Consider the following 49,592-nt stretch of genomic DNA (forward strand, 5'->3'; position numbering starts at 1 on the left):
ACGCGGCGTTCGACTCCGGCTATGAATCGCTGAGCGGTTTTCGTGATGCGTTCCAGAAGTCGTTCCACATCACTCCTGGTCGCACGGCCAACAGCGAGCCGTTGCTGTTCACACGCCTGACCACACCGCTGGGGCCGATGATTGCCATGGCTGAGCGCCGTGGGCTGGTGTTGCTGGAGTTTCTTGATCGGCCAGCGCTGACGCGGGAAGTCGAAGAGTTGCAGAGTCGATATGGCTATGCGGTCGCACCGGGGCACAACGCGCCGCTACAGCAAATCGAACAACAACTGGCCGACTACTTTGCAGGCAACCTCAGCACGTTCAGCGTACCGTTGCACCTGCCCGGCAGCGAGTTCGCCCGGCAGGTCTGGTCGGCACTGCTGCAAATCCCCTACGGCCACACCACCACCTACGGCGCGATTGCTGCCGGTTTGGGCAAACCCGGCGCCAGTCGCGCGGTCGGCCTGGCCAATGGGCACAACCGTCTGGCCATTGTGGTGCCTTGTCATCGGGTGATCGGCGCGGATGGCTCGCTCACCGGGTATGGTGGCGGGCAGCCACGCAAAGCCTTTCTGCTGAGGCTCGAAAACGCGGCGCTACAACTCAAGCAACCTTTGCTTTTCTAACGATTCGACACCGTCAGCAAAAGGGATTTCGATGAACACGCTCGCCACTCGGTTTCACCAGTTGCACCAGCAAGATCTGTTGATTCTGACCAACGTCGCCGACGCCACGGGTGCGCGACTGGTCGAACATCTGGGTGGCAGAGCCGTTGCTACCAGCAGCGCTGCGGTCGCTTGGGCTCATGGCTACCCGGACGGCAACGCTCTGCCCCTTGAGCGTCTGGTCGCAACAGTGCAATCCATCGCTCGGGTGATCAGCGTGCCGTTGACCGTGGACGTCGAGGCCGGCTACTCCGATGACTTGGGGCGCGTGGCTGAAGTGCTTGATGCGGTGATAGCCGCCGGCGCCGTCGGGATCAATATCGAGGACGGTTCCGCCGACCCGGAACTGCTGGCGCGCAAGATTGAACGGGCGCGACAGGTCGCCAAAAAACGCGATGTGAAGCTGTTCATCAATGCGCGCACCGACGTTTATCTCAAGGGCTTGGTACCGGCTGACGAGCGCGTCACCGAAACCTTGCGCCGCGCCGCGCTGTATCAATCCGCGGGCGCCGACGGCCTGTTTGCTGCGGGTGTCACGGCCGCCTATGAAATCGACGCCATCTGCCAGGGCACGACACTGCCGGTCAACGTACTGGGCTTCGCCAGCCTGCCCCCACCTGAGACGCTGCAAGTGCTGGGGGTGCGCCGTTTGAGCGCCGGCTCCGGGATCGCCGAATTCCTTTACGGCGCGATGGGTGGGCTGGTGAACAGTTTCCTCGCCACCGGCAAACTCGATACCCACGACCTGAAGGCGTTCACCTATGGCGAAGTCAATGACTTGCTGAAATAGCATGGCGTCGACCTATCAAGCGGCCAGTGATTTTCTGGCCGCACTCGACACCGACTGGCAACTGCACATCGCCGCTGTCGGGCCTTGCCTGCATCAACCGCATCCAGCGCGGGATCCCTACGAATCGCTGGTGCGCTCGATTGCCTATCAGCAACTGCATGCCAAGGCCGGGGATGCGATTGTCGGGCGATTGGTCGGGTTGTTTCCCGGGCAATCGTTTCCTCGACCTGAGCAGATGCTTGCGACCGATTTTGATCGCATCCGTGGCTGCGGGTTTTCGGCGGGCAAGATTGCGACGATTCAGGGCATCGCCCAAGCCACGCTGGACGGCGTGGTGCCGGATTACGCCACGGCGTTGGCGATGGATGATGAAGCGCTGATCGAGCGGCTGGTCAGCCTGCGCGGGGTCGGGCGCTGGACGGTGGAGATGCTGCTGATCTACAGCCTGGAACGGATGGACATTTTGCCGGCGGACGACTTTGGTGTGCGTGAGGGGTATCGACGTTTGAAGAGGTTGGAGGTGCAGCCAACACGCAAGCAGATGGTTGAGATTGGGTTGAACTGGCGTCCGTTTCGGACGGTGGCCGCGTGGTATTTGTGGCGGGTGCCCAAATCGTAGACTGCGTTATCGTTCTTCGCGAGCAAGCCCGCTCCCACATTTGAAATGCAGTTCCCTGTGGGAGCGAGCCTGCTCGCGAAGGCGTCAGTCGATTTAACACCCATTTACAGGCCAGACTTCAACCGGCTGAATGCCCGAATCAACGCCCGATTGAACGCCTTGCCATTGTCATTCTTGCTGTACAGCGAAGCCCGGACCTGGGCAGACGGATACGTCCCCGGATCATGACGAATCGCCGCATCGACCAATCCATCGGCCGCAGTAATCGCATTGGCGTAGTGAATGGTGTCGGTGATCGGCGCAATCACCTCGGGGGTCATCAAGTAGTCCATCAACGCGAGCCCGGCCTGCGGATGCGGCGCATCCTTGGGAATGACCATGGCGTCGAACCAGATCAGTGTGCCCTGTTTCGGTATCCGGTAACTCAGCGTAAACGGCTTGTTGGCTGCCTGCGCCTGCCCCGCGGCGATGGCGACGTTGCCGTTCCATGACATCGCCACACAGGTGTTGCCATTGGCCAGGTCGCTGATGTTCAGGTCATTGTCGAAGTAACGAATGTACGGGCGGATCTTCGCCAGTTGCTGCTCGGCCAATTTCAAGTCATCGAGATTCTGCCGGTTGATGTCCAGCCCCATGTACTTCATGACGGCGGCGAACACTTCGTTGGGATCGTTGAGCAGACTGACCCCGCAATCGGCGAATTTCGACACCACCGCAGGATCGAACAGCATGGCCCAACTGTCTGTCGGCGCATCGGGCAGACGCTGTTTGATCGCCTCTTCCTGATAACCCACACCGGTGGTGCCCCAAGCGTAGATCCCTGCATAACGATTGCCCGGATCGAACACCGCCATGTGCTGGCGAAACTCCTCACCCACTCCGGCGAAATGCGGCACTCGGGCCTTGTCCAGCGGCTGTATCGCGCCGCTCTGGATGGCCCGCGACAAGTGCTGGCCGGCGGTCAATACCAGGTCATAACCGCTGCGCCCGGTGAGCAGTTTGGTTTCGACGGTTTCCAGCGAATCAAAGTGATCGGCCACCACACGAATGCCGGTTTTCGCCTCAAAATTCTTCAACGTATCCGGGGCCAGGTATTCGCCCCAGATGTACAGATTAACCACCGGTTTGGCGGTGTCGGCGGCCTGCACACACAGGGGTGCAAGCACCAGCATTAACGCTTGAGTCAGTTTGTGCAGGCCCATGCTCAGGCTCCTTTTTTCAGGCCGGCGTATTGCGGCATGGTGATGCACGCGACGTTGCCGCCGCCGAGGAGGATTTCCCGGGAGTTTTCGATGCCGACGATTTTGTGCTGCGGGAACAATTCGGCCAGCGTCGCCAGCGCCACTTGATCGTTACGATCACCGAACAGCGGCACCACGATCGAGCTATTGCCAGCGTAATAGTTGATGTACGACGCACAGATTTTCGTGCCAGCCTGACGGGTGTGGGTACTGTCCTGCTGATCGAGACCTTCGGCCTCTTCGGCGGTCCATTCGAGCACGTCCGGTTGCGGCAGTTTGTGCACGATCAACTCACGGCCACGGCTGTCGCGGGTGCTGCGCAGGATATCGTAGGCTTCCTGGTAGATTTCCCACTGCGGATCGTCACGGTTGTCGGTCCACTGCAAGACCACTTCGCCGGGACGAACGAAACAGGCGAGGTCGTCGACATGGCCATCGGTTTCATCGAACTTGCACCCGCGTGGCAGCCATATCACCTGTTCGGCACCGAGGTAATCGGTCAGGCGCCGGGTGACTTCGTCCTTGCCCAGATGCTGGTTGCGATTGCGGTTGAGCAGGCACTGTTCGGTGGTGAGGATGCTGCCCTGGCCGTCGCTCTGAATCCCGCCGAGCTCGGCAATCAACGGCGCGCGGTAGCGGTCGAAACGCTCGATCTCAAGGATCTTGCTGGCGATCTGGTCGTCTTTGTCCCACGGGTAATACAGGCCGCCGTCGAGTCCGCCATAGGCATTGAATTCGAAATCGACGCCGCGCACTTCGCCACTCTGATCATTGACCACAAAACACGGGCCACTGTCGCGGAACCAGGTGTCGTTGCAGGTCATCTCAACCACGCGCACCTGGGGTGGCAACTGGCGGCGGGCGGTGGCAAATTGCGCGGCGCTAGCACACACGGTGACTGGCTCGCTGTGGGAGATGGCGGTGACGATCTGCACCCAGACTTTCTGCGCAGGCTTGGCGCCGTTGCGCCAGACATCGGTGCGCTCCGGCCAGCCGAGCCAGCAGCCGGACTTGGCTTCGAATTCGCCAGGCAGACGGAAGCCGTCGTGTTTGGGGGTGGAATCGAGCAAACGTGCCATGGTCAAACCTCGTCTTCGGGATGGGAATGACCACAGGCTAAGGTCGCAGGGCGTGGGCCCGCCAACGATGATTATTGCGGAACAGTTGAATTCAACTCATCAATCGGCCAGTTGATCGTTGAACCATTCCAGCATCTGCGCCACAGCCGGACGCTCCAGCCGCAAGCGCTCGCAAACCAGCGCGTATTGGCCCAAGGCCGTCATGCTCGATGTGAAGGGCCGCACCAGTCGGCCACTCTGCAAATCTTCCTGCGCGGTGAGGTTGTCGCCCATCGCCACGCCCTGCCCTTGCGCGGCGGCCTCCAGCGCCAACCCGGCATGGGCGAAATACAGCTGACGCTCCGGGCGCTGATCGCCGGCGTGGCTGGTCAGCCATGCGGTCCAGGTCTTGCCGTCCTGGTCGTCGTGCAACAAGCAGTGGCGCGTCAGGTCCTTGGGCGTTTTCAGACTGCCCTGATTGAACAGACCAGGGCTGCACACCGGGAAGAATTGCAGGTCGGGCAAAGGCCGGACGAAGTAGGCGCTGCTGTCCACCGGACCAGTGCCGTAAGTGATGGCCAGGTCGATGTCCTCGCCCGGTGCACTCGCGTCGATGGGTTGTTCATAGAGGTGCAAAGTGATGTGCGGGTAGCGCGCATAGAAATCGGTGAGGCGACTCATCAGCCACTTTTGCGCAAGTTCGGCCGTCACCGCCAGACGCAACACGGCGAGCGAGGACGGGTCACGCAGTTCGTCGCAAGCGTCGCCGATCAGTTCGAAGGCCTGCTGCAGGCTTTGCATCAGGCGTCCGGCAGCGATGGTCGGACGAATCTGTCGGCCTTCGCGGATAAACAGCGACACGCCGAACTGTTCTTCGAGCTGGCGAATCTGGTGGCTGACGGCGCTGTCGGTGACACACAACTCCGCCGCCGCTCGACCGAAATGCGCGTGGCGGGCGGCGCATTCAAACGTGCGCAGGGCGGCCAATGAGGGAAGTCGTCGCATGGAAATAGATCCGTTTTTTGTGGGCCATGCTGACCGGCAGCGCGGGTGCTCTGAAAACCAAGCACCCGCAGACGCTTAATGCGCCCTGTCCAGCCCCGCCAGCAATGCGCCGTCACGGCTGTAGATGTCGGGCGAATAGCGAACGTGACCTGCGCTGTCGACTTGCACCGTCCAGTAGGTCATCAGGATCGGCACCGGCGCCGCCAAGCGAAATTCATGGGTGGTGCCCGTGGCGAGCAAGGTTTCGGTGCGGGCCCTTTCTGCCGGGGTGAGCAGCAAATCGCGCAGTTGCATTGGGTGCTCGACCCGCACACAGCCGGAGCTGAACGCTCGCGGCCCCTTGTCAAACAGCGCCTTGCTCGGCGTGTCGTGCAGGTATACCGAGAACGGGTTGGGGAAGCGGATGACCATCTGCCCCAGCGGGTTGCGCGGCCCGGCGTCCTGACGCAGCAGAATATTGCCGGGGTTATCCCAGTCGATGTCGGCTGCCGCCAAGGGCTGACCGTTGGCGTCGAGCACTTGCAGGTTCTGGCGGCTGAGGAAGGTCTGGTCCTTGCGAATCGCCGGCAGCTTGTCTTCCTTCCAGATGGTCGGCGGCACGGTCCAGGTCGGGTTCAGGGTCAGGCGCGTGACACGGGACTTGAGCAGCGGTGTCTGGCGTTCGGCGCGACCGACCTGCGTGCGGGTCTGCCACACGGGTTTGCCGCCCTGATACAGCGTCAGCTCAGCAGCGGCGACGTTGACCAGCAGGCCATTGGGCTCCAAGTCTTGCGCCAGCCAACGGAACCGTTCGAGGTTGACCCGCAATTGGTCGCGGCGGGCCAGCGGGCTGATATTGAGTTCGGCAATTGTCCCCGGCCCGACCACACCATCAGCCTGCAACGAATGACGGGTCTGAAAGTTTTTCACCGCCTCCACCAGCACAGCGTCGTAGGCATTGCTGGGGGTGGCGATGTAGTCGGCCAGATAACCCTCGCTGTAGAGACGCAGCGCCAGATCCGGCACACGCTTGTCTTCCATGGCCGGGCGCAGCAGCGGTCCGCTGCCGACTGACTGCCATCGTGGCAAGGCTTTGAGCCGTTGCGCGGCGTAGAGCTGACGCAGGTTCTGGTACTGCGCCAGATGCGGACGTGCGAGGTCGAACGCTGCGCGAAGGTCATGCATGCCTGGCACCGCGATTGCGAGCAATTCAGTCTGACGGTCGCGCGGCGTATCGTCGGCACGCCAGAGCGGCTCGAAATGAGATTGCAGCAGTCGACCGAAATGCAGGTCCTGCAGGGCTTGCAGGTAATAGCGGCTGATGTCGATATCGGCGCATAACTCGCCTTCCTGGGGCGGGGTCATCGCGACCGGGTAGCGGTTCGGGTTGAGACCGTCGTCGGCCAACAACTGCAATTGCCCGTGCAAGGCCTGCAACCGCCCGGACTCACTTGCCCACACCGGCATCCAGTCCTGCTGCTGATAAAAGGCTTTGAGTTGCTCCAGCGCGGGGCCGTTGAGGTGCGCGGCGATGGCCGGGCATGCGTGTGGCAGACCGATCAGCACAGCCTCCAAGGGGCTATGCGGCTCGACGGGCATTTCGGCCGGCGGCGTGGGCAGCGTCTGCAAGGGCGGCAACGAATCATCGGCACAAGCGACAAACGGCGCAGCGAGCAAACAAATGCTCAAGTAGCATGCGTACTTTTTGAACAACTGCTTTACTCCAATCCATGGCCATCTTGATGATGGCCAACCTTACATCAGGTGCGCTGAACAGTCAGGCCCGATCTGCGGGCTTGCAGGTTATGACTGGGAGTCAGGAGCCAAAGTGCCAAACAAGTAGCCAGTGAGGACACTTTATAAATGTTGACGTTTTTGCGCCGACTTCTGCTGACCAGCGCGACCCTTGTCGCCGTGGCCAGCCCAGCTTTCGCCGCCGGCAAACCATCGCCGGTTCTCTTTACCAGCCTCGCGCACGCCGCACCAGAACTCAATCCCCAAGCGCTGAAAGGTGCCTTGAGCGCCATGCAATGCGCGGTCAACAACGGTGCGAAGCCGTCTCGCCACCTTGCAATCATTGATTATTCGCAACCGTCCACCGCGCGTCGACTGTGGATTTTCGATCTGACCCGGAAAAAACTGGTGCTGCGCGACCTGGTCGCCCATGGCTCCAACTCCGGGGAAAACTTCGCCACGCAGTTCTCCAATCGCGAAGGCAGTTATCAATCCAGCCTGGGCCTGTTCCGCACTCAGGAAAGCTACGAAGGCACACACGGGTACTCGTTGCGCATGGACGGCCTGGAACCGGGTTTCAATGACATGGCCCGCGATCGCGCCATCGTGATCCACGCCGCCGATTACGTGAATCCGTTGTGGAGCAAGCGTCAGGGCCGCATCGGTCGCAGCCAGGGTTGCCCGGCAGTGCGACCACAGATTGCCAAGCAGGTGATCGATAAACTCAAGAACGGCCAGTTCATGTTCTCGTGGTACCCGGATCAGCGTTGGCTGAAAAAGTCGCCGTACCTCAATTGTCAGCCGCAGCAGGTGGCGAGCATCCTCAATACTCACGCCAGCTAATCCGAACACACAAATCCCCTGTGGCAGCCCGCCTGCTAGCGATGAGGGCATGACATTCAACATTAATGCTGAATGATCCACCGCAATCGCCAACGGGCTGGCGCCCACAGGGTCGTATTCAGTCAGATAAAATTTCTTCGCCTTCCTTTCATTACAACTTTGTCATTCAGTTGTCGGTTTGCCGTGCGGATCGCTCGGTAGCCTGACGTTGTTCCGGCGCCAATGCCGATCAACTTCAACCACTGAGTGACTCATCATGAAAACCCTGATCCTCGCCTTCTCCGCCCTCCTCGCCACCGGTTCGGTGCTCGCCGCCGACATGCCTGACACCGCAGTGATTCATGACAAAACCGGCTTCATCGTGCATCTGGATGTCGACAAAGTTCTGTCCAGCACCGATATTTCACAGGCCTGCGGGGTAATTCCGGCGCAACTGAATTACCTCGACCATCAGGGCCGTGAACATGTGCTGGACTATCAAGTACAAGGCAGCGGCTGCACCAACGACAATTGAGACGGGTCACCCATGAATATTCTGGTTGTCGAAGACGAACCCAAGGCCGGCAATTATCTGCTCAACGGTTTGCAGGAACTGGGCTACAGCGTGAGCCTGGCCCGAGATGGCGCCGACGGTCTGCACCTGGCGCTGGAACACAGCTTCGACGTGATCGTGCTCGATGTGATGATGCCGAAAATGGATGGCTGGGAAGTCCTGCGCCGGCTGCGCAAGGAAGCCGACACGCCGGTGCTGTTCCTCACCGCCCGCGATGACATTGCCGACCGGGTCAAAGGCCTCGAACTGGGCGCTGACGACTACCTGATAAAGCCGTTTTCTTTCGCCGAACTGGTAGCGCGTTTGCGCACCCTGACCCGGCGCGGGCCGATTCATGAAGACGAACAACTGCAAGTCGCCGACCTGCAGATCGATGTACTCAAACGCCGCGTCAACCGCGCCGGAGTACGGATCACCCTGACCAACAAGGAATTCGCCCTGTTGCAACTGTTCGCCACCCACACCGGGCAAGTGCTGGCGCGCTCGCTGATCGCTTCGCGGGTGTGGGACATGAATTTCGACAGCGACACCAACGTGGTCGACGTCGCCGTGCGCCGCTTGCGGGCGAAGATCGACGACCCGTTCCAGCTCAAACTGATCCACAGCGTGCGCGGGATCGGCTATCGCTTCGATACCCAGCCATGAGCATCAATCGCCCACACTCCCTGACCCTGCGCCTGGCGCTGGCGTTCGCCCTGCTCGCCTTTGCCTCACTCGCCGGGCTCGGCGCGGCGCTGTACAGCGAGCTTGAAGAACAACTCATCCGACGGGACGACACGGCGCTGGTCAGTCGGGTCGATCAGTTGCGCAGTTTCCTCAACGACAGCAACACCCTTGAGCTGATCAAGCACAAACCGGCGCTGTTCCAGAACATGCTCGGCAACCACGAAGCGCTGCTGACCATCGGTGCGCCGGGCCAACCGCCGCTGTTGGTTGTCAATCCCGGCAACCTGGCCACGCCAAATTTGCCGGCGGTGCCGATTGACCGGCCGCTGTCGCTGAACGATGTGCAGCATCTGCCCGACGTCAACGGCGTGCCGTTTTCGGCCGTGGCGGCAAGCATCGATTCCGGCGAACTGGGCAGTCTGCAAGTACAGTCCGGGCGCCTGATGAGCGAGCGCACGGCGATGCTCGCCAATTATCGTTTGAGTGTTTATGGCTTCGCGTCGCTGGCGGCGTTGATGTTGGCGGTGATTGGTTGCTTGCTGGTGTATCGCGGGCTGTTGCCGTTGCGGCGCTTGGCGAACCACGCCCACGGCATCGGGGTCGGCAACCTCGGTGAACGCCTCGACAGCCATGGTGCACCGCGAGAGTTGCAGCCGATGATCGAGGCGTTCAACGCCATGCTCGACCGCCTCGCCACAGGTTTTGCGCAGTTGAGCCAGGTGTCCACCGACATGGCCCATGAACTGCGTACCCCGATCAATAACTTGCTCGGCGAGACCCAAGTTGCCCTGCACCAGAATCGCAGCATCGAGGCGTATCAGCAGTTGCTCGCCTCCAATGTCGAGGAGCTTGAGCGGCTGACCCGCATGCTCGACAACATGCTGTTTCTGGCCCGCACCGATCCGGCCAGTGCCTTGAATCAACGTCAGGAGCTGGACGCGGCCGATGAGGTGCAACGCATCGCCGATTACTTTGAAGGCTTGGCGGCGGATGTCGGCGTGTGCATCGAGGCGCGAGGCAGCGGCGTGATCTGGGGCGAGCCGATGTTGCTGCGCCGGGCACTGGCCAATCTGTGCGCCAATGCAATCAAGTACGGCGCAGCAGATTCGACGGTGCAGGTCGAGGCGTTTGCCGAGGCTGAAGGCAGCTATGTGCGGGTGCGCAACCAGGGCGCGACGATTGCGCCGCAACATCTGGCGCGACTGTTCGAACGCTTCTACCGCATCGACCCGTCTCGCGAGCGCTCGGCGCACTCGAATGGGCTAGGCCTTTCGATCGTCGCGACGATCATGCAGTTGCATCACGGTCGTTACGCGGTGAGCAGCGTCGATGGCGAGACGTGCTTCGAACTGTTTTTCCCCGCCCGCCAATTCCGGGACTGATCCACCGCCAGCGATGGCGGTGGATCAATCACCTGAGATTTTGACTGTGCCGACGCTATCGCGAGCAGGCTCGCTCCTGCAGTTGATCTGCGCTCGGCTGATGATCAGGGCAATGACCATCAGGGCCGTGGCGACGCCGAAGGTCATGTGCAACCCAGTGGCGATAACGGCAGCAGGGGCTTGGGTCGGATCGCCGGTGGCCACGGCAAACACCGCCCCCATCGCAGCCGCCCCGGTGATCAATCCCAGATTGCGCGCCAACCCGAGCAGTGCCGACATCACGCCGCGCTGATCCTGGCTGACCCCAGCCATCAACCCGGTATTGTTGGCTGCCTGGAACAACGCGTAACTGCCGGCGATCACCGCCATCGGCAGCAAATACGCAGACAGACCGAAGCTCATCGGCAACAGCGCTAACAGGCTGCAACCGCAGGCCATTCCGAGCAACGCGCCGGGCACCACTCTCCGTGCGCCGAAACGATCCACCAACCGGCCAGCCGGCACGCCGCCGAACGCCGCCAACAACGGCCCGACCGACAACGCCAGTCCGACCACCGTACTGGTGAGGCCCAACCCACGGCTCAGGTAAAACGGCCCGACCACCAACGTGGTCATCATTACCGTCGTCACCAGTAACGTCAGCGCCAGACTGCCACTCAGACGCAGGTCGGCGAACAGTGACAAGCGAATCAGCGGTGCGTTGGTCTTCATCTCGACCGCAATGAACAATCCCGCGCCGCACAGGCTGATCAGCAGCAACGCCAGGGTGAACCCGTCAAGGGTCATCGCCAACGCATAGGCCGCCAGCGTCAGCATCAATAACCCGGTGCCGAAATAATCAAACGCAATATTCACCCGCGCTGGCCGATCCGCCGGCAGATAGCGATACACCAGCCACGCATTGAGCAAGCCCAACGGCACGTTGAGCAGAAAAATCGACTGCCAGCCGGCATGCGTCATCAACAATCCGCCCAGCGACGGGCCGAGGCTGGTGCCGGTCGCCGACATCGTCGCCAACAATCCCATCGCACTGCCCGCCCGAGACTTGGGCACTGCATCGGCCACCAGCGCCATCGTCAACGCGAACATGATCGCCGCGCCAAGGCCTTGCACCGCCCGTGCGCCGATCAACCAACCCAGTCCCGGGGCCAGCGCGCAGGCCAACGAGGCGGCAGTAAAAATGCCGATGCCGATCAACAGCAAACGCCGCCGCCCGAAGCCATCCCCTAAACGCCCGACACTGACAATCAACGTGGTGATCGCCAGCAAGTAAGCCAGAACGATCCACTGCACCTGTGGAAACGTCGCCTCAAACGCCGCCGCCAGAATCGGCAACCCGGCGTTGGCAATGCTGGTGTCCAGCGACGGCATCAACATCGACAGCGCCAGACTGGTCAGGGCCCAGCGGGCTGTGGTGTTCAGGGGTGGTCGAGGCATGGCGCATTCACTGTGCAACGTTAATGTGTCGTAGCCTGAGCCTCGACAATACAAGGCGCAAGACGCATGCTTTGCACTTAATACATGCACGGAACGCCATGTCATGACTGCACCGGATCTGAACCAGCTGATCACCCTCGACGTGCTGCTGCGTGAAGGCAGTGTCGCCCGCGCCGCCAAATGTCTGCGCCTGAGCCCGTCGGCCATGAGCCGTGCTCTGGCCCGTCTGCGCGAAACCACCGGCGATCCGTTGCTGGTACGCGCTGGTCGTGGCCTGGTGCCGACCCCGCGCGCGCTGGAGTTGCGCGAGCGAGTCAGTCATCTGGTGCAGGAGGCCGAGGCGGTTTTGCGTCCCGCCGAAGTGCTTGATCCCGGCCAGTTGCAACGCACCTTCACCTTGCGCAACACCGATGGCTTTGTCGAAACCTTTGCCGCCGCCCTGCTCGCCCGCATCGCGCAAGAAGCGCCGGGCGTACGCCTGCGTTTTGTGCAGAAAGCCGACAAGGACAGCACACCGCTGCGCGAAGGCCGGGTGGATCTGGAGACTGGTGTGGTCGACGACAGCACCGACCCGACGCTGCACAGCCGTATCCTGTTTGAGGATCGCTGGATCGGGGTGGTACGTCAGGGGCACCCCTTGAGTTCGGGCAAGATCAGCGCCAAGCGCTTTGCCGGCGGCCAGCACATTCTCATTTCACGACGCGGGCGCAGCAGCGGCCCGGTCGATGAAGCGTTACTCGCCTTGGGCCTGACGCGGGACATTGTCACTTCATTCGGCGGATTTTCAGCGGCACTGACACTGGTCCGTGAATCAAACCTGACTGCCACCGTGCCGGAACGTCACACCAGCAAACTGCGCACCGGCCTGCACAGTTTTGCCTTGCCCTTCCAGATGCCGCCAATCAGTGTGTCCATGCTCTGGCATCCGCGCATGGACGCCGACCCGGCGCATCGCTGGTTGCGCAACTGCGTGCGGGAAGTCTGTGCCTAACGCGCATCGCCGCCGGAGGGTTTATAGAACAGGAATTTTTTCGTCTCGGCGGTTTTCCGGTATTCCTTGGCCCAACCCGGATGAACGTTGCGGTCGTGGAAATACAACGCGCCGTGGGTGCGATCCTTGAGCTGACGGTTCAACGCCTTGCCGGCAATTTCCTTTGCCAGCGCGTATTCGGCGTCTTCCTTGACCTGATCCGGCTTGCCATCGCACCACCAGGAAAACTGGCAGGTTTTGGCTTCCGAACCCTGTTTCACCACGGCGCAAACTGTGCCCGGAAAACCTTCATGGCCAAGACGATTCATCACCACGCTGGCCACGGCTTCCATCTCCGGGGTGTCCCTGCCCTTGGCTTCCCAGTAAATACTGCGCGCCAGGCACGTGATCGGATCATCCAGCGGCGCAGCGCCGGCCGGGTCCACCGCCTGAACTTCGGTTGGGGTGATCGCTTCGGATTTTGGCGCCGGAGCAGCGCTGACTTTGTCCGCGGCTTTCTCTTCCAGCACTTGGGCTTTCTCTTCGGCCTTGGCCTGGATCGGCGCCTGATCGGTGGCCATTGCAACGTTGGCTAACAGGGTTAACGCGAAGCAGCCAATCAACCATTTCAATCCCATGTCAGTTCTTCCGGCAGGGCCCGAGTCGGGCAAGGTGTTACGCAGGGGAGACCCCCGTTTTCCGGGGCCTTGGCTGAGTGTAGACGGCAAAATCGCGGGTAACGTTCCGCTGAAAAAACCACCGAATGAAGAAAAAGACATTGCACCCACCGGGGGCGTTTCGCGCATCATGGGTGCATTCAGCTCAAGGGAGATTTCCATGCGCTTCATGCCATCCTTTTTACGCGTTGCCGCGTTGACCGCAGGCATGGCCTTTGCCGCATCGGCCATGGCCACCGACGAGTCGCAATTGATCGAGTCGATCAATAAATACCGCAGCGAACCGCAACGTTGCGGTGCTCAGGCCTCCAGCGAACTGCCACCGCTGTCGAGCGATCCGCGCCTGATTCTGCCCGCCGGTGGCGCCGTCGATTTGCAACAGGCCATGGTCCGCGCCAGTTACCCGATGAACAAAGTTCAGGCGATCACCCTCAACGGCCCACGGGATGCGGCGTCGGCAATGAAGGCGATTCAGGAGAGTTTCTGTCAGGTGGTGCTCGATCCACAGTTCGTCGATGTCGGCGTCAGCCGCGCGGATCGCGATTGGCGGATTGTGCTGGCGCGGCCATTGTTGTCGGCCAAACTTGGCGATGCGCAAAGTGAGGGCCAGAAACTGCTTGAGCAGCTCAATGTCGCTCGCAGTCAGCCACGCCAGTGCGGCGGCCAGGCCTTTAGCGCTGCCGCCCCACTGGCCTGGAACGCAACCCTGGGCACCGTATCCCAGGACCACAGTCGCGACATGGCCAACAACAATTACTTCGATCACAAGGACCGCGACGGCCGCACCCCGGGCGACCGCGCCGAACTCGCGGGTTACAACGGTCAACTGGTCGGTGAAAACATCGCCGCCGGCCAGGACACCGTGCGCAAAGTCGTCGACGGCTGGCTCGCCAGCCCCGGCCATTGCGCCAACCTGATGAACCCGCAATACAAGGAACTCGGCGCAGCCTACGCGACCGACCCGAAAAGCGACGCGGGCATCTACTGGACCACGATGTTTGGTGCTCAATAGCAACGCAGATTAAATGTGGGCTTGCTCACGAAGAGGCCGGCACATCCAGCATCGATGGTGCCTGACCTGACGCCTTCGCGAGCAAGCCCGCTCCCACAGGGGATGGGTGGGTGGATGAGATTTGCGGCTGACCACGATTCAAGGTGGGAGTGGGCTTGCTCACGAAGAGGCCGGCGCATCCAGCATCGATGGTGCCTGACCTGACGCCTTCGCGAGCAAGCCCGCTCCCCCAGGGGATGGGTGGTGTATGTGTCAGTGGGTACTTATTCCCCCTGCGCACATTGTCTGATCGCTATTCATAACCCCGCTGCCAAAAAACATCTGATCATCGACGGTATCAATCAGCCGTTCACTAACAGTGATTGGACGCCACACAACGTTGTCCATAACCTGCGCGGTCTTGTTCCGTTAATCGCGGATTTCTCACTCCTGCGAGGCTGTCATGTCAGAGCGCGTCTTGATCGATGGTTACAACCGCCGCGTCGACTATCTGCGCATGTCAGTCACTGACCGCTGCGATTTCCGCTGTGTCTATTGCATGGCCGAAGACATGCAGTTCCTGCCCCGGCAACAGGTACTGACGCTGGAAGAAATCCATCAACTGGCGCGAAGCTTCGTCGCCCTGGGCACCCGCAAGATCCGCCTCACCGGTGGCGAGCCGTTGATCCGCCCGGGCGTGGTCAAGTTGTGCGAGCAGATCGCTGCCCTGCCCGGGCTGCGCGAACTGTGCCTGACCACCAACGGCTCGCAGCTCGGCAAACTCGCCGCGCCGCTGTTCGATGCCGGGGTCAAACGCCTCAACGTCAGCCTCGACAGCCTCAACCCCGAGCGTTTCAAACAGATGACCCGCACCGGCGATCTGGCTCAGGTGATCGACGGCATCGATGCTGCGCGCAAGGCCGGTTTCACCCGCACCAAACTCAACGTCGTGGTGATGCAGGGCCGCAACGATCAAGAGATCAACGATTTGGTGAGTTTCGCCATTGACCGTCAGCTTGACGTCTCCTTCATCGAGGAAATGCCACTGGGGATCATCAGCGAGCACAGCCGGGCGGAGTCGTTTTTCTCAAGCGCACAGGTGCGCGACAAGATCGCCGAACGCTATACCCTGATCGACTCCGCCGAATCGACTCAAGGCCCATCGCGCTACTGGCGGCTGGCCGAGGCACCGGAAATTCGTTTGGGGTTCATCTCGCCGCACAGCCACAATTTCTGCGGCACCTGCAATCGGGTTCGGCTGACTGTCGAGGGGCGTTTGCTGTTGTGTCTGGGTAACGAGCATTCGGTGGATTTGAAAGCGGTACTGCGCGCCCACCCGGGGCAACCGCAACGGCTGGAGAAGGCCATCATCGAAGCCATGAAGCTCAAGCCGTATCGGCACAATTTTGAAGTGAACGACGACGTTCAGGTCGTGCGGTTCATGAACATGACCGGCGGCTGAACCGTCACTCATCGGCGTAAACGGGATCGCATCACATGTGCGGTTGTGCGCCAGTCGCCAATGGATCAAGCCCTGGCATGATCTGCAGACTCCGTAATACAACGGACAGATCCGCCACAAGCCTGGCGCCACGCGTTGAACATCAAACTGTCTGGCACTCCGTCACAAAAGCCTGATTAGATAGCCGCTCCCCACGGATTCACCTCAGGAGCCACGCTTGAGTACAACGCCCAAAGACCTACCACGCCCCGACCCGGTCAGCCTTCGCGATGCCTGGCGCTTCTGGCTCAAGCTCGGCTGCATCGGCTTTGGCGGCCCCGCCGGGCAAATCGCGATCATGCATCAGGAACTGGTCGAACGCCGGCGCTGGATTTCCGAGAGACGTTTCCTCCACGCACTCAACTATTGCATGTTGCTGCCCGGCCCTGAGGCCCAGCAATTGGCGACCTACATCGGCTGGCTGCTGCATCGAACCTGGGGCGGCGTGATCGCGGGTGTGCTGTTTGTCTTGCCGTCGCTGTTCATCCTGATCGCACTGTCGTGGGTCTACATAGCGTTCGGTGATGTGCCGGCAGTGGCCGGGGTGTTTTACGGGATCAAACCGGCGGTCACGGCGATTGTCCTGCACGCGGCCCACCGCATTGGCTCGCGGGCATTGAAAAACGCGTGGCTGTGGGCCATCGCCGGCGCCTCGTTCGTAGCGATTTTTGCCTTCAATGTGCCGTTTCCGTTGATCGTGCTTGGCGCCGCAGTGATCGGTTATTTCGGTGGACGACTGGCCCCCCAGCGCTTCGCTAACGGCGGTCAGCGCAGCGGTGGAAAATCCTTCGGCGCAGCGCTGATTGACGACGACACCCCAACACCTGAGCACGCACGATTCAGCCTGCACAAATTGCTGAAAATAGTGCTGATCGGCGCAGCGCTCTGGTGTTTGCCGATGGCGTTGCTGACCGCTCTGTACGGCTGGGACGGCACCTTCACGCAAATGGGCTGGTTCTTCACAAAAGCCGCGTTGCTCACCTTTGGCGGGGCCTATGCGGTGCTGCCCTACGTCTATCAGGGCGCTGTCGGGCATTACGGCTGGCTGACACCGACGCAGATGATCGACGGCCTCGCCTTGGGCGAAACCACGCCGGGACCGCTGATCATGGTGGTGGCGTTTGTCGGTTTTATCGGCGGTTATGTGCAACCGGCGTTCGGCCCGGAACATGCATTCGCCGCTGGCGCATTGGCGGCGACGCTGGTGACGTGGTTTACCTTCCTGCCCTCGTTCCTGTTCATCCTTGCTGGTGGGCCATTGGTGGAGTCGACTCACAATGAACTGAAGTTCACCGCTGCGTTGACCGCCATCACCGCAGCGGTGGTGGGGGTGATTCTGAATCTGGCGTGCTTCTTTGCCTACCACGTGTTCTGGCCGAACGGCTTTGCCGGGCACATGGACTTTTTCTCGGTGACGCTGGCGGTTGCAGCGGCGTTGGCATTGTTCGTTTTCAAGCGTGGCGTGATCACTGTGCTGATCGTTTGCGCCCTTGCCGGGCTGGCCTTTCACTTGATGCGCTGAAACGCAGCCAACAAATCTCCCGTTTACACGCCCGTGGATTGCCCCTTACTATCCGGGCACACCGGTCGGCGGGTCAGTCCCGCCACCGACGTTTTCCGCCAACGGAAACACGCGTTATGAGTACGTCACCACAACAACGAAACTCGTTGAACGTCTCCGCTAAGTGCGCCCTCCCTCACAGGGGCCGCGCATGAATCGTATCGTCAATCTCCCCATGGCCCTGCGCCGTTCCAAGCTGCGTCACTCCGCACGCCCGCCGGATATCGCCCTGCCTGTCTGATCGCGCCGGTTAAAAACCGCGACAGCCCCTACTCCTTGATATCCCTGCCAGGACGCCCGCGCCTAATGCCGAGCTGCGTCCGGCCCGAATCTGCGCGCCTGTGCGGCGCCATCGTGAGTGATTGATTATGAAATTCGCAGCCATTGAAGACGCACACCTGTTCCTTGAACAGAACCCCGACATCGACATGATCGAGTTGTTCATCCTCGACGCCAACGGCGTGCCGCGCGGCAAGCTTCTGCACCGCGAAGAGCTGCTCGCCGTGTACGAGAGCGGCCGCCCGTTGCCGAGCACCATCCTTGGCCTGACCGTACAGGGTGATGACGTCGAAAACTCGGGGCTGGTGTGGGACGTCGGCGATATCGACTGCCGCGCCTACCCGCTGCAAGGCAGCCTGGTGCGCTTGCCGTGGCGGCAGATTCCGACGGCGGCGGTGCAGGTCAGCATGCACCCGACCGAAGGCATGCCAGCGAGCATCGCCGACCCGCGTCACTTGCTGATCAAGGTCATGGACGGCCTCAAGGCCGAGGGTTATCACCCGATTATGGCCTGCGAACTGGAGTTCTATCTGCTCGACGCGAAACGCGATCACAACGGCCGTCCGCAACCGGCGCTGGATGCCGACGGTGGGCGACCGCGACACACTCAGGTCTACGGCTTACGTGAGCTGGAGCAGATCGAACCGTTTCTCGCCGACCTCTACAGCGCCTGCAAACTGCACGGCATTGCGGCGCGCACGGCGATCTCGGAATACGCGCCGGGGCAAGTGGAAATCACCCTTGAACACGGCGACGCACTGGAGGCGATGGATCAGGCGGTGCGCTACAAACGGCTGGTCAAAGCCATCGCGCACAAGCACGGCATGCAAGCAACATTCATGGCCAAACCGTTCGATGATCTGGCCGGCACGGGTATGCACATGCACGTCAGCCTCGCCGACGCCGAGGGGCGCAACCTGTTCGCCTCCGAAGACCCTGCCGGCACGCCGCTGCTACGTACGGCAATTGGCGGGATGCTCGCATCCTTGCTCGATTCGCTGCTGTTGTTCTGCCCGAACGCCAACTCCTACCGGCGCTTTCAGGCCAACAGCTACGCGCCTTTGGCGCCGACCTGGGGCGTCGATAACCGCACCGTCAGCCTGCGCGTGCCGGGCGGTCCGGCCAATACCCGGCACATCGAACATCGCATCTGCGGCGCTGACGCCAACCCGTATCTGGCGGCAGCGGCGATTCTTGCCGGCATTCATCGCGGCATTCGCGAGAACCTTGACCCGGGCGCGCCGGTCGAGGGCAATGGCTACGCGCAAGCGAAAGAACTGCTGCCAACCGATTGGCTGACATCGCTGCAAGCGCTGGAAAATTCATCATGGGCCCGCGATGCCTTGGGGCATGAATTTCTTGGGGTGTATCTGGCGGTCAAACGTGCCGAGTACCGGCAGTTCATGGCTGAGGTGGGCGAGCAGGATTGGCGCTGGTATCTGACCGAAGCCTGAAGACTCATCACCGATCCCTGTGGGAGCGGGCTTGCTCGCGAAGGCGTCGTGCCAGTCGACATCAAAACTGACTGATCCACCGCTATCGCTGGCAAGCCAGCGCCCACAATGACCGCGTACCGATTCGAATTTTGTGTGGACACTGACATGACCAATCGCTGCAATTCCTACTACACCGCCACCCTCAACCAGGACACCGATTACCCCACGCTGCAAGGCAGGCACAAGGTTGATGTGGTGATCATCGGCGGCGGTTTCACCGGCGTCGCCACCGCCGTCGAGTTGGCTGAAAAAGGCCTGAAGGTCGCCATTGTCGAAAGCCACAAAATCGGCTGGGGCGCCACCGGGCGCAACGGCGGGCAGGTCACCGGCAGCCTCTCCGGCGACGGCGCGATGCGCAAACAGATGCGCCCGACACTCGGTGACAACGTCGACGATTTCATCTGGCATTTGCGCTGGCGCGGGCACGAGATCATCCAGCAACGCGTGGAAAAATACGGCATCCAGTGCGACCTCAAACACGGCCATTTGCACGCCGCGTACAAACCCGGCCACATGACCGGTTTGCGCAGCGATTACGAAGAAGCCGTGCGTCGCGGACTGGGTGACGAAGTCAGCCTGCTCGACCGCAGCCAGGTACGTGATCTGCTGCAAAGCGAGCTCTACCACGGCGCGATCAAGAACACTCGCAACCTGCATCTGCACCCGCTCAACCTGTGCATCGGCGAAGCGCGGGCGGCGGAAAGTCTGGGGGCGCTGATCTTCGAAAACAGCGAAGTGCTGGAGATCATTCACGGCGCTACGCCAGGTGTGAGAACCGCCCAAGGCCAGATCGACGCCAATCAAGTGATGCTCGCCGGCGACGTCTACCACAAACTGGAACCGGGCCAGCTCAAGGGCAAGATTTTCCCGGCCATGGGCGGCATCGTCACCACCGCGCCGCTGGGCGATCTGGCCAAACAGATCAACCCAGAAGACCTCGCGGTGTACGACTGCCGCTTCGTCCTCGACTACTATCGCCTGACCGCCGACGGCCGCTTGCTGTTCGGCGGCGGCGCCAACTACAGCGGCAAGGATTCACGCGACATCGCCGCCGAACTGCGCCCGTGCATCGAGCAGACCTTCCCGGCGCTCAAAGGCGTGAAGATCGATTACCAGTGGAGCTGCGCGATGGGTATCGTCATCAACCGCATCCCGCAACTGGGCAAACTCTCGGACAACGTCTGGTACTGCCAGGGCTACTCCGGGCATGGCATCGCCACCACCCACATCATGGGCGAGATCATGAGCCGGGCGATCAGCGGGCAGATGGAGCAGTTCGATACGTTTGCCGCGTGTCAGCACATTCGCGTGCCGATGGGCGATTTGCTGGGCAATCCGTTGTTGGCGGTGGGAATGTGGTACTACCAGATGCTTGAAAAATGGCGTTAATCGCACTGGCCTCTTCGCGAGCAAGCCCGCTCCCCCATTGAAATGCATTCAACCTGTGGAAGCAGGCCTGCTCGCGAAGGGGCCTGCATATTCACCGCTCGTCTCAATCTGGTAGCTGCTCGACAACAATTCCCAATCGCCGATAATCCTCGACACTGCCCGACGCCACGTGTCGCTCGGTGATCAGCGTGTGCAACCGATCACACCCCGCCACCACAAATGGCTCCACCGCGCCTAACTTGTCCGCCGTGGTCACCGCGATCACCCGCGCCGCACTGTCGAGCAACGCCTGCTTCACCGGCACCTCATCAAAATGCAGAGACGTAATCCCTACCTGCGGATGAATTGCACACACCCCGGTAAAGGCCAGATCTGCTTTTATCCCGGCCAGCATCCGTACCGCTTCATGGCCACCGGCCGACAGGGTATGCGGGTTCAATTGTCCACCAGCCAGAATCACCTTCACGGCCTTGAACCCGGACAAGGCAATCGCCGTCATCGGCGCCGCCGTCACCGCCGTAATGCGAATATCCGAGCGCAACGAGCGCGCCACTTGCAACGTGGTCGAGCCGGAGTCGAACAGCACAATCTGCCCATCCTCAACCTCTTGCGCCGCCCGTTGCGCTAACCGTACTTTCACCTCGTCGGTCTCGTCCAGCCGCGTGAAATAATCCTTGCCGGTGTCTTTCGGTCGCGGCAACGCACCGCCGTGCACCCGCTGCACCAGGCCGGCGTTGTCCAGTTCGGCGAGGTCGCGGCGGATCGTATCCTCGGACACCGCAAAATGCTGACTCAGCTCAGAGGCCATGACCTTGCCGTCACGTTCAAGGATCAGAAGGATTTTCTGTCGGCGCAGGGACGGGAGTTCAGAGCTGCTGTGATCGCGCATGGTTCTGCCTGTTTATGCTTGTAGTTGCAGGTTTGCCGAAACTAACCAAAGCCTCGGGCAAACACAAACCGGCGGGTATCAATTGTTTCGATCATTGGAATCAACAAGCCGAATTTTTTCTTTGCATTCAGCCTGTTCAGAATGGCCCCACTCTAAACAGGCTCAGGATGAACACCTTATGAATCTCAATTTCGCGTTTGCTTGCATGATCGTCGTGTCTTTCGCGATTGCCCTGGGCCACGGCTGAGGTATCAGACCGACGCAACCCGAGCCTTGCGCACAAACAGCGCGTGGGCCTTCTCCCAGAAGTTGCCGCCCAGCACAAAGAAGCTACCAACGAATATCAAATCACCGAGCAATTGCAGTTGCCAAAGATTGGGCCGCAGCCCCGGCCAGAAGTTATCGACATACGGCTCCAGAAACGAGACAAGCAACGGTAGGCAGAACATCACCACGCCCACTCGATGGCGCAGCGGCCCGACCTCGTCGGCCGGGGTTGGAATCATCCCCGAGACATAACCGCCAATCGTGCGCTTGAGTTCGGCGAATCCGGCCTTGCCCATCACCGCGATCACCAGCAGCAACAGTACCTTGTTGCTGATAAACAGCACTCCGGTCAGCGCCGCGACTTTCGAACCGGGCACATCAAGGGCCGCGGCCAACGGCACCATCAGCCACGAACCGAGCATCAGGCAGATAATCGCCACGCCGACCTTGAAGCGCCAGTTGGCGGTGGAGGTCGGTGTCACCGGATCTTGGGCTGTGTCCATGGTTGCGTACCTGTTTTGACGGGAGCCGTTGCCTGAAAAGCGTAGCAGCAGATTCGCCCGAACAGCCTGCAATACGCGGTCTATGCTCCAGTGATATTTGCGACCGGGGACACACGCAATGCCTGCAACGACAGCCCTGCTGATGCGGCCACGTCACCTGCTGATGCTCGGCGCCCTGAGTTTGAGCGGCTGCGTGCGCCTGGGGCCGGACTTTCAGACGCCGGGCGAAGCGTGGAGCAAGCAATGGAACAGCGCAGCGCTGGAGCAGGCCAGCGAACGTGCCGCCCAGCCGGATCTGCGCCAGTGGTGGCAGGTGTTCGCCGACCCCGTTCTCGACCGACTGATTGCAGAAGCCGACGCGCATAACAGCAGCCTTAAAATCGCCGGTCTGCGAGTGCTCGAAGCCCGCGCCCAACTGGGCATCGCCCAAAGCGGCCGCTACCCGCAACTGCAACAGGTAGGGGTCGACAGCCTCTACATTGACCGCCACCAGTCCGGCGGCAGCAACCCGCAGGATCTGCATTTCTGGCAACACAGCGCCGCGTTCGATATCGGTTGGGAACTGGATTTCTGGGGCCGCTTCAGCCGTGCCATCGAATCGTCCGACGCCAGTTACTTCGCCGCTCAGGCCAACTACGAAGACGCGCTGGTGCTGTTGCGCGCGCAAGTGGCCGACACCTATTTCTCCCTGCGCACCACCGAAGCCCGGCTGCGTGTCGCCCGGGAGAACGCCGTCCAGCAAAAGCGCAACTTCGAGATCACCGAAAAACTCTTCACCAGCGGCCAGACTGCCGAACTCGACCTGCAACAGGCAAAAACCCAATACCTCGGCACCCTGAGCAGCATTCCGGCGTTCGAAGATCAGCTACTGCGCACCCGTAACGCCCTGGCGGTGCTGGTCGGCCAGCCGCCCGGTGGCGCGGCGTTGCTGGCCGAACAAACCGGGCTGATTCCGTTACTGGATCGCGCGGTGCTGCAAGACGTCCCGGCCAATCTGCTGTTGCGTCGTCCGGATATACGCGCGGCAGAACTGAACGTCGCCGCGCAATCGGCGCTGGTCGGTGTCGCCGAAACCGATCTGTACCCGTCGCTGACCTTGCTCGGCAGCATCGTCTGGTCCAGCGATACCCTCGGCGCCACCCCGCGCAGCCTCGATCTGATCGGCGGCCCGAGCCTGCGCTGGAACATCTTCGATTACGGCCGTATCCGCAACAACGTGCGGGTACAGGACGCGCGCTTGCAGCAACTGATCGAAGCCTACCGCGACAAGGTACGCCAAGCCGCACGCGAGGCTGACGACGCCGCCAGCGGCCTGAGCAAAGCGCTGGAACGCGAACGCATTTTGCGCGAGGCCGAAGGCGCGGCGCGGCGTTCCCTGGCGCTGGCCAACACGCAATACCGCGAAGGTTATTCCGACTTTCAGCGAGTGCTCGATGCACAACGTGCGTTGCTCGAATTGCAGGACAACTATCTGGTCAGTCGCAGCAACGCCGTGAGCAACCTGATCGCCCTCTACAAAGCCCTCGGTGGCGGCTGGCAAAGCAACGCGCCGCCGATCGACGAGCCGACCCGACAGCAGATGCAACAACGCACTAACTGGGGCGATATGCTCAGCGCGCCGCCCGCCCAACCGGTGTATCCCCTTCCATCGCAGGTAAGCCGCCATGACTGACGCCGCGCCTCCAGCGCCCGCCCCCGCTCCAACGCCGGCCGATCCAGCGAAAAAAGGCATCCGCTGGGTGCTGCTGCTGATCGTGCTGAGCCTGGCCTGGTATCTGCTCGCCGACCGCTACACGCCCTACACCCAGCAGGCGCGGGTCGGTGCGTTCGTGATTCCGGTGGCGGCGGAAGTCGCCGGTCGGGTGATTCGGGTCAACGTGCGCAACAACCAGGATGTAAAGGCTGGCGATATCCTTTTCGAACTCGACCCGCAGCCGCTGCAAATCGCCGTAGACCGAGCCAAAGCCGATCTGGAATCGACCCGTCGACAGGTCGGCGCGAGCACGGCGGGTATCGCCTCGGCGCAGGCTTCATTACGGGCCGCGCAAGCCAATGAACTCAAGGCACGCCAAGACAATCAGCGGCTCGAAGGTTTGTACAAACAGGATCCCGGCACGGTGTCCGTGCGACTTCTTGAAGTGTCGCGGGCCAACCGCGAACAAGCCGTTGCCCAAGTCGCCGCCGCCCGCGCCGAAGTGCAACGCGCACAGGAACAGGAAGGCGGCAGTACGGACACCAACGCCCAACTACGCAGCGCGGCTTCTGCACTGGCCAAAGCTGAACTGGACTTGTCTAACACCCGCATCGGCGCACGCTCTGCAGGTTTGATCACCGATCTGCGCACCGACGTCGGCCAGTTCACCGCCGCCGGTAGCCCGCTGATGACATTGATCGCCATCCATGACGTGTGGATCAGCGCCGATCTCACCGAAAACAACCTCGGCCGCGTACAACCGGGCACGCCAGTGGCCATCGTTCTCGACGCATTGCCCGGTGAAGTCCTCGACGGTCGGGTGCGCAGCGTCGGCTACGGCGTCAGCGTCGGCCAGACTCCCGCGCCCGGCACCCTGCCGAGCATCCAGAACAGCCGCGACTGGCTGCGCCCGGCGCAACGTTTCCCGGTGATCATCGAGTTCTCTGAAGAGGCAAAGAAACACCTGATCGACAGCCGCGCGATCCGTGCCGGTGGCCAGGCGGAAGTCATGGCCTTCCCCACTGAAGGCAATCCGCTCAATCCGCTGGGGCGGCTGTTTGTCGGCCTGATGAGCTGGCTGTCGTATGCCTACTGAACGCAGCGTCCCGGCGCAACGGGCCTTGCGTCTGGCGTTCGGCACGGCGCTGTGCACCGCCGCCAGTTATGCGTTGGCCTTGCCGCTAGCGTTTATTTCACCGGTACTGGCGGCGCTATTGCTGGCCAGTTTGCCTCGGCCATTGCCACTAAAAGGCGCATTGGTGCTGGCGTTAGTTGCTGCGCTGACGACGAGTATTGGCCTGCTGCTAGTGCCCTTGCTGCGTTATTACCCGGTGAGCGGCGTGCTGTTGATCGGCCTCGGTTTGTTTCTGGTATTTCGCTTCGGTCTGCGTGGCGGCAATCCGTTGATCGTGACCTTTCTGGTGATCGGCATGACCATGATCTGCGCCGCCGGGTTTGCCGAATTTGATCTGGCTATGGCGGTGATTGGTGCGCTGGTCAAAGGCTTGTTACTGGCGGTCGCGGTGGTCGGTGTCAGCCACGCGGTGTTCCCGGAACGACCCGACAGCCCCGTTCCACCCAAACCGCCCACCTTGCCCGACGACGAAGTCCCGCGCGTGGCGCTGCGCGCCACCCTGATCGTCATGCCGACGTTTTTACTGGCTCTGAGCGACCCGGCCAGCTACCTGCCGATCATCCTCAAAGCCGTCAGTCTCGGCCAACAAACCTCTACCCCCAACACCCGCCACGCCGGGCGCGAACTGCTCGGCTCGACCCTGCTTGGAGGCTTGCTGGCTGTGCTGCTCTGGTGTGGTTTGAGCCTGTTCGTGCATGTGTGGATGTTCTTTCTGTGGACGCTGCTGTTCGGGCTATGGCTGGCGCGCAAGCTCTATCGCCTGAGCCCGACAACGTTCAGCCCCGGTTTCTGGCTCAACACCCTGGTGACGATGATCATCCTGCTCGGCCAATCGGTGCAGGACAGCGCGGCAGGCAAAGACGTCTACAGCGCCTTCGCCGTGCGTATGGGCCTGTTCATTCTGGTGACGCTCTACAGCGCGTTGATGATGCACCTGCTCGCAGCGCACAAACCTCAGCGTCAAGGCGTGACCTGATAGCCGCGCCCTTGCAGGCACCCGGTGTAGGTACTGGAACTCGCCGCCGCATTGGTCTTGCTCTGTGCGCGCCGATCCTGACGCTGCCGCGCACCACCGACCACAGCGCCGGCGGCAGCCGATTGCCCGGCGCGGTTTTGCCGGTAATCCTGTTTACGGTTGTCGTCCACCGCATCGTAAAACTCGTCATGTTGACGGCCGCGCACCTCAGCCGCTGTTGCACCGGCCGCAGCACCCACCGCAGCGCCCTTCAGACGACCGCCGGTTTGTGGGGTTGATGTCGTCGAGGTCGAGGCAACGGAGTGGCAGTCGTTGATGTCGATCTGGGTTTGTTGCAAGGTCTGACCCTTGAGCGGGACGACGGATTCGGCGCTGGCTTGAGTGGTGAAGATGGCAGCGATCACGAGTGGGACGAACGTTGTGCGATTCACGATTACCTCCGGCGGGCCTAGGGGTGGCTGTGAGGCGGGGTAATCAGGGAGTGTAGTTCAATGTGTTCGAGGAGGAATGCTTAAGAGGAGAGGATACTGACCTCACCGTTATGGAATCAGTGGCTCGCACTCGCCGTTATGGATACCATCCCGACACCCTCAATTTCGCCGATCACGGATCTCGATGCGTCGTTTACTCAGCCGAATCGCCGCACTCATCCAGCCTGAGGCAAAGCCATTTTTTGCCGGATACAGCCTAAAGGTCCTGCAGTCGTACTTTGTGACGCCGTTGTCGGTCGCCAGCCTGCCAAACCTGCCGATGATGACGTCGCTGGAGCAATCCGGAGTATCCGCCTGTTACCTCTCACTTCTGACTGAAAAAAACGACGTCAGCCGTTTCCGGCAGTGGGTCGACTCGTCCTTCCAAAAGGCAAGGGAAAGCACATTCAACGGCCTGCGCACCTTTGAATATGAGGAAGTCTTGAGCCAGGAGCGCTTGATTTTCTTCACCGCCAACCAAGCGTTCAACACGGTCACGATTCATTTAGTGACTAACAGCGCGAGGTTCCTCGACTTGCTGAACCACGAAAAACTCGCTGTCCCCCCACCGTGGGTTGCCTTCGAAGGTTACAACCCCTCGTGGTGGGGAGGCAGTATGCAAGGAGCCCAGGGTTTCTATAACGACGGTTATTTCCTGCCGTTTTTTACTCGCTTGAGTGACGCTGAAAAACAGCGCTACTACGCAAGATTCAATGCCAGCGCCGCGTGGATCGAACAACTGGAGTTGATGTACGGCGACGATTGATTCGTTCAGGCCCCCTCCCGTACTCGCCGCACCTGCACCCACAACGCCGGCGCAAAATGCAGCAGCACCATCCGCGCCAAGTGGTGAGTGAGGATAAACACCACATTCAGCCCGCCCGCAAACGCGACAATCGCAATCGTCTCGATCGCCCCCGGCATGTACGCCAGCCATAGCGACAACGGATCGCTGCCGAGCAATCGCGCCGCCACTTCGGCAAATGCCGCCGCCACCACGATCATCAACCCGACCGACACTAGTGCCGTGCGGCCATGCAGCCCCAATTCCTTGAAGCCCAAACCCTGAAACCGCGAACCGATCCGTACACCGAGAATCAGCGCCGCCAGATTCAAGCTCCAGCCGGGCATGTGAAAACCGTGCAACCAGCCTGCTTTTACAAAGACTGCGGTGATGATGATCGCCGTGAGCATGAAGGGCGCCGGCACGCCGATCACCAGCAGCAATCGACCGAGCACGACGCTCAAGCCGATTACCGAGCAAACCGTCAACGCCATGCCGGTGGTCAACGGATCGCTTTCAACAGCAGCCACCGACACCGGCCCCGGAATCAAAAAGCTCACCAGCACCGTGATCAGCAGTAACCGCATCAGATGCACGATGATGACTTTGCTCGACGCCTTCTCCGACTCCAGCAGATCAAACACCGCCGCCAGCGCCCCCGGATACACCGCGAGTAGCGCATCCGTGCGATTCCACCCTGCCCCACGCGTCAGCCACCAACCGGCCAGGGCGATCTGCACCGTCAAGCACAGCAGCAACACGCCAAGGCTGGGCAACATGGTCGACGCCGTTGCGCTGTCCCACGCTTCGAACATCAGCCCGGTGGCGATGCCCAGCGTGACTTGGATGTAGCCCAGCCCATAAGGCGTCGCGGGGGCGAAACCCGATTTCGTCACGACCAGCGCAGTAACGAGGATGGACCCTAGCAGCAACCCATGCGGCACACCGAGGGACTGCAACACGGCGCCAAAACCGGCGGCGATCAACAAACACAGAATGGATTTCATATTCGCCTTCCTGGCTATTCAAATGGCTTAAGCGCGCAACCGTCCAATCGCGCGCCGATACTTCTCGATCCGTTCCAGATCCTCCCAACTCGGCGAGGCGATCCGCGACAGGTCGCTGTTCTCTTCCAGATCCGCCAGTTTCACCACCCGGCCAATCGGGTTCTGCGCCGCGCGATCGACGAAATCCTCATAGGACTCACCCGGTACTTTGGTTACCGACGCAATAGCCGTCAGCACCTCCTCGCTGAAGCCTTCCGTGCGCAAATGATCCAGGCTGATATCGCAATCCTCGACCACATCGTGCAGCACCGCGACGATGCGTTCTTCCAGCGTGGTCATCCGCAACATCACTTTCAGCGGATGCAGAATGTATGGTGCCCCGCCCTTGTCCACCTGCCCGGTGTGCGCGGTGGCGGCGATGGCGATGGCGCGTTCGAGTGTCTGGGTCATGGGGATTTCCTCGGGTTAGACGCCGTAACGGCCGCCGACGTGGATGTTGCGTTTGAGCCAGCCGCCAATCGCTTTCAACCGACCGACCGGCTCGGCGTGTTGCTTGAGAATCATGCCAACTAACGTCGCCTGATCCGCACCAGGATGTGCATCGATCAACTCAGCGACCCAGGCACAATCAGCCTTCTTCAAATGCTCGCGCCACTCACCGGGCCAGGCCTCCAGCTCATACAGCGCCAACCAGCGCGCACCGCCCTGCCCACCATGCCCTCCGGCCGTCGACTGTTCGAAGCAGAAAGGCGTGGACGCTCGGGACAGGTCGATGTTGAAAATGTAGACGTCGTGGGTTGGGTGCTGCGACGTGGGGGCGTTATTGCGGCTGCCGATTTCGATCATGCGCGGATCCATCCGTGGCGGGGCGTTACAAACTGTTTCCTGCATACCATCACGGATTCACCTCGCCATGGCAAATCAAAAATAAGCCGAATCGGGACAATCAATGTCCGATCACGCTTAAAAATTTCCGCCCTGCACATAGGCCGTCCATGAACTTTTCTTTAAAATGATGTCAATGTGATATCGCCGTTTGTCTTTGGTCATGCGGCATCACTCAGCGTCAGGCTGTTTCCTGACAATCATGGAAGTACCCCCGATGAGACTGATTCTCGTGATGTTATTGATGTTGAGCGGCTACGCGCACGCCGGTTGTGAAAACATCAAAGACGATGACCAACGCAACTATTGCAAGGCCAAGGAAGGCTGGGGTGGCTGCCAGAACATCAAAAATGATGACATGCGCAACGCCTGCAAATCCGAAGCTGAAGGTAGCGATAGCTGTGGGAACATCCGCGACGATGATCAGCGCAATCTCTGCAAAGGCAAGAGAGGCATCGACAGCTGCACGAACATTCACGACGATGACCTGCGTAACTTGTGCAGGGCACAACAAGGTCGGGGTGGCTGCCAAAACATCAAAAACGATGACATGCGCAGAGACTGCAGAGCCACGACCAATGGCTGATGGGTGCCACCGACGCCACTGCCCCCAATAGTCGTTCCGGCCCGGTCATCTCGCGAGTAATGTTTGCCCGCCTCTGGCACGAGGCGGGCACTCGGGATTGACCGCTCGGTATACTCCCCCGCCATGCTTGCCCCGCATCACGCCTCAACCTGGAAAGGACTCCGATGAGCAGTATTCCACTCTCCGAACAAATGGGCGCAATGGCCTTGGTCGATGAGTTGCGCCATCAGCAGAAACAGGTTCAGGAACACCTCGATCTGCCGCGACGCCGAGCCGAAATTGCCGAGCACATTCGCACCTATTACCAGAACCACAACATCGTGTTCGACGACAACCTGATCGAACAAGGCGTGCGTCAGGTGTTCGCGCGTCGTCTGCTGCTGGAAATGCCGCCCGTGGGTGCAATCGACACCTGGCTGATCAACTCGTTAGTCCGGCGCTCCGGTGTGATCAAAACGCTGCGAACCTCTGCCATGGTGCTATTGGTCATTGCCTTCGCGGTCTACAAATTCACCAGCCCGACGGTTTACAGCCCGGCCGAAGTGAGCGAGGTCAGCACCGACGCCGCGATTGTCCGCGATGATCGCAAAAAGCTGTTCCAGGAGGTGGACAAGCAGCGTGGCGCCGTAGAGGCCCTGGCTCGCAGGCTGGCCGAACAACCGGACCCGCAGGCCAGCGTATTGCTGCAGCGCGCCCGAAGCGCGCTGCCGGCTACCGACGTACGCACGTCTATCGGTCTTTCCGAACCCGTCACATCAGCAAACGCAGCCGCGATCGAAATCCGGGTCAAAGAACTCAAGGAGAGCCGGTATGCAGTCAACCGGTCTCTGTACGAAGTTGAAGGCAATGTGAAGTATGCCGGACGTATCCTCGACACTCGCAATGACCTTAAAGCAATGCTGCAAGACCCGAAATTTGCCCTCGGGATTGCCCACTCCAGCAATCTGGACCAGCGCCTGGCGGAAGTCGACCAGTTGCTCAAGCAAGTCAACGGCTACGACAGTAACCAGGATGCACAAGCGGCGTACAACGATCTGCGTGGCGATCTCTGGAACTATGAACAAGACATGCTCAAACTGCAGTCCATGCGCTACCGCTCGCTGAAAGAGCGCATCACCTCCCGCTGGGTACCGGATGAAATCCGGACCCAGTTGCGCAGAAAAGTCGAAGTCATCCACCAGCTCCTGGAAGTCGGTGACTCGATGGCCGCCGAGCGAAAAATCAATCATCTGATCAGTTCGATGAAAGATGCAGGCTACTGGCGCCGCTGGGGTGGTTCGGGAGAATGACAGATTGAAAAGAACGCCCCCCATGAGCAGCACCGCACTCTCCGAGCAACTGAAGGCGATGGCGTTCATCGACAAGCTGCGCCATGAGCAAAAGCAGATTCAGGATCATCTGGACTTGCCCAGCCGTCGCGCGGACATCGCCGAGCGCATCCGCGCCTACTACATCAGCAACGCCATCGAGTTCGATGACAAATTGATCGAACAGGGTGTGCGGCAGTTTTTCGCCCATCGCCTGATGCTGGAGATCCCGGCACTCAATGGATTCAATACGTGGTTGGTCAAGTGGCTCAACCGCCGCGGCGCTTCGCCGGCGAGCGTCAAACCGGCAGACATACGCCTGGCACCACTCATTCTGCTGATCCTGTTATCCAGTGCGCTGATCCTGTGGGCGAATCACCACTATAAGGATGCCGGGAGAGTTGACAACATCGTCAAAAATGCCTGGGCGATGCGCGACAAAAGCTTCGAGTTGAACAAGCAAGTGCAGTCAATAACCAAACGTCTCGCGGTGTTGCGCAAGAGCAACGCCGAACACCCGAGCGCGAACATCGGCCGTTTGCTCCAGCATGCGCAGTCCAGAATGCCAACCAGCGCTTTCCGCACGGACCTTGGTGTGGATATAAAAATCACCAAAGACAATCTGGACCTGGTGGAATCGCAGTTCATGACATTCAACGCGCAGCAACGGCGGTTCGACACCGACTCTGACCTAATCTACAACGACATGAAGTATGCCGGTGCAATCATCTGGATGCGCCAGACCCTGCGTGACATCCGCCAGGACCCGAAGAATGTCGCCAGGATCGAACAATCCAGCAGTCTGAAACAGCGACTGACACTGCTCGGGCAACAGCTTGAGCGCATCAACAACGAGAAGACTTACGGCGATGCGTTCTCCACGTTCCGAGATATCGACGATGAGCTGTTTGGCATCGGTCAATAAACCACCGACTGCCTGGCCACCCTCACGAAAGGACACCTGATGCGCAGCATTTCACTCTCGGAACAAATGACGGTCGTAGCCCTGATCGACGAACTGCGGTATCAGCGCAAACTGGTCCAGGAGCACCTCGACCTGCCCCGCCGCCGCGCAGAGATCGCCGAGCGCATCCGTGCCTATTACCTGAGCCAGGACCTGCCCGTGGACGACGACCTGATCGAACAGGGCGTGCATCAGTTCTTTGCCCGCCGTTTGATCCTCGAAACGCCGCCAACCCATCTTGTCAGCTCGTGGCTGATCAGGACGTTGGTTAGTCGGCAGGCGCTGGCCGGCCGCGTCCGACGCATGCTGCCTCGGTTCGGGATCCTGCTCCTGCTGGGCGTCGTGCTGGGGGTTGGCGTGCTGTTGCAAAAGCAGTGGGCTTCCGGCGGGGACGATCTGAAGATTCTTGAAGTCAAATTAGCTGCACATGGCTTGTCCGGCAGTCTGCGCGATCAGAACACAGCGCTTGAGAAGCTCCGGACGCTGTTCGCAAAGGTTCAGCGCGAAAACGCACAACAGCCGGACGAGACAGCGACCCGCCTGCTCCAGCGTGCCGAACAGAAACTCCCGGCTCGCGGCCTGCAGACCGATATCAGCAGTAACACCCCGGTAACCCGCGATAACGTCCTGGCCTTGGACTCGCAGATCAACGACCTTGACCGGCAACGTCTGCAATTGAATCGGGACACCTACGCGGCTGAGCAAGACATCCAGCGCGCCAGCGGTATTCTCGGCACACGCCGAAAGGTCCAGGAATTACTGAAGGATCCGAAACGTGCCGCCGCCATTGCCCAATCGAGCAACCTCGATGAACGCCTGGCCGAGATTGATCAGGCGCTGAAAAACATGGATGACAATCAGGGGACGGCGTATGCCGCTTACTCGGAGCTGTCGCGTGACCTGTTCGGCGACACCAGTCTGTTGGACTTGCAGACCAGTCGCTTCCAAGGCTTGCGGGCACGGATTGAGCGCAAAGAGTTTCCAGCAGAACTACGCGAATCCTTGCAGTCGCGCCTGCAGGAAATCGAAGCCGACCTGAAAAAGGGAAACTCGAACGCCGCCGAGACAAAAATCACTCAGACACGACAAAAACTCAGGGCAGCAGGCTATTGGTCGCTGTATTGACCAGCCCGACCTTCAGCCTGCAATTTCTTCCCTTGACCGCGACTCAACAGGTACTGCAATGACCTCAACCACCCAGAACCAGGCGTCATCGACCGCCAGACAGACGCCGGCGCACAGTGCCAAAGACTACGAAGACATCCGCCAGGAATGCAGGGAAAAACTGCGCGCCTACAGTGAAAACGAAGCCTATGTCTTCCTGCGTGATCGGGCCTATCGCACCGACCAATACGCGTTCGGTTTTTTCCAGCGCTGGCTCGACGGCCTGCTAGCCAAACGCATCAACTACGCTGGCAATCGCCAGAACGAGTTGATGCTGTTGGCGATGCAGGCGCGCAATGAAGAGCTGCACGGCAAGCCGCCCGCTGAGCGTTAATGCCTGCCCACACCCAGAACAGACGACACCACGTAAGGACACTCGATGACCAACTACCTCGAACGGGCACTCACTGGTCTGCGCACGATTGGCATCAACCTGTTTCAACCCGTTCACGATGCACCGGTGCTGGTACTGCTCGAGCACGTTGCTCAGTACGACAACAGCAAAGTCACCGCCATCGCTTCGGTACTGCAGCAGTCGACCGCGTTCAACAGCATGGTCCGCGAGCAGATTGAAGGCATGGACATTTCCACGCGCTTCATGGACATCACTCAGCGCTTCAGCTCGATCCGTGAAGACGCTTCTGCCATGGCCGAATGGATGGACGACGGCCGCCTCGACACCCTGGAAAAACTCAAGCTGAGCTGGATGAACCTGCGCCGCGGATCGATTCCCAGCCGCTTCAATGACATCCGCGAGAGCTACTTGCAGGTGTGCAAATCGGCCAATGAACAGATTACCCGGGAAAGCGTGGTGCTTGAGGCGTACATGGATTTCCGGATGGCAATGAAAGCCGCCGAAGTCGACGCCCAGCAAGTTTTGGCAGTGGCCGGCAAGGCGCTAGAGCAACGCACTCAGGCGCTGAACGACGCCGGCGCTCAGGTCACCGCTGCCGACACCGCCGAGCCGGCCCGGCGCGCCAGCCTGGAGTTGCAACGCGATGAAGCCGTTCGCGCCCTGCAGGATGAAGACAAGCGCTACCAGATCGTCAAAGACATCGCCGATGACCTCAAGGTCGGGTACAACACCGCTGAAATGGTGTTTGCCCGGATCAATCAGGTGCATGTGATCAAGGAGCGCCAGTACCAGCGCATGGTCTCGTTCTTCTCCACCAACGAAGTGGTACTGACCGGCCTCGCCGTATCCTTCACCAGCAACAGCGGCCTGGCCGAAGCGACCCACACACTCAATGCCACCACCGAAGGCATCAGCAAAGGGCTCGAGGCGTTGGGCTCTGCCGGCAATCAACAGATCGAAGCGGCGGTCAAAGCCAGCTACGGCTCGACCATCAGGGTCGATTCGGTTCGTGCACTTGCCGATGCGACCCTGAGCTTCCAGACCGAGATGCAAAGCCTGACCGACAGCTACCGTACCGAATCAAGCAATGCCGCCCGTGACATTGCCGATGCAGTGGAAGATGCCAAGCGCAAGTTTGCAGCGCTGCTGAGCAAGGCTGTCTGACGTTTCCAATGCAAAAACGCCGATGCCCGCCGGGGCATCGGCGTTCATGTACGTCGCATGACGTTGAAGGTTTACGCACATGAAAAAGGGACACCATTGGGTGTCCCTTTTTTGCCTTTGGAGCAAACAGATCAGTCAACGTTTCATGGCTTCGCACTGGTTGCGCAGGTCCCCATTGCCGATGCTCGCACAGCTACTGCCCTGCTTCGCTTCGCAGAAGGCGCGCTGATCACGATCCCCGATGCTGGCACATGAACCGCCTTTCTCCGCTTCGCAGGCCGTACGCAAATCGTAATTGTCGATGGAATAACAACTAGCGCCTTTCTTGGCGTCGCAATAGGCGCGCTGGTCACGATCCTCGATACCAGCGCATGAACCGCCCTTCTCCGCTTCGCAGGCCGTGCGCAAATCGTAATTGTCGATGGAATAACAACTGCTGCCTTCCTGCGTGGCCTGGCAATAGTTGCGTTTGACAGGATCACTGATGCTGGCACAACTGGCGGAAACGTAACCGCTGAACATCAATAACATTGCAAGAATCAACTTCATCTCACACTTCCTTGGGTTGCCAGGAAACAGCCTGGCACTGGTTGATGCAATCAAAACCAGATCAGCGCTTCATGGCTTCGCACTGATTGCGCAGGTCAGAATCATGGATGCTCGAACACGTGCTGCCCTTCTTCGCCTCACAAAATGCACGCTGATCGCTGTCATGGATGCTGGAGCAGGTACTGCCTTTCTCAGCCTCACACATTGCGCGCAAATCCGAATCATGAATGCTGGAACATGTGCTGCCCTTTTTCGCCTCGCAGTAAGCACGCTGGTCGCTGTCGTGAATGCTCGAACAGGTACTGCCCTTCTCGGCTTCACAGGACGCTCGCAAATCACTATCCCGGATCGAGGAGCAGGTACTGCCTTCCTGCGTGGCCTGGCAATAGTTGCGTTGATCGCTGTCACTGATGCTGGAACAACTGGCAAACGTGTAACCGCTGAACATCAATAACATCGCAAAAATCAGTTTCATCTCACACTTCCCTGGGTTGCCAGGAATCAGCCTGGCACTGCTTGATCCATTCTCAATGAGCGTCGCGACACGCCATCAAATTGACATCGCTTTTTAGGAAAGTTCAAACAGGCAAATAAGATCCGCGCAGATTTTTGAGTCTGAAAAACGCGTAGGAAAACACCACCTGTGGCGAGGGAGCTTGCTCCCGCTGGGCTGCGAAGCAGACCCAACACCGGCCAGTCCTTTTCTCCAGGTCAACCGCATGCGCCGGAATACGCCGACTGCGTCGCCGAGCGGGAGCAAGCTCCCTCGCCACAGGGTTGGGTTGGCGTCCTACAGGTCGGTTGTGGTGGCTGAAATGGCTGACTAGAGTGGTGTCGTCGCTAACTAAATTAGCGATAGGGTTTCGCAGCCCTTAAGATTGACACCTTGTTCCGTCAAGTTCGGCCGACTCCCGGCTGTCCACGTTTTATGGCGGTTGTGCGTGGGAGACCTCCGGGTCTGCCGGGTCATGGTGTTTATCCTCCGGTCTGCGAACCCGCGCATAGCTGCCACCCTTTTGTTTCGCAGCACAATGGTGGCAATTCCTCTTTGCCAAGGATTAACACCATGACGACGCAAACACCGCTCCACCACTACGCGCACATGTCCCACCCCGCCACCGACCACCCTGTCCTCCTGATCGACGCCGATGCCCCATTGCGTGAACTCCACGCCTGCCTCGCCGAACGCCTCAACGCCGTCCTCAAATACCTTGACCTCATCGCCTGCACCAGCCTCCCCGATTACGCCGAACATGACATCAACACTGTGACCAACATCGCCAGGATCATGGTGCAGGACGTGAGTGATGTGTTTCGGGTAATCGAGCAGCGAGGTTTCGACGCGCCAGCCTGATAACCAACACATTGCCAAAGTGCCAACTTCATAAACGCCCGGTCATCCAACCAGCGATAACGTCGTTGGCACTTGGGAATAATCACCTCCTGACTTCCGCGCCCCTTGTAAGACGCGTCTGAACTTCACCAATAGCGAACCAGCGCCTCACTGTCCCGGCTTTAGTTGACGGTTACTCTTCAAACAAGAGTTTTCCAGTCAATAAGGCAGAGCTTCCATGGCCAACCACAGCTACATGAGCATTACCGGAAACCGTCAAGGCTTGATCTCCGCCGGTTGCTCCGACACAAACTCAATCGGCAACAAATGTCAGTTAGGCCACCTCGACGAAATCATGGTCCTGGCCTATTCCCACAACATGACCACCGGCAATAACGGCGGCGTCACTGCCGACCGTGGCAAGCACTTGCCGATCATGATCACCAAGAACATCGACAAATCCTCACCACTACTGTCCGCCGCACTTCATGAGCGTGAAGTGCTGGACTGCACCCTCTTCTTCTACCGAACCTCACCCGCTGGAACACAGGACAAGTACTTCAAAATCCACATTGCCGGCGCAAAAATCGCCCACATCAACCTCCAGGTTCCCCACGCCATCCACTTGAACGACGCACAGCCTCAAGAATTGGTGTCATTTACTTATCGCGAAATCAGTTGGACACACCTACAGGCGGGCACGTGCGGTTTTAGCCGTTGGGGAAATGAAGATGAATGAGGATTCGTGTGACATCAACGACGTTACCCATGCCGCTTCAGACCTTATTGCCTTTGGGTGCCATTTAGGCGCAACCCAATTGTACGACAGCTTCGCGCAACTAAGATTTAGCGAGATTATTGTTGGTTTTGCGAATGAAGTTATCGGGGCAGTTAATGATGGCATTGTTAGTGCCAAGCAAGGGTTGCAAGCACTTAAAGAGGAACACGCCGACTTATCAAATAAAATATTGTTCTACGCCCAGAACGGTGTGGGTGCTGCGGCGGGGATTATGCAGATTCAAACAGGCGCTATCGTAATTGCGAGCACGCGCGGTGGAGCCATGCCATTAGGTGTACTTTATTATGCGCATGGCGCAAACAACGTTTATGAAGGGGTAGGAAATATCTACAATGGCCCGACCGAGCCAGCGTTAGTGGGACCTATCCGAAAAGGTTACCAAGCTATTTCTGGCGACATTTCCACCGGAAATACACGCTATTACCTTGTAGACCTCAGCCTTTCGGGAATAGGAGTTTTTTTTCCTGTCCGCAAGACTGGCTCGATAGAGCTTTTCAACCGAGACCCCTTAAATTATGAGCGCGCATTTAAAAGCGCGGGAAAGCTAGCACTTTCACTTGAAATACTGGCCGACATGATTACGATCAAAAATATCAAAGACGCCACAGACACCAAATAGTATTCAGACAGATTTCATTGAACGTTTATGGAGAAAAATGTAGGCAATCACAAATCCCGAACCCCCAACAATTCCGCGATAAAAGTTTGAAAACATGGGCGACTCGCCAACGACAAGATCATACATCTGAATAGCTACCTCCGCGCAGAACACAGAAGACATGAAGCTAAAACAACAGACAACCAGCCACGGGGTTTTCCGAATAAGAAAAGGGCGCTGAAGAACTTTAAGAATCAATTCGAAAAACAAATAACGAAAATTCAAAATCAACAAGAAAACAAATAACACAGCCCTGACAATATACCCGACAAATTCATCTAGCTGGAGCATTTTTTCAAATTCATACACCAACAATACTGCATAAAAAGCCGAAATAGCGAAACTTGCGAAACACAGCTTTATAACAACATACACCTTTACTAAAATCCCCATCAACAAGAACCACCTTAGTCTATATTGCTAGCATTCAGAATGCACAGCCCACACTCCGATCCCAAAAACACAAAAAACGTCTAACAATATACATACTCACAAACCATCGAGCGCCACACAAAAAACATCATCATTACACACTCATACTTTCCTTACACCGCTATGCGAATCATCCTACGAAATTTTCCTAGCGCCTAAAAAACCCCTAAAAAACAAATAAACCCTAATAAGGGCCACCCATAAAAATCGATACACGAGCAAAAAAAATCCGACACCCAAACAGGTATCGGATCATTCAAAACTCACAGAAATTGAACACTTACACCAATCAAAAGCTAGCAGGCGTATTCGCACTAATTATCTCAGCCTCATCCGCCCCGATATTCCGAAACTTATGCGGCAACGTCGTAGGAAAGTAATACCCATCCCCGGCATTCAAAACACTCACCGACCCATCCACGGTCAACTCAACAGTCCCCCGCGTAACAAGCCCGCACTCCTCACCTTCCGCATGCACAATCGGCTCTTCCCCGGAGCTCGCGCCCGGTGCGTATTGCTCGCGCAGCAAGCGCATCTGCCGGCTCGGCACGGAGGCGCCGATCAGCAGCAGGCGCAGGCCATGGCGGCCCAGATCGGGCTGTTCGTTGGCGCGGAAGACGTATTGATGTTCACGCGGGGGCTGGTCGAAGGTGAAGAAGTCAGCCAGGGACATCGGGATGCCTTCGAGCAGCTTTTTCAGGGAGCTGACGGAGGGGCTGACGCGATTCTGTTCGATCAGGGAGATGGTGGCATTGGTCACGCCGCTACGCCGGGCCAGCTCGCGCTGGGAGAGTTTGTAGCTTTCGCGTACTAGTTTGAGTCGAGAACCCGTATCCATGACTGCCTTATGTGAGAACGACTTAAGGGCGATGGGGGTGGGTGGCGGGTGCCGCGCAGGTCGCGCGGATCACGTTGCTCCCGTGTCCCGGAACCGTGAAAGGCGGCTATTAAATCACGTTTGGTGGTGTTGCTCAGCAGGTTCGATGGATGGTGGGGGAAATGAGCCTGCCGGGCTTTAATTCTGAGTAAACACAGAACCTGTGGAAGCGGGCTTGCCAATGCTGAGGCCAGCCCAATCACCACAAAACCATATCGAAGAAGTATCACCACCGCGCCCAATTAATATTGTACGAATCCAAGCCCTGCTTCCAATACTCGACCTCAGCAGCCACCCACCCGGGCCGGATGCAACCAGGCGAGGGAATGCGCGTGCCTTGCGCATAGAAATGGCCGATTGCCCGGGACGTGGATGCCGAGAGCCGAAAGGCTCCCTTCCCCGCTATCAGGAGATCGACTTCAATGATCATCGATATCAGTTGCTATCCCACCGATCTGGTGGACCTCGCCTGGAGGCATGACGGTGACCCCTTCACCGGCGAGCGTCTGCTGGAGATGATGGATGGCCCTTACATGGTCAACGGCAAGCCTCGCCGCATCGACAAAGCCTTCATCCAGCCGCCGCAGGGCAACACGATTTACACCTGGACCGACGGCGACCTTTCGGGCCGTGAATCCATCGACGCCTACATGGCTTACACCCTGAAAATGGTGCAGACCTACCCGGACCGTTTCATTGGCTGCTTCGTCTACAACCCGCGCTGCGGCGTGGAAAACGGCGTCGAGGCGATTGAGCGTTACGTCAAGGAACACGGCTTCAAGATGGTCCAGATGCAGGCCAACATGCACGCCTACCGTCCCGACCGCGCACTCGACTGGGTGCGTCCGTGCTTCGAGAAATGCGCCGAGCTGGGCATTCCTGTGAAGCTGCACACCGGCGACGGGCCTTACAGCATCCCGTCGGAATGGGTGCCGATGATCAAGGAGTTTCCCAACGTCGATTTCATCATGGCTCACTTCGGCGTGCAGACCGGCGGCGTTTACGTATTCGAACCGATGCAATGGGCGATGGAGTTGCCCAACGTCTACTGCGAGTCCGGTTGGTGCCTGCAATCGCGCATCGTCGAGTTCGCCAAGGTCCTGCCAACGCACAAGATCCTGTTTGGCACCGACACCCCGCCGAACGAACCGGGCATGTGGCTGCGCCTGCTCGAAGTGTTGTGCCACGAGCCGCCACAAGGCCTGAACCTCGACGAGGACACCCTCGAAGAGTACCTGGGCAATAACACTGCGCGGATGATCGGCCTCGAGCCCACCCCGCCGCCCCGTTCCGTTTCCGAAGCAGAGGCGCAACTCAAGCGCCCCGTCACCACGCAACTGGCCAGGAGCTGAACCGATGATCATCGACACCCATCTGCACCCCACCAACCTGGTCGACGAGGCCTGGCGCCACACCGGCGAACCGTTCACCGGCGAGCGCATGCTCAAGTTGATGGACGGCCCGTACATGATCAACGGCAAACCGCGCCGCATCGACATGGGTTTCATCCAGCCGCCACCGGGCAACACCGGTTATCGCGACGGCAACCGCCGGGGGCGTGAGGGCGTGCGCGACTACATGTCGTACATCGCCGAGCTCTGCATGAAGTACCCGGACCGCTTCATCGGCAACTTCAACTTCAACCCGCGCTGGGGGCCGGAAAACGGTGCGGCAGAGCTGGAATTCCACATCAAGGAATACGGCTTCAAGATGCTCAAGCTGCACGCCAACATGCACGGTTACCGCCCGGATCGGGCGCTGGACTGGTTGCGTCCGGCGATGAAGGTCTGCGCCAAGTACAACATCGTCGTGCTGATCCATACCGGCGACGGTCCGTACACCATTCCGACGATGTTCTACCCGATCATCCGCGAGTTCCCGATGGTCAATTTCATCATCGGCCACTTCGGCATCCAGACCGGCGGCAACTATTCGTTCGAAGCGTTCTGGATGGCCATGGACACGCCGAACGTGTACTGCGAATCCGGCTGGTGCTTCCAGTCGCGGATCGTCGAGTTTGCCAAGGAGTTGCCGCGCAACAAGATCGTGTTCGGCACCGACTCGCCGCCAAACGAACCGGGCATGTGGCTGCGTGAGCTGGAGGTGCTGTGCTCACCGGCACCGCAAGGCTTGGGCATTGATGAGGATCATTTGGAGGACTACCTGGGCAATAACATCGCCAGGTTGTGCGGGATCGAACCGACGCCACCGCCCAAGGATCTGGTTGAGGCCGATATCCGCCTCACCACCACGTATCTCTAGGTACTCGCACATTCCAATGTGGGAACAGTGTCACAGCAGGCAAAACAGCGACTTTACAGGCACGAAGATGACCCGGCGTTCGCTCGACCGGCAGGCCAACGGCTTGTCGATCGAACGCCCTCTCAGCCCTGGGTGCCTGCTTTTTAAAAGGTGAAACCATGACCCGTTCGACGCTCGGCGACTCTCAGGACTTTCACGTATTCATCGACGCCTATCGCCGTGAGTACCCGGACGATGTGCTGACCATCACCCAACCCCTTTCTGCCGATCAGGACGTCACCGCCCTGGTCGATGCCCTCGCCGCTCAGGGCCGCGATCCATTGCTGGTCTGCGAAAACGTCGGCGACCTCAAGGTGCCGGTGGCGACCAACCTGTTCGCCTCCCGCACCCGCATCGCCAGACTGTTCGGCGTCACCCCAGCGCAATTGCACGACACCTTTCAGACCCGCGCCAACCAGCCGATCGCGCCACGTTACGTGGAAACCGGCCCGGTCCTGGATGAAGTCTTCGAAGGTCAAGCGCTGGATCTGGCGCTGCTGCCGATGCTCAAGCATTTCGACAGTGATCGCGGCCCGTACATCACCAACGCGATCATCATCGCCGAGGACCCGCTGACCGGCATCGCCAACATGAGCTATCACCGTTCAATGCGTCATGCTCGCCAGGCTCTAGCCACCAGCCTGCATTCACGCGGGCATCTGTGGCGAATGCTGCAGACCGCCCGCGAGCGTGGCGAAGAATTGAGGGTGGCGATGGTGGTCGGCGCGCACCCGTTGTTCATGCTTGCCGCCGCGGCACGTCTGCCCTACGGCAGCGATGAGCGCGCCGTCGCTGGTGGACTGTTCGGCGCTCCGCTGGAGCTGGTCAAAACGCCGCGCTACGGCATCGGTGTGCCGGCCTGCGCCGAATTCGTTCTCGAAGGCGCCATCGACCCGGCGGCCTACGCCGAGGAAGGCCCGTTCGGTGAGTTCAGCGGTTATTCCTCTGATCGCTCGACCAACAACGTGTTGCGCGTCGACACCCTGCTGCGGCGCAAGGACGCCTGGCTGGTGGACGTCATGGGCGGCCGCTATGCCGAACACCTGACGCTGGCTCGGCTGCCTCGTGAAGCGGAAATGAGCGAGAAGCTCAAGGCACGTTTCCCCGCCGTCACCGCCGTGCATTACCCGAACTCCGGTACTCACTTTCATTGCTACGTCGCGCTGGACCAGAGCCGCGACGGCGAAGCGCGGCAGGTCATGTTGGCCCTGCTCGGCTGGGACCCCTACTTGAAAACCGTAATCGCGGTAGACAGCGATATCGACATCAGCGATGACAGGCAGGTGTTGTGGGCGCTGGCGACGCATTTTCAGCCGCATCTGGATGTATTCATGATCGACGGTTTGCCCGGCAGTCCGCTTGACCCCTCGTCCTCGGTCAACGGCACCACCTCACGCATGGGTCTGGATGCCACGCGCGGCTCGGGTTTCGACGGGATCAAGGCGCAACTCGATCCGGACGTGCTCGAACGTGCCCGGCAACTCATCAAAGGGCTGCAATCGTGAACCGCCAACGGCTGGTGGTCGGCATCAGCGGCGCGTCCGGTTTCATTTACGGCGTGCGCTTGCTGCAATTGCTCGCCGAGCTAGATATCGAAAGCCACTTGATCATCAGCCGCGCCGCGCTGCTGACCATGGCCCACGAAACCGACTACAAACTGGCCGATGTCACAGCGCTCGCCAGCCACTATCACCGCGCCGATGACGTCGCCGCCGGAATCGCCAGTGGATCGTTCCGCTGCCTGGGCATGGTCGTTGCGCCGTGTTCGATGAGGACACTAGCGGAGATCGCCACTGGCACGTCATCGGGGCTGATCGGCCGCGCCGCCGACGTCACCCTCAAGGAGCGCCGCACCCTGGTGCTGATGGCCCGGGAAACGCCGCTGACCCTCGCCCACCTGCGCAACATGACCGCTGTCACCGAGATGGGCGGGATCATCGCCCCACCGGTGCCGGCCTTTTACGCCCGCCCGGAGAATCTGGCGCAAATGGTCGACCACAGCCTCGGCCGCGTGCTCGACCTGTTCGGCCTCGACGCTGGCACCGCACAGCGATGGCGAGAACACCGAGTACCCGGTGAGAGCGGGCTTGCTCGCGAATGCGGTGGTTCAGTCGCCATTACCGCTCAATGACACACCGCTTTGGCGAGCAAGCTCGCTCCAGCATTTGATAGCGCTGCGACAAAAATACCTGAGGAGATCCAGATGAACACTCCCTTCAACGCCCCAACCCCGAACACCAAAATCCCGGTGACCATCCTCACCGGGTTCCTCGGTGCCGGTAAAACCACCCTGCTCAACTACATCCTCAAGGAAAACCACGGCCGCAAGATTGCCGTGATCGAAAACGAATTTGGCGAAGTCGGCATCGACGGCGATCTGGTGCTGAGCTCCGAAACCGAAGAAATCTACGAGATGGTCAACGGTTGCGTGTGCTGCACCGCCGAGGTTCGCGAGGATCTGGTGCGCATCGTCCGTGAACTGGTGGCGCGCCCGGTACGCCTCGATCACATCCTCATCGAAACCAGTGGCCTGGCCGATCCCTACCCGGTGGCGCAGAGCTTCTTCATCAATGACCCGATTGCCGAGGAAGTCGAACTCGACGCGATCGTGACCATGGTCGACGCCAAGCACATCGCCCAGCACCTGGAGGACCTGCAACTGGACGGCGTCGACAATCAGGCGGTGGATCAGATTGTTTGCGCTGACCGGATCGTCATCAACAAGGTCGATCTGGTCAGCCCTGAAGAGGTGGAAGCGCTGCGCGGCAAGATCCGTGGACTGAACGCCACGGCGGATCTGGTGACGTCCACCCATGCGCAAATCGATCTGACGAAAATCCTCGGCATCGGTGCGTTTGAATGTACGCAGAAGCTCATGGAGATCGGCGCTGAACATCACGATCAGCATGAGCACCACGACCATGCCCATGAAGAGCCTGATCACGAGCATGACCCGAGCGTGTCATCGGTGGGCATCGCCGTGGACGGCGCGGTCAACCTGATGGCCTTCCACCGCTGGATCAGCGAATTGCGCGCCTCGCAGGCCGACAACCTGTACCGCATGAAAGGCGTGTTGGCGGTGGCCAACGAAGACCAGCGTTACGTGCTGCAAGGCGTACACAGCCTGGTGGAGTTCCGGGCTTCGACCGCGTGGGGCACGGAGCCCCGCTCAAGCAAGATCGTGTTCATCGGCCGCGACCTGGATCGTGCGGCGCTGAACCAGGGCTTTGCAGCCTGCCTGGCAGGCTGAACAAGACTTCGGAGCCGGTGGATGGCGGCTTCGCAGCACGAATGACTGATGCCGTTTTTTGAACAACACAACACCTGTGGGAGCGGGCTTGCTCGCGAAAGCGGTGGGTCATTGAACAGTGATGTCGACTGACACACCGCTTTCGCGAGCAAACCCGCTCCCACAAGGATTGCGGCGTCTCTAAGACAGCATCAGACGAATACCCCTCTCTACCGCATAAAAACAGCCAGAGGTGTTTCCCCATGTCGTCAGCCACATCCCCATCGAAAACTCCGCCCACCGTGCATCCCGTCGACCGCATTTTGCCGGTGCGCCAGATGCTCACCCTCGGCCTGCAACACATGGCCGTCTCGTACATCGGCGCCATCGCCGTGCCGTTGATTGTCGCCAGTGCCTTGAAAATGTCCCACGCCGACACCGTGGTGCTCATCAGCACCACGCTGTTCTGCTCCGGGATCGCCACGTTGCTGCAAACCGTCGGTTTCTGGAAATTCGGCGTGCGCTTGCCGATTCTGCAAGGCGTAGCGTTCAGCAGCGTCGGCCCGGTAATTGCCATCGGTAGCAACCCCGAGGTGGGCTTTGCCGGAGTCTGCGGGGCAGTGATCGGCGCCGGGGTTTTCACCATGCTGATGGCGCCGTTCGTGGGTCGACTGCGGCGGTTTTTCCCGCCAGTGGTGACCGGGTGCATCGTCACCGTGATCGGTTTGCAACTGTTCCCGATTGCCTATGAATGGGTCGGCGGCGGGCGCAATGCGAGCAACTTCGGCGCCCCGGCGTTTCTTGGCGTGGCGGTGGTGGTGTTGCTGACCATTGTGCTGGTCAACCGCTATGGCAGCCCATTGCTGCGCAACATGGCGGTGCTGGTGGGGATGCTGGTCGGTGCCGGTCTTGCCTACGGTCTGGGCATGGGCAGTTTTCACAGCGTCGAAGAAGCGCCGTGGCTGACCGTGCCCTACCCGTTCTACTTCGGTTTGCCGACCTTCAGCCTGATCCCTATCGCCACCATGGTGGTGGTGATGATCGTGCAAATGGTCGAGTCGATGGGGCTGTTCGTGGCCATCGGCGACATCGTCGAAAAACCGGTGGAAGACAAACAGGTGATCAACGGCCTGCGCGCCAACGGCCTGGCCAGCACCATCGCCGGAATGTTCGCCGCGTTCCCGTTTATTGCCTTTATGGAGAACGTCGGCCTGGTGATTCTGACCGGCGTGCGCAGCCGTTGGGTGGTGGCGGTCAGCGGTTTGCTGATGTGCTCGATTGCACTGGTGCCAAAGGCAGGCGCGATCATCGCCTCGATGCCGACGGCAGCCCTCGGCGGCGCCGGTATCGCCATGTTTGGTGTGGTGGCGGCGGCCGGGATTCAGACGCTCGCCAAAGTCGACTACGAGCGCAATCGCTACAACGTGCTGATCGTCGGTTTTACCATCGCCGCCGCCCTGGTGCCGGTGCTCGCGCCCACCCTGTTCAAACAATTACCCGAATGGTCGCAGCCGTTCCTGCACAGCAGCGTGGTGATCGCCTGCCTGGTGTCGGTGCTGCTCAATGCCGCGCTCAATGGCGTCAGCGCGCCCGAAACCACCGCCGGTAAATCTGCCTCGCACATTCTCTGACTGGAGCCTGCCCATGACTCAACTTCAAAACATCCTGATTAAAAATCCGGTCGCGGTGATGACCGGTCTGCGCGGCCCGCGTGCCCGAGCTGGCGCCGTGGACATCCGCGTGGTCAACGGCCGTATCGCTGAAATGGCCGCCCACCTTGAGCCACAACCCGGCGAACGGGTAATCGATGCGCGCCACTGCGTGGTCTACCCGGGCTGGATCAACACCCACCATCACCTGTTTCAGAACCTGCTCAAAGCCGTGCCCGAAGGTCTGAATCAGGATCTGCAAGGCTGGCTGGCCAGCGTGCCCTACCCGCGCCTGAACCGTTTCACGCCGCCACTGGCGCGGATCGCCGCAAGGTTGGGCATGGTCGAGTTGCTGCTATCCGGTGTCACCACCTGCGCCGATCACCACTACCTTTATCACGCCCACGGCAGCACCGAGACCGGTGACTTGCTGTTCGATCTGGCTGATGAGTTCGGTCTACGTTTTGTGCTGTGCCGAGGCGGTGCACTGGAGTCAGCCAGCGCGCATCCGGGCTTCTCGAAAACCGTGCTGCAACCGGAAAGCCTTGAGCAAATGGTCGGCGACATCGAACGACTGAAATCGCTGTATCACCAGGACACGCCGGATGCGATGCGCCGTGTCGTGGTCGCGCCAACTACGCCGACCTTCTCGCTGCCACCGACCTTGCTGCGTGAACTGGCCCATACCGCTCGCGGGCTCGGTTTGCGCCTGCACACGCACTTGTCCGAAACGCAGAACTACGTGAATTTCTGCCGCGAAAAATACAACTGCCTGCCCGTAGAGTTCGTCGCCGAACACGAATGGCTCGGCCCCGACGTCTGGTTCGCCCACGCCGTGCACCTGCAACCGAGTGAAATCCGCATGCTCGCCCAGACCGGCACCGGCATCGCCCACTGCCCGGTGAGCAATGCACGCCTGGGCAGCGGCGTCGCGCCCGTGCCGCAGATGTATGAGGCCGGCGTGCCGATCTCCCTCGGCGTCGACGGCGTGGCGTCCAACGAATCCGGAAGCATGGTCGGCGAAGCCAACACCGCGTGGCTGATCCATCGGGCAGAGCAAGGCGCGTCGGCGACCACGGCTGAGGACGTCATTCACTGGGGTACGGCGGGGGGGGCGCAGGTGTTGGGTTTGGGCGCGGTCGGCACGCTGGAAATCGGCCAGGCAGCGGATCTGGTGATCTACAGCCTCGACCATCCACGCTTTTACGGTTTCCACGACAGCGCCGTCGCACCCTTGGTGGCGGGCGAACCGATCACGGTGAAATACAGTCTGGTCGGCGGCCGTGTGGTCGTGGACAACGGCGTGATTCCGGGGCTGGATATCGAACGCATGCGCGCCGAGGCGTGGGAAGGTGTGCAGGCGATGATGACGGTCGATGACTGAATTGCTGCGCACTAATTAACCCTGTGATCGCTGGCTTGCCAGCGATGGCGGACTGTCAGTTAAAGCAATGTCAGCTGACCCACCGCTATCGCTGGCAAGCCAGCTCCCAAAAAAAGCAGGTGTATTAGCCGCTTCCCGATTTCTCGACTAAAGTTACTCCCTCATCGGACAGAGCCCCTGCCAGCCACACAGGGCTCTTGATCAAGGAGAGACTGATGACATCCCGCCCCAACTTCGAACAGACCTACCGCACCTGGTCCAGCCCGATTCTGCTGGAACTGAAAAAGCGCGAGCACCAAATGGCGCCGGTCGAGCGTCAGGCGCTGGAGAACGTATTGGTGGAAAGAAGGTTGCTGGACATTGGCAACCCCGACGGTATTGAGCGCCGTCAGGGCAAGTCAGGATCGTGAACCTGTCAGGTGTGAGGCGCGGCATTTAAACACGATTGGCGCGGCACACCTGTGGCCGTCATTTGAAGCGCACAGCTCAGATCGGAGAAATCGTCGCGAGCAGGCCGATCAGAATGGTCAGTACCAAAAATCCACCCAGAAAAAACGCCATCTTGTTCATGTTGCTCTCCTCAATGCTGAGCTTGCGGTGCACTGGACGCTTCGGGATGAAGGACTGTCGCGAGTGACCGAACTGCCGGGGCATTTTGAGCGGATGACTGAACCGGTTACAGAGGCAGATAAAGCAGAAAAATACGGATCAGATGAAGATCTGATCCGTTTGAGCGATTAACCGACATTCAGATCGGCACACAAAGGTCCCGTTTCGACGTGGTTGATCTAGAGTCATTTCCGTCGCATGAAGAACAACAAAAATCCAGGAGTGCAAATGACTGACCTGAACTTGCAACCCAATGTCGCCGAATCCCTGCGAAGTTGGCACGAGATGATTCGCACCGGCAACTTGAGCGCCCTGCCCAGACTGCTTGATCCGCAAGCCGTGTTCCGCTCGCCGATGGCGCACACGCCCTACCCCGGCGCACCGGTGGTGGCGATGATTCTCAACACGGTGTTCGAGGTGTTTGAAGACTTTGAATATCACCGAGAACTGGCGAGCGCGGATGGGCTGAACGTGATTCTGGAATTCAGCGCCAAGGTTGGCGCTAAAGAGCTCAAAGGCATCGACATGATTCGCTTTGATGAGAACGGGAAGATTGTCGAGTTTGAAGTAATGGTGCGGCCGTTGAGCGGGTTGCAGGCGTTGGGCGAGGAAATGGGGCGGCGGGTTGGGGCGTATCTTGCAACCGCCAAAGCCTGAGCACACTACAACCCTGCGGCAGTTAAAGGTTTGGACATCGAGTAGGAGGCGGATTCACATCCGCCGTCCTCTCACACCACCGTACGTACGGTTCCGTATACGGCGGTTCAGGTTATACGGTTAAGTCGGT

Annotated in this window: 52 protein-coding genes (1 of these 52 only partly in view); 35 read left to right on the forward strand and 17 right to left on the reverse strand. The window is 59.8% G+C overall.

Annotation, left to right across the window (positions count from 1 at the left end):
- The 3 genes in view from ACIOU6_RS08485 to ACIOU6_RS08495 are tightly spaced (at most 31 nt apart) and all read left to right on the forward strand, a layout consistent with a single transcriptional unit that may run on beyond the window.
- On the forward strand, positions 1-626 hold the 3' portion of the coding sequence (locus ACIOU6_RS08485; RefSeq protein WP_401135382.1) for a bifunctional transcriptional activator/DNA repair enzyme AdaA. It extends 457 nt beyond the left edge of the window; only the last 626 of its 1,083 coding nucleotides appear in the window; its start codon lies off the left edge, out of view; its stop codon occupies positions 624-626.
- A 31-nt stretch (positions 627-657) separates the two neighbouring features.
- Positions 658-1,455, forward strand: a complete 798-nt coding sequence (locus ACIOU6_RS08490) for an isocitrate lyase/phosphoenolpyruvate mutase family protein (RefSeq protein WP_401135385.1) — start codon at positions 658-660, stop codon at positions 1,453-1,455.
- A gap of 1 nt (position 1,456) precedes the next feature.
- Positions 1,457-2,074 carry a DNA-3-methyladenine glycosylase gene (locus ACIOU6_RS08495; protein ID WP_221734151.1) on the forward strand — a complete coding sequence of 206 codons (618 nt, stop codon included), beginning with the start codon at positions 1,457-1,459 and terminating at the stop codon, positions 2,072-2,074.
- A gap of 104 nt (positions 2,075-2,178) precedes the next feature.
- On the opposite strand, the gene ACIOU6_RS08500 is transcribed toward ACIOU6_RS08495, so the two are convergent.
- The 4 genes from ACIOU6_RS08500 to ACIOU6_RS08515 form a co-directional block, all read right to left on the reverse strand.
- Positions 2,179-3,276 (reverse strand): extracellular solute-binding protein, encoded by a 1,098-nt coding sequence (locus tag ACIOU6_RS08500; RefSeq protein WP_401135388.1) that lies wholly within the window; start codon positions 3,274-3,276, stop codon positions 2,179-2,181.
- A gap of 2 nt (positions 3,277-3,278) precedes the next feature.
- Positions 3,279-4,394, reverse strand: a complete 1,116-nt coding sequence (aguA, locus tag ACIOU6_RS08505; protein ID WP_401135391.1) for an agmatine deiminase — start codon at positions 4,392-4,394, stop codon at positions 3,279-3,281.
- A 99-nt stretch (positions 4,395-4,493) separates the two neighbouring features.
- Positions 4,494-5,378, reverse strand: coding sequence for a LysR substrate-binding domain-containing protein (locus tag ACIOU6_RS08510; protein WP_221734154.1), 885 nt, complete (start codon positions 5,376-5,378; stop codon positions 4,494-4,496).
- A 75-nt stretch (positions 5,379-5,453) separates the two neighbouring features.
- Positions 5,454-7,070, reverse strand: a complete 1,617-nt coding sequence (locus tag ACIOU6_RS08515; protein ID WP_401135394.1) for a murein L,D-transpeptidase — start codon at positions 7,068-7,070, stop codon at positions 5,454-5,456.
- Positions 7,071-7,220: 150 nt separating this feature from the next.
- Between ACIOU6_RS08515 and ACIOU6_RS08520 the strand changes: the two genes are divergently transcribed.
- From ACIOU6_RS08520 to ACIOU6_RS08535, 4 genes are all read left to right on the forward strand, one after another.
- Entirely contained in the window at positions 7,221-7,934 is a 714-nt protein-coding gene (locus tag ACIOU6_RS08520) for a murein L,D-transpeptidase catalytic domain family protein (protein WP_221734156.1), read from the forward strand.
- 256 nt (positions 7,935-8,190) lie between these two features.
- Positions 8,191-8,448 carry a DUF2790 domain-containing protein gene (locus ACIOU6_RS08525; RefSeq protein ID WP_401135397.1) on the forward strand — a complete coding sequence of 86 codons (258 nt, stop codon included), beginning with the start codon at positions 8,191-8,193 and terminating at the stop codon, positions 8,446-8,448.
- A 12-nt stretch (positions 8,449-8,460) separates the two neighbouring features.
- Entirely contained in the window at positions 8,461-9,132 is a 672-nt protein-coding gene (locus ACIOU6_RS08530) for a heavy metal response regulator transcription factor (RefSeq protein WP_221734158.1), read from the forward strand.
- Complete coding sequence (locus ACIOU6_RS08535) at positions 9,129-10,535, forward strand: heavy metal sensor histidine kinase (protein ID WP_221734159.1); 1,407 nt, start codon at positions 9,129-9,131, stop codon at positions 10,533-10,535. Before ACIOU6_RS08530 ends, ACIOU6_RS08535 begins: the two co-directional genes overlap by 4 nt.
- A 24-nt stretch (positions 10,536-10,559) precedes the next feature.
- Here the strand turns inward: ACIOU6_RS08535 and ACIOU6_RS08540 are convergent, their stop codons facing one another.
- Complete coding sequence (locus tag ACIOU6_RS08540) at positions 10,560-11,972, reverse strand: MFS transporter (RefSeq protein WP_401135401.1); 1,413 nt, start codon at positions 11,970-11,972, stop codon at positions 10,560-10,562.
- 103 nt (positions 11,973-12,075) lie between these two features.
- Between ACIOU6_RS08540 and ACIOU6_RS08545 the strand changes: the two genes are divergently transcribed.
- Entirely contained in the window at positions 12,076-12,963 is an 888-nt protein-coding gene (locus ACIOU6_RS08545) for a LysR family transcriptional regulator (RefSeq protein WP_401135404.1), read from the forward strand.
- On the opposite strand, the gene ACIOU6_RS08550 is transcribed toward ACIOU6_RS08545, so the two are convergent.
- A complete protein-coding gene (locus tag ACIOU6_RS08550; protein ID WP_221734162.1) occupies positions 12,960-13,580 on the reverse strand; it encodes a cell wall hydrolase in 621 nt (206 codons plus the stop codon). The two genes, ACIOU6_RS08545 and ACIOU6_RS08550, sit on opposite strands and share 4 nt — an antisense overlap.
- Before the next feature lie 199 nt (positions 13,581-13,779).
- Between ACIOU6_RS08550 and ACIOU6_RS08555 the strand changes: the two genes are divergently transcribed.
- From ACIOU6_RS08555 to ACIOU6_RS08575, 5 genes are all read left to right on the forward strand, one after another.
- Positions 13,780-14,631, forward strand: a complete 852-nt coding sequence (locus ACIOU6_RS08555) for a CAP domain-containing protein (protein ID WP_401135407.1) — start codon at positions 13,780-13,782, stop codon at positions 14,629-14,631.
- Positions 14,632-15,073: 442 nt separating this feature from the next.
- Positions 15,074-16,072 carry a GTP 3',8-cyclase MoaA gene (moaA, locus tag ACIOU6_RS08560; RefSeq protein WP_221733861.1) on the forward strand — a complete coding sequence of 333 codons (999 nt, stop codon included), beginning with the start codon at positions 15,074-15,076 and terminating at the stop codon, positions 16,070-16,072.
- 217 nt (positions 16,073-16,289) lie between these two features.
- Positions 16,290-17,633, forward strand: coding sequence for a chromate efflux transporter (gene chrA / locus ACIOU6_RS08565; RefSeq protein ID WP_221733862.1), 1,344 nt, complete (start codon positions 16,290-16,292; stop codon positions 17,631-17,633).
- Positions 17,634-18,040: 407 nt separating this feature from the next.
- Positions 18,041-19,405: a glutamine synthetase family protein gene (locus tag ACIOU6_RS08570; RefSeq protein WP_401135411.1), complete on the forward strand. Its 1,365-nt coding sequence runs from the start codon at positions 18,041-18,043 to the stop codon at positions 19,403-19,405.
- 147 nt (positions 19,406-19,552) lie between these two features.
- Positions 19,553-20,836, forward strand: a complete 1,284-nt coding sequence (locus ACIOU6_RS08575) for an NAD(P)/FAD-dependent oxidoreductase (protein ID WP_401135414.1) — start codon at positions 19,553-19,555, stop codon at positions 20,834-20,836.
- A 103-nt stretch (positions 20,837-20,939) separates the two neighbouring features.
- Here the strand turns inward: ACIOU6_RS08575 and ACIOU6_RS08580 are convergent, their stop codons facing one another.
- Together ACIOU6_RS08580 and ACIOU6_RS08585 are read right to left on the reverse strand one after the other, a co-directional pair.
- Positions 20,940-21,725 (reverse strand): DeoR/GlpR family DNA-binding transcription regulator, encoded by a 786-nt coding sequence (locus tag ACIOU6_RS08580; RefSeq protein ID WP_221733865.1) that lies wholly within the window; start codon positions 21,723-21,725, stop codon positions 20,940-20,942.
- A gap of 251 nt (positions 21,726-21,976) precedes the next feature.
- On the reverse strand, positions 21,977-22,495 hold the full coding sequence (locus ACIOU6_RS08585) for a transporter suffix domain-containing protein (RefSeq protein ID WP_401135417.1): 519 nt from the start codon (positions 22,493-22,495) through the stop codon (positions 21,977-21,979).
- Between the two features lie 118 nt (positions 22,496-22,613).
- Between ACIOU6_RS08585 and ACIOU6_RS08590 the strand changes: the two genes are divergently transcribed.
- From ACIOU6_RS08590 to ACIOU6_RS08600, 3 genes are read left to right on the forward strand one after another with little or no spacing between them, the layout of a single operon-like run.
- A complete protein-coding gene (locus ACIOU6_RS08590) occupies positions 22,614-24,167 on the forward strand; it encodes an efflux transporter outer membrane subunit (protein ID WP_401135420.1) in 1,554 nt (517 codons plus the stop codon).
- Complete coding sequence (locus tag ACIOU6_RS08595; protein ID WP_221733868.1) at positions 24,160-25,284, forward strand: HlyD family secretion protein; 1,125 nt, start codon at positions 24,160-24,162, stop codon at positions 25,282-25,284. The genes ACIOU6_RS08590 and ACIOU6_RS08595 overlap by 8 nt, the downstream gene beginning before the upstream one ends.
- Positions 25,274-26,299: a DUF2955 domain-containing protein gene (locus tag ACIOU6_RS08600; RefSeq protein WP_401135423.1), complete on the forward strand. Its 1,026-nt coding sequence runs from the start codon at positions 25,274-25,276 to the stop codon at positions 26,297-26,299. Before ACIOU6_RS08595 ends, ACIOU6_RS08600 begins: the two co-directional genes overlap by 11 nt.
- Here ACIOU6_RS08600 and ACIOU6_RS08605 read toward each other — a convergent pair.
- Positions 26,284-26,730, reverse strand: coding sequence for a hypothetical protein (locus ACIOU6_RS08605; protein ID WP_401135425.1), 447 nt, complete (start codon positions 26,728-26,730; stop codon positions 26,284-26,286). The genes ACIOU6_RS08600 and ACIOU6_RS08605 overlap by 16 nt on opposite strands.
- Before the next feature lie 184 nt (positions 26,731-26,914).
- On the opposite strand from ACIOU6_RS08605, the gene ACIOU6_RS08610 reads away from it, so the two are divergent.
- On the forward strand, positions 26,915-27,535 hold the full coding sequence (locus ACIOU6_RS08610) for a hypothetical protein (protein WP_401135428.1): 621 nt from the start codon (positions 26,915-26,917) through the stop codon (positions 27,533-27,535).
- Positions 27,536-27,540: 5 nt separating this feature from the next.
- Here ACIOU6_RS08610 and ACIOU6_RS08615 read toward each other — a convergent pair whose 3' ends face one another.
- From ACIOU6_RS08615 to ACIOU6_RS08630, 4 genes are all read right to left on the reverse strand, one after another.
- A complete protein-coding gene (locus tag ACIOU6_RS08615; RefSeq protein WP_401135430.1) occupies positions 27,541-28,560 on the reverse strand; it encodes an AbrB family transcriptional regulator in 1,020 nt (339 codons plus the stop codon).
- Between the two features lie 27 nt (positions 28,561-28,587).
- On the reverse strand, positions 28,588-29,010 hold the full coding sequence (locus tag ACIOU6_RS08620; protein ID WP_401135432.1) for an HD domain-containing protein: 423 nt from the start codon (positions 29,008-29,010) through the stop codon (positions 28,588-28,590).
- A gap of 15 nt (positions 29,011-29,025) precedes the next feature.
- On the reverse strand, positions 29,026-29,406 hold the full coding sequence (locus ACIOU6_RS08625; RefSeq protein WP_401135435.1) for a hypothetical protein: 381 nt from the start codon (positions 29,404-29,406) through the stop codon (positions 29,026-29,028).
- Between the two features lie 277 nt (positions 29,407-29,683).
- Positions 29,684-29,923: a hypothetical protein gene (locus ACIOU6_RS08630; RefSeq protein WP_221733876.1), complete on the reverse strand. Its 240-nt coding sequence runs from the start codon at positions 29,921-29,923 to the stop codon at positions 29,684-29,686.
- A gap of 272 nt (positions 29,924-30,195) precedes the next feature.
- Between ACIOU6_RS08630 and ACIOU6_RS08635 the strand changes: the two genes are divergently transcribed.
- The 5 genes from ACIOU6_RS08635 to ACIOU6_RS08655 are packed head-to-tail and all read left to right on the forward strand — an operon-like array spanning position 30,196 to position 34,985.
- Positions 30,196-31,320, forward strand: a complete 1,125-nt coding sequence (locus ACIOU6_RS08635) for a DUF6384 family protein (protein WP_221733877.1) — start codon at positions 30,196-30,198, stop codon at positions 31,318-31,320.
- A 22-nt stretch (positions 31,321-31,342) separates the two neighbouring features.
- The gene (locus ACIOU6_RS08640) at positions 31,343-32,263 is read left to right on the forward strand and encodes a DUF6384 family protein (protein WP_221733878.1); all 921 of its coding nucleotides are present in this window, start codon (positions 31,343-31,345) and stop codon (positions 32,261-32,263) included.
- Positions 32,264-32,302: 39 nt separating this feature from the next.
- Positions 32,303-33,427, forward strand: coding sequence for a DUF6384 family protein (locus tag ACIOU6_RS08645; protein ID WP_401135439.1), 1,125 nt, complete (start codon positions 32,303-32,305; stop codon positions 33,425-33,427).
- Positions 33,428-33,485: 58 nt separating this feature from the next.
- A complete protein-coding gene (locus ACIOU6_RS08650) occupies positions 33,486-33,800 on the forward strand; it encodes a hypothetical protein (protein WP_401135445.1) in 315 nt (104 codons plus the stop codon).
- 45 nt (positions 33,801-33,845) lie between these two features.
- On the forward strand, positions 33,846-34,985 hold the full coding sequence (locus tag ACIOU6_RS08655) for a merozoite surface protein 3b (RefSeq protein ID WP_401135447.1): 1,140 nt from the start codon (positions 33,846-33,848) through the stop codon (positions 34,983-34,985).
- A 135-nt stretch (positions 34,986-35,120) separates the two neighbouring features.
- On the opposite strand, the gene ACIOU6_RS08660 is transcribed toward ACIOU6_RS08655, so the two are convergent.
- Both ACIOU6_RS08660 and ACIOU6_RS08665 read right to left on the reverse strand, forming a co-directional pair.
- Positions 35,121-35,534: a hypothetical protein gene (locus ACIOU6_RS08660; protein WP_339433251.1), complete on the reverse strand. Its 414-nt coding sequence runs from the start codon at positions 35,532-35,534 to the stop codon at positions 35,121-35,123.
- A 61-nt stretch (positions 35,535-35,595) separates the two neighbouring features.
- Positions 35,596-36,009, reverse strand: a complete 414-nt coding sequence (locus ACIOU6_RS08665) for a hypothetical protein (RefSeq protein WP_064588035.1) — start codon at positions 36,007-36,009, stop codon at positions 35,596-35,598.
- A gap of 591 nt (positions 36,010-36,600) precedes the next feature.
- Between ACIOU6_RS08665 and ACIOU6_RS08670 the strand changes: the two genes are divergently transcribed.
- From ACIOU6_RS08670 to ACIOU6_RS08680, 3 genes are all read left to right on the forward strand, one after another.
- Positions 36,601-36,888 carry a fructose-bisphosphate aldolase gene (locus ACIOU6_RS08670; RefSeq protein WP_221733884.1) on the forward strand — a complete coding sequence of 96 codons (288 nt, stop codon included), beginning with the start codon at positions 36,601-36,603 and terminating at the stop codon, positions 36,886-36,888.
- Between the two features lie 217 nt (positions 36,889-37,105).
- Complete coding sequence (locus ACIOU6_RS08675) at positions 37,106-37,606, forward strand: Hcp family type VI secretion system effector (protein ID WP_221733885.1); 501 nt, start codon at positions 37,106-37,108, stop codon at positions 37,604-37,606.
- Positions 37,599-38,285, forward strand: a complete 687-nt coding sequence (locus ACIOU6_RS08680) for a DUF4225 domain-containing protein (RefSeq protein WP_401135451.1) — start codon at positions 37,599-37,601, stop codon at positions 38,283-38,285. Before ACIOU6_RS08675 ends, ACIOU6_RS08680 begins: the two co-directional genes overlap by 8 nt.
- A 3-nt stretch (positions 38,286-38,288) precedes the next feature.
- On the opposite strand, the gene ACIOU6_RS08685 is transcribed toward ACIOU6_RS08680, so the two are convergent.
- Both ACIOU6_RS08685 and ACIOU6_RS08690 read right to left on the reverse strand, forming a co-directional pair.
- Positions 38,289-38,717, reverse strand: a complete 429-nt coding sequence (locus ACIOU6_RS08685; protein WP_339433904.1) for a hypothetical protein — start codon at positions 38,715-38,717, stop codon at positions 38,289-38,291.
- A gap of 328 nt (positions 38,718-39,045) precedes the next feature.
- Positions 39,046-39,594, reverse strand: a complete 549-nt coding sequence (locus ACIOU6_RS08690; protein WP_401135455.1) for a cupin domain-containing protein — start codon at positions 39,592-39,594, stop codon at positions 39,046-39,048.
- A 461-nt stretch (positions 39,595-40,055) separates the two neighbouring features.
- On the opposite strand from ACIOU6_RS08690, the gene ACIOU6_RS08695 reads away from it, so the two are divergent.
- From ACIOU6_RS08695 to ACIOU6_RS08740, 10 genes are all read left to right on the forward strand, one after another.
- Positions 40,056-40,985 carry an amidohydrolase family protein gene (locus tag ACIOU6_RS08695; protein WP_320414225.1) on the forward strand — a complete coding sequence of 310 codons (930 nt, stop codon included), beginning with the start codon at positions 40,056-40,058 and terminating at the stop codon, positions 40,983-40,985.
- A 4-nt stretch (positions 40,986-40,989) separates the two neighbouring features.
- Entirely contained in the window at positions 40,990-41,895 is a 906-nt protein-coding gene (locus tag ACIOU6_RS08700; protein WP_034152486.1) for an amidohydrolase family protein, read from the forward strand.
- A 158-nt stretch (positions 41,896-42,053) separates the two neighbouring features.
- Complete coding sequence (locus tag ACIOU6_RS08705) at positions 42,054-43,439, forward strand: UbiD family decarboxylase (protein WP_401135457.1); 1,386 nt, start codon at positions 42,054-42,056, stop codon at positions 43,437-43,439.
- On the forward strand, positions 43,436-44,065 hold the full coding sequence (locus ACIOU6_RS08710) for a UbiX family flavin prenyltransferase (RefSeq protein WP_221733890.1): 630 nt from the start codon (positions 43,436-43,438) through the stop codon (positions 44,063-44,065). The genes ACIOU6_RS08705 and ACIOU6_RS08710 overlap by 4 nt, the downstream gene beginning before the upstream one ends.
- 72 nt (positions 44,066-44,137) lie before the next feature.
- Entirely contained in the window at positions 44,138-45,184 is a 1,047-nt protein-coding gene (locus ACIOU6_RS08715; RefSeq protein WP_401135460.1) for a CobW family GTP-binding protein, read from the forward strand.
- 242 nt (positions 45,185-45,426) lie between these two features.
- Positions 45,427-46,794 carry a nucleobase:cation symporter-2 family protein gene (locus tag ACIOU6_RS08720; RefSeq protein ID WP_221733892.1) on the forward strand — a complete coding sequence of 456 codons (1,368 nt, stop codon included), beginning with the start codon at positions 45,427-45,429 and terminating at the stop codon, positions 46,792-46,794.
- A 13-nt stretch (positions 46,795-46,807) separates the two neighbouring features.
- Entirely contained in the window at positions 46,808-48,196 is a 1,389-nt protein-coding gene (locus ACIOU6_RS08725) for an amidohydrolase family protein (protein WP_401135463.1), read from the forward strand.
- 215 nt (positions 48,197-48,411) lie between these two features.
- Positions 48,412-48,606 carry a hypothetical protein gene (locus tag ACIOU6_RS08730; protein ID WP_221733894.1) on the forward strand — a complete coding sequence of 65 codons (195 nt, stop codon included), beginning with the start codon at positions 48,412-48,414 and terminating at the stop codon, positions 48,604-48,606.
- Positions 48,557-48,937: a hypothetical protein gene (locus ACIOU6_RS08735; RefSeq protein ID WP_401135464.1), complete on the forward strand. Its 381-nt coding sequence runs from the start codon at positions 48,557-48,559 to the stop codon at positions 48,935-48,937. The genes ACIOU6_RS08730 and ACIOU6_RS08735 overlap by 50 nt, the downstream gene beginning before the upstream one ends.
- A gap of 96 nt (positions 48,938-49,033) precedes the next feature.
- Positions 49,034-49,462: a nuclear transport factor 2 family protein gene (locus ACIOU6_RS08740; RefSeq protein WP_401135467.1), complete on the forward strand. Its 429-nt coding sequence runs from the start codon at positions 49,034-49,036 to the stop codon at positions 49,460-49,462.
- Positions 49,463-49,592 lie beyond the last annotated feature (130 nt).

The sequence above is a fragment of the Pseudomonas sp. NPDC087615 genome (genome assembly GCF_044743445.1).
In the GTDB taxonomy this organism is placed as follows: Bacteria; Pseudomonadota; Gammaproteobacteria; order Pseudomonadales; family Pseudomonadaceae; genus Aquipseudomonas; species Aquipseudomonas baetica_A.

Coding starts and splice junctions, on each gene's coding strand:
- ACIOU6_RS08660 (WP_339433251.1), bottom strand. CDS start 35,534: ATGAAGTTGATTCTTGCAATGTTATTGATGTTCAGCGGTTACGTTTCC.
- ACIOU6_RS08620 (WP_401135432.1), bottom strand. CDS start 29,010: ATGACCCAGACACTCGAACGCGCCATCGCCATCGCCGCCACCGCGCAC.
- ACIOU6_RS08645 (WP_401135439.1), top strand. CDS start 32,303: ATGCGCAGCATTTCACTCTCGGAACAAATGACGGTCGTAGCCCTGATC.
- ACIOU6_RS08495 (WP_221734151.1), top strand. CDS start 1,457: ATGGCGTCGACCTATCAAGCGGCCAGTGATTTTCTGGCCGCACTCGAC.
- ACIOU6_RS08625 (WP_401135435.1), bottom strand. CDS start 29,406: ATGATCGAAATCGGCAGCCGCAATAACGCCCCCACGTCGCAGCACCCA.
- ACIOU6_RS08590 (WP_401135420.1), top strand. CDS start 22,614: ATGCCTGCAACGACAGCCCTGCTGATGCGGCCACGTCACCTGCTGATG.
- ACIOU6_RS08725 (WP_401135463.1), top strand. CDS start 46,808: ATGACTCAACTTCAAAACATCCTGATTAAAAATCCGGTCGCGGTGATG.
- ACIOU6_RS08575 (WP_401135414.1), top strand. CDS start 19,553: ATGACCAATCGCTGCAATTCCTACTACACCGCCACCCTCAACCAGGAC.
- ACIOU6_RS08730 (WP_221733894.1), top strand. CDS start 48,412: ATGACATCCCGCCCCAACTTCGAACAGACCTACCGCACCTGGTCCAGC.
- ACIOU6_RS08615 (WP_401135430.1), bottom strand. CDS start 28,560: ATGAAATCCATTCTGTGTTTGTTGATCGCCGCCGGTTTTGGCGCCGTG.
- ACIOU6_RS08510 (WP_221734154.1), bottom strand. CDS start 5,378: ATGCGACGACTTCCCTCATTGGCCGCCCTGCGCACGTTTGAATGCGCC.
- ACIOU6_RS08680 (WP_401135451.1), top strand. CDS start 37,599: ATGAATGAGGATTCGTGTGACATCAACGACGTTACCCATGCCGCTTCA.
- ACIOU6_RS08655 (WP_401135447.1), top strand. CDS start 33,846: ATGACCAACTACCTCGAACGGGCACTCACTGGTCTGCGCACGATTGGC.
- ACIOU6_RS08670 (WP_221733884.1), top strand. CDS start 36,601: ATGACGACGCAAACACCGCTCCACCACTACGCGCACATGTCCCACCCC.
- ACIOU6_RS08540 (WP_401135401.1), bottom strand. CDS start 11,972: ATGCCTCGACCACCCCTGAACACCACAGCCCGCTGGGCCCTGACCAGT.
- ACIOU6_RS08585 (WP_401135417.1), bottom strand. CDS start 22,495: ATGGACACAGCCCAAGATCCGGTGACACCGACCTCCACCGCCAACTGG.
- ACIOU6_RS08675 (WP_221733885.1), top strand. CDS start 37,106: ATGGCCAACCACAGCTACATGAGCATTACCGGAAACCGTCAAGGCTTG.
- ACIOU6_RS08535 (WP_221734159.1), top strand. CDS start 9,129: ATGAGCATCAATCGCCCACACTCCCTGACCCTGCGCCTGGCGCTGGCG.
- ACIOU6_RS08595 (WP_221733868.1), top strand. CDS start 24,160: ATGACTGACGCCGCGCCTCCAGCGCCCGCCCCCGCTCCAACGCCGGCC.
- ACIOU6_RS08600 (WP_401135423.1), top strand. CDS start 25,274: ATGCCTACTGAACGCAGCGTCCCGGCGCAACGGGCCTTGCGTCTGGCG.
- ACIOU6_RS08665 (WP_064588035.1), bottom strand. CDS start 36,009: ATGAAACTGATTTTTGCGATGTTATTGATGTTCAGCGGTTACACGTTT.
- ACIOU6_RS08640 (WP_221733878.1), top strand. CDS start 31,343: ATGAGCAGCACCGCACTCTCCGAGCAACTGAAGGCGATGGCGTTCATC.
- moaA (WP_221733861.1), top strand. CDS start 15,074: ATGTCAGAGCGCGTCTTGATCGATGGTTACAACCGCCGCGTCGACTAT.
- ACIOU6_RS08555 (WP_401135407.1), top strand. CDS start 13,780: ATGCGCTTCATGCCATCCTTTTTACGCGTTGCCGCGTTGACCGCAGGC.
- ACIOU6_RS08550 (WP_221734162.1), bottom strand. CDS start 13,580: ATGGGATTGAAATGGTTGATTGGCTGCTTCGCGTTAACCCTGTTAGCC.
- aguA (WP_401135391.1), bottom strand. CDS start 4,394: ATGGCACGTTTGCTCGATTCCACCCCCAAACACGACGGCTTCCGTCTG.
- ACIOU6_RS08740 (WP_401135467.1), top strand. CDS start 49,034: ATGACTGACCTGAACTTGCAACCCAATGTCGCCGAATCCCTGCGAAGT.
- ACIOU6_RS08545 (WP_401135404.1), top strand. CDS start 12,076: ATGACTGCACCGGATCTGAACCAGCTGATCACCCTCGACGTGCTGCTG.
- ACIOU6_RS08500 (WP_401135388.1), bottom strand. CDS start 3,276: ATGGGCCTGCACAAACTGACTCAAGCGTTAATGCTGGTGCTTGCACCC.
- ACIOU6_RS08720 (WP_221733892.1), top strand. CDS start 45,427: ATGTCGTCAGCCACATCCCCATCGAAAACTCCGCCCACCGTGCATCCC.
- ACIOU6_RS08610 (WP_401135428.1), top strand. CDS start 26,915: ATGCGTCGTTTACTCAGCCGAATCGCCGCACTCATCCAGCCTGAGGCA.
- ACIOU6_RS08530 (WP_221734158.1), top strand. CDS start 8,461: ATGAATATTCTGGTTGTCGAAGACGAACCCAAGGCCGGCAATTATCTG.
- ACIOU6_RS08690 (WP_401135455.1), bottom strand. CDS start 39,594: ATGGATACGGGTTCTCGACTCAAACTAGTACGCGAAAGCTACAAACTC.
- ACIOU6_RS08520 (WP_221734156.1), top strand. CDS start 7,221: ATGTTGACGTTTTTGCGCCGACTTCTGCTGACCAGCGCGACCCTTGTC.
- ACIOU6_RS08525 (WP_401135397.1), top strand. CDS start 8,191: ATGAAAACCCTGATCCTCGCCTTCTCCGCCCTCCTCGCCACCGGTTCG.
- ACIOU6_RS08650 (WP_401135445.1), top strand. CDS start 33,486: ATGACCTCAACCACCCAGAACCAGGCGTCATCGACCGCCAGACAGACG.
- ACIOU6_RS08570 (WP_401135411.1), top strand. CDS start 18,041: ATGAAATTCGCAGCCATTGAAGACGCACACCTGTTCCTTGAACAGAAC.
- ACIOU6_RS08695 (WP_320414225.1), top strand. CDS start 40,056: ATGATCATCGATATCAGTTGCTATCCCACCGATCTGGTGGACCTCGCC.
- ACIOU6_RS08705 (WP_401135457.1), top strand. CDS start 42,054: ATGACCCGTTCGACGCTCGGCGACTCTCAGGACTTTCACGTATTCATC.
- ACIOU6_RS08635 (WP_221733877.1), top strand. CDS start 30,196: ATGAGCAGTATTCCACTCTCCGAACAAATGGGCGCAATGGCCTTGGTC.
- ACIOU6_RS08580 (WP_221733865.1), bottom strand. CDS start 21,725: ATGCGCGATCACAGCAGCTCTGAACTCCCGTCCCTGCGCCGACAGAAA.
- ACIOU6_RS08715 (WP_401135460.1), top strand. CDS start 44,138: ATGAACACTCCCTTCAACGCCCCAACCCCGAACACCAAAATCCCGGTG.
- ACIOU6_RS08700 (WP_034152486.1), top strand. CDS start 40,990: ATGATCATCGACACCCATCTGCACCCCACCAACCTGGTCGACGAGGCC.
- ACIOU6_RS08490 (WP_401135385.1), top strand. CDS start 658: ATGAACACGCTCGCCACTCGGTTTCACCAGTTGCACCAGCAAGATCTG.
- ACIOU6_RS08685 (WP_339433904.1), bottom strand. CDS start 38,717: ATGGGGATTTTAGTAAAGGTGTATGTTGTTATAAAGCTGTGTTTCGCA.